Origin of the sequence: Asticcacaulis sp. DW145, from assembly GCF_037101385.1 — a bacterium.
Lineage (GTDB): Bacteria > Pseudomonadota > Alphaproteobacteria > Caulobacterales > Caulobacteraceae > Asticcacaulis > Asticcacaulis currens.
Genome location: NZ_AP029024.1, coordinates 55,610 through 113,280, shown reverse-complemented (window position 1 = coordinate 113,280; position 57,671 = coordinate 55,610). Strand labels below are relative to the sequence as shown.

Annotated in this window: 54 protein-coding genes (2 of these 54 running past the window's edge); 16 read left to right on the top strand and 38 right to left on the bottom strand. The window is 59.0% G+C overall.

Annotated elements, in window-relative coordinates; translation table 11 throughout:
• Both truB and rbfA read right to left on the bottom strand, forming a co-directional pair.
• Positions 1–383, bottom strand: partial view of a tRNA pseudouridine(55) synthase TruB gene (gene truB / locus AACH73_RS00555; protein WP_338735086.1) — the beginning only. The gene continues 571 nt to the left of window position 1, outside the view; only the first 383 of its 954 coding nucleotides appear in the window; it begins with the start codon at positions 381–383; the stop codon falls past the left edge of the window.
• A gap of 3 nt (positions 384–386) precedes the next feature.
• The gene (rbfA, locus tag AACH73_RS00550; protein WP_338735085.1) at positions 387–857 is read right to left on the bottom strand and encodes a 30S ribosome-binding factor RbfA; all 471 of its coding nucleotides are present in this window, start codon (positions 855–857) and stop codon (positions 387–389) included.
• A gap of 139 nt (positions 858–996) precedes the next feature.
• On the opposite strand from rbfA, the gene AACH73_RS00545 reads away from it, so the two are divergent.
• The gene (locus AACH73_RS00545) at positions 997–2,199 is read left to right on the top strand and encodes a DUF418 domain-containing protein (RefSeq protein WP_338735084.1); all 1,203 of its coding nucleotides are present in this window, start codon (positions 997–999) and stop codon (positions 2,197–2,199) included.
• A 73-nt stretch (positions 2,200–2,272) separates the two neighbouring features.
• Here AACH73_RS00545 and AACH73_RS00540 read toward each other — a convergent pair whose 3' ends face one another.
• The 16 genes from AACH73_RS00540 to miaB all read right to left on the bottom strand — a co-directional run bounded on the left by AACH73_RS00540 (position 2,273) and on the right by miaB (position 19,812).
• Positions 2,273–2,953 carry a hypothetical protein gene (locus AACH73_RS00540; protein ID WP_338735083.1) on the bottom strand — a complete coding sequence of 227 codons (681 nt, stop codon included), beginning with the start codon at positions 2,951–2,953 and terminating at the stop codon, positions 2,273–2,275.
• A 63-nt stretch (positions 2,954–3,016) separates the two neighbouring features.
• On the bottom strand, positions 3,017–3,895 hold the full coding sequence (purU, locus tag AACH73_RS00535; RefSeq protein WP_272739796.1) for a formyltetrahydrofolate deformylase: 879 nt from the start codon (positions 3,893–3,895) through the stop codon (positions 3,017–3,019).
• A 56-nt stretch (positions 3,896–3,951) separates the two neighbouring features.
• Positions 3,952–4,413, bottom strand: a complete 462-nt coding sequence (locus AACH73_RS00530; RefSeq protein WP_338735082.1) for a macro domain-containing protein — start codon at positions 4,411–4,413, stop codon at positions 3,952–3,954.
• Between the two features lie 125 nt (positions 4,414–4,538).
• Positions 4,539–7,742 carry a translation initiation factor IF-2 gene (gene infB, locus AACH73_RS00525; RefSeq protein WP_338735081.1) on the bottom strand — a complete coding sequence of 1,068 codons (3,204 nt, stop codon included), beginning with the start codon at positions 7,740–7,742 and terminating at the stop codon, positions 4,539–4,541.
• A 163-nt stretch (positions 7,743–7,905) separates the two neighbouring features.
• Complete coding sequence (locus AACH73_RS00520) at positions 7,906–8,634, bottom strand: RNA-binding protein (RefSeq protein ID WP_338735080.1); 729 nt, start codon at positions 8,632–8,634, stop codon at positions 7,906–7,908.
• The gene (gene nusA, locus AACH73_RS00515) at positions 8,612–10,252 is read right to left on the bottom strand and encodes a transcription termination factor NusA (RefSeq protein WP_272739792.1); all 1,641 of its coding nucleotides are present in this window, start codon (positions 10,250–10,252) and stop codon (positions 8,612–8,614) included. Before nusA ends, AACH73_RS00520 begins: the two co-directional genes overlap by 23 nt.
• Before the next feature lie 15 nt (positions 10,253–10,267).
• Complete coding sequence (gene rimP, locus AACH73_RS00510; protein ID WP_272739791.1) at positions 10,268–11,023, bottom strand: ribosome maturation factor RimP; 756 nt, start codon at positions 11,021–11,023, stop codon at positions 10,268–10,270.
• A 78-nt stretch (positions 11,024–11,101) separates the two neighbouring features.
• Positions 11,102–11,722: a hypothetical protein gene (locus AACH73_RS00505; RefSeq protein WP_338735079.1), complete on the bottom strand. Its 621-nt coding sequence runs from the start codon at positions 11,720–11,722 to the stop codon at positions 11,102–11,104.
• 104 nt (positions 11,723–11,826) lie between these two features.
• The gene (gene trmB / locus AACH73_RS00500; protein ID WP_272739789.1) at positions 11,827–12,540 is read right to left on the bottom strand and encodes a tRNA (guanosine(46)-N7)-methyltransferase TrmB; all 714 of its coding nucleotides are present in this window, start codon (positions 12,538–12,540) and stop codon (positions 11,827–11,829) included.
• A 62-nt stretch (positions 12,541–12,602) separates the two neighbouring features.
• Entirely contained in the window at positions 12,603–13,775 is a 1,173-nt protein-coding gene (metK, locus tag AACH73_RS00495) for a methionine adenosyltransferase (RefSeq protein ID WP_272739788.1), read from the bottom strand.
• A gap of 161 nt (positions 13,776–13,936) precedes the next feature.
• Positions 13,937–14,356: a helix-turn-helix transcriptional regulator gene (locus tag AACH73_RS00490; protein WP_272739787.1), complete on the bottom strand. Its 420-nt coding sequence runs from the start codon at positions 14,354–14,356 to the stop codon at positions 13,937–13,939.
• Positions 14,357–14,374: 18 nt separating this feature from the next.
• Positions 14,375–16,126: an apolipoprotein N-acyltransferase gene (gene lnt, locus AACH73_RS00485; RefSeq protein ID WP_338735077.1), complete on the bottom strand. Its 1,752-nt coding sequence runs from the start codon at positions 16,124–16,126 to the stop codon at positions 14,375–14,377.
• Positions 16,123–17,013: a hemolysin family protein gene (locus AACH73_RS00480; protein WP_272739785.1), complete on the bottom strand. Its 891-nt coding sequence runs from the start codon at positions 17,011–17,013 to the stop codon at positions 16,123–16,125. Before AACH73_RS00480 ends, lnt begins: the two co-directional genes overlap by 4 nt.
• A gap of 12 nt (positions 17,014–17,025) precedes the next feature.
• Positions 17,026–17,496, bottom strand: coding sequence for an rRNA maturation RNase YbeY (ybeY, locus tag AACH73_RS00475; protein WP_272739784.1), 471 nt, complete (start codon positions 17,494–17,496; stop codon positions 17,026–17,028).
• The gene (locus AACH73_RS00470; RefSeq protein ID WP_126422060.1) at positions 17,489–18,448 is read right to left on the bottom strand and encodes a PhoH family protein; all 960 of its coding nucleotides are present in this window, start codon (positions 18,446–18,448) and stop codon (positions 17,489–17,491) included. The genes ybeY and AACH73_RS00470 overlap by 8 nt, the downstream gene beginning before the upstream one ends.
• Positions 18,445–19,812 (bottom strand): tRNA (N6-isopentenyl adenosine(37)-C2)-methylthiotransferase MiaB, encoded by a 1,368-nt coding sequence (gene miaB, locus AACH73_RS00465; RefSeq protein ID WP_338735076.1) that lies wholly within the window; start codon positions 19,810–19,812, stop codon positions 18,445–18,447. Before miaB ends, AACH73_RS00470 begins: the two co-directional genes overlap by 4 nt.
• Before the next feature lie 215 nt (positions 19,813–20,027).
• Between miaB and AACH73_RS00460 the strand changes: the two genes are divergently transcribed.
• On the top strand, positions 20,028–21,428 hold the full coding sequence (locus tag AACH73_RS00460; RefSeq protein ID WP_338735075.1) for a glycoside hydrolase family 28 protein: 1,401 nt from the start codon (positions 20,028–20,030) through the stop codon (positions 21,426–21,428).
• On the opposite strand, the gene AACH73_RS00455 is transcribed toward AACH73_RS00460, so the two are convergent.
• The 8 genes from AACH73_RS00455 to AACH73_RS00420 all read right to left on the bottom strand — a co-directional run bounded on the left by AACH73_RS00455 (position 21,429) and on the right by AACH73_RS00420 (position 31,356).
• The gene (locus AACH73_RS00455) at positions 21,429–21,839 is read right to left on the bottom strand and encodes a Fur family transcriptional regulator (RefSeq protein ID WP_013477699.1); all 411 of its coding nucleotides are present in this window, start codon (positions 21,837–21,839) and stop codon (positions 21,429–21,431) included. It abuts the gene before it with no gap.
• 72 nt (positions 21,840–21,911) lie between these two features.
• The gene (gene rimI, locus AACH73_RS00450) at positions 21,912–22,355 is read right to left on the bottom strand and encodes a ribosomal protein S18-alanine N-acetyltransferase (protein WP_272739780.1); all 444 of its coding nucleotides are present in this window, start codon (positions 22,353–22,355) and stop codon (positions 21,912–21,914) included.
• A gap of 21 nt (positions 22,356–22,376) precedes the next feature.
• A complete protein-coding gene (tsaB, locus tag AACH73_RS00445) occupies positions 22,377–23,087 on the bottom strand; it encodes a tRNA (adenosine(37)-N6)-threonylcarbamoyltransferase complex dimerization subunit type 1 TsaB (RefSeq protein WP_338735074.1) in 711 nt (236 codons plus the stop codon).
• Entirely contained in the window at positions 23,050–23,616 is a 567-nt protein-coding gene (locus tag AACH73_RS00440; protein WP_272739778.1) for a NifU family protein, read from the bottom strand. Before AACH73_RS00440 ends, tsaB begins: the two co-directional genes overlap by 38 nt.
• Before the next feature lie 223 nt (positions 23,617–23,839).
• The gene (locus AACH73_RS00435; protein ID WP_338735073.1) at positions 23,840–24,913 is read right to left on the bottom strand and encodes a serine hydrolase; all 1,074 of its coding nucleotides are present in this window, start codon (positions 24,911–24,913) and stop codon (positions 23,840–23,842) included.
• Between the two features lie 33 nt (positions 24,914–24,946).
• A complete protein-coding gene (locus AACH73_RS00430) occupies positions 24,947–25,750 on the bottom strand; it encodes an AraC family transcriptional regulator (RefSeq protein WP_338735072.1) in 804 nt (267 codons plus the stop codon).
• Between the two features lie 345 nt (positions 25,751–26,095).
• Positions 26,096–26,560, bottom strand: coding sequence for a universal stress protein (locus AACH73_RS00425; RefSeq protein ID WP_013477695.1), 465 nt, complete (start codon positions 26,558–26,560; stop codon positions 26,096–26,098).
• Complete coding sequence (locus AACH73_RS00420; RefSeq protein ID WP_338735071.1) at positions 26,557–31,356, bottom strand: NAD-glutamate dehydrogenase; 4,800 nt, start codon at positions 31,354–31,356, stop codon at positions 26,557–26,559. Before AACH73_RS00420 ends, AACH73_RS00425 begins: the two co-directional genes overlap by 4 nt.
• A 552-nt stretch (positions 31,357–31,908) precedes the next feature.
• Between AACH73_RS00420 and AACH73_RS00415 the strand changes: the two genes are divergently transcribed.
• Entirely contained in the window at positions 31,909–33,393 is a 1,485-nt protein-coding gene (locus AACH73_RS00415; RefSeq protein WP_338735070.1) for a helicase HerA-like domain-containing protein, read from the top strand.
• An 84-nt stretch (positions 33,394–33,477) separates the two neighbouring features.
• Positions 33,478–33,888: an MAPEG family protein gene (locus AACH73_RS00410; protein ID WP_272739775.1), complete on the top strand. Its 411-nt coding sequence runs from the start codon at positions 33,478–33,480 to the stop codon at positions 33,886–33,888.
• 196 nt (positions 33,889–34,084) lie between these two features.
• On the opposite strand, the gene AACH73_RS00405 is transcribed toward AACH73_RS00410, so the two are convergent.
• Together AACH73_RS00405 and AACH73_RS00400 are read right to left on the bottom strand one after the other, a co-directional pair.
• Entirely contained in the window at positions 34,085–35,122 is a 1,038-nt protein-coding gene (locus tag AACH73_RS00405) for an MltA domain-containing protein (protein ID WP_338735069.1), read from the bottom strand.
• 167 nt (positions 35,123–35,289) lie between these two features.
• Positions 35,290–35,913: a Tim44/TimA family putative adaptor protein gene (locus tag AACH73_RS00400; RefSeq protein WP_272739773.1), complete on the bottom strand. Its 624-nt coding sequence runs from the start codon at positions 35,911–35,913 to the stop codon at positions 35,290–35,292.
• A gap of 158 nt (positions 35,914–36,071) precedes the next feature.
• On the opposite strand from AACH73_RS00400, the gene secB reads away from it, so the two are divergent.
• The gene (gene secB / locus AACH73_RS00395; protein ID WP_272739772.1) at positions 36,072–36,578 is read left to right on the top strand and encodes a protein-export chaperone SecB; all 507 of its coding nucleotides are present in this window, start codon (positions 36,072–36,074) and stop codon (positions 36,576–36,578) included.
• A 64-nt stretch (positions 36,579–36,642) separates the two neighbouring features.
• Here secB and dnaQ read toward each other — a convergent pair whose 3' ends face one another.
• From dnaQ to AACH73_RS00370, 5 genes are all read right to left on the bottom strand, one after another.
• The gene (dnaQ, locus tag AACH73_RS00390; RefSeq protein WP_338735068.1) at positions 36,643–37,341 is read right to left on the bottom strand and encodes a DNA polymerase III subunit epsilon; all 699 of its coding nucleotides are present in this window, start codon (positions 37,339–37,341) and stop codon (positions 36,643–36,645) included.
• A gap of 39 nt (positions 37,342–37,380) precedes the next feature.
• Positions 37,381–37,971, bottom strand: a complete 591-nt coding sequence (gene coaE, locus AACH73_RS00385) for a dephospho-CoA kinase (RefSeq protein WP_272739770.1) — start codon at positions 37,969–37,971, stop codon at positions 37,381–37,383.
• Positions 37,968–38,813: a shikimate dehydrogenase gene (locus AACH73_RS00380; protein WP_338735067.1), complete on the bottom strand. Its 846-nt coding sequence runs from the start codon at positions 38,811–38,813 to the stop codon at positions 37,968–37,970. Before AACH73_RS00380 ends, coaE begins: the two co-directional genes overlap by 4 nt.
• Positions 38,810–39,418 (bottom strand): Maf family protein, encoded by a 609-nt coding sequence (locus AACH73_RS00375; RefSeq protein WP_338735066.1) that lies wholly within the window; start codon positions 39,416–39,418, stop codon positions 38,810–38,812. The genes AACH73_RS00380 and AACH73_RS00375 overlap by 4 nt, the downstream gene beginning before the upstream one ends.
• Before the next feature lie 112 nt (positions 39,419–39,530).
• Entirely contained in the window at positions 39,531–40,394 is an 864-nt protein-coding gene (locus tag AACH73_RS00370) for a pyruvate, water dikinase regulatory protein (RefSeq protein WP_272739767.1), read from the bottom strand.
• Between the two features lie 464 nt (positions 40,395–40,858).
• On the opposite strand from AACH73_RS00370, the gene hemE reads away from it, so the two are divergent.
• From hemE to AACH73_RS00320, 10 genes are all read left to right on the top strand, one after another.
• Positions 40,859–41,884, top strand: a complete 1,026-nt coding sequence (hemE, locus tag AACH73_RS00365; RefSeq protein WP_338735065.1) for a uroporphyrinogen decarboxylase — start codon at positions 40,859–40,861, stop codon at positions 41,882–41,884.
• Positions 41,884–42,909, top strand: a complete 1,026-nt coding sequence (gene hemH, locus AACH73_RS00360; RefSeq protein WP_338735064.1) for a ferrochelatase — start codon at positions 41,884–41,886, stop codon at positions 42,907–42,909. Before hemE ends, hemH begins: the two co-directional genes overlap by 1 nt.
• Positions 42,910–42,911: 2 nt before the next feature.
• The gene (locus tag AACH73_RS00355; RefSeq protein ID WP_272739764.1) at positions 42,912–43,367 is read left to right on the top strand and encodes a CopD family protein; all 456 of its coding nucleotides are present in this window, start codon (positions 42,912–42,914) and stop codon (positions 43,365–43,367) included.
• A 255-nt stretch (positions 43,368–43,622) separates the two neighbouring features.
• Positions 43,623–44,990, top strand: a complete 1,368-nt coding sequence (rho, locus tag AACH73_RS00350; protein ID WP_338735063.1) for a transcription termination factor Rho — start codon at positions 43,623–43,625, stop codon at positions 44,988–44,990.
• A 112-nt stretch (positions 44,991–45,102) separates the two neighbouring features.
• Positions 45,103–45,357: a DUF6489 family protein gene (locus tag AACH73_RS00345; protein ID WP_013477677.1), complete on the top strand. Its 255-nt coding sequence runs from the start codon at positions 45,103–45,105 to the stop codon at positions 45,355–45,357.
• Between the two features lie 6 nt (positions 45,358–45,363).
• On the top strand, positions 45,364–46,704 hold the full coding sequence (gene mnmE, locus AACH73_RS00340) for a tRNA uridine-5-carboxymethylaminomethyl(34) synthesis GTPase MnmE (RefSeq protein WP_338735062.1): 1,341 nt from the start codon (positions 45,364–45,366) through the stop codon (positions 46,702–46,704).
• A gap of 114 nt (positions 46,705–46,818) precedes the next feature.
• A complete protein-coding gene (mnmG, locus tag AACH73_RS00335; RefSeq protein WP_338735061.1) occupies positions 46,819–48,681 on the top strand; it encodes a tRNA uridine-5-carboxymethylaminomethyl(34) synthesis enzyme MnmG in 1,863 nt (620 codons plus the stop codon).
• Positions 48,681–49,352 carry a 16S rRNA (guanine(527)-N(7))-methyltransferase RsmG gene (gene rsmG, locus AACH73_RS00330; RefSeq protein ID WP_338735060.1) on the top strand — a complete coding sequence of 224 codons (672 nt, stop codon included), beginning with the start codon at positions 48,681–48,683 and terminating at the stop codon, positions 49,350–49,352. The genes mnmG and rsmG overlap by 1 nt, the downstream gene beginning before the upstream one ends.
• Before the next feature lie 16 nt (positions 49,353–49,368).
• Entirely contained in the window at positions 49,369–50,163 is a 795-nt protein-coding gene (locus AACH73_RS00325) for a ParA family protein (RefSeq protein WP_272740048.1), read from the top strand.
• A gap of 19 nt (positions 50,164–50,182) precedes the next feature.
• A complete protein-coding gene (locus AACH73_RS00320; protein ID WP_338735059.1) occupies positions 50,183–51,070 on the top strand; it encodes a ParB/RepB/Spo0J family partition protein in 888 nt (295 codons plus the stop codon).
• Positions 51,071–51,389: 319 nt separating this feature from the next.
• Here the strand turns inward: AACH73_RS00320 and holA are convergent, their stop codons facing one another.
• From holA to AACH73_RS00300, 4 genes are all read right to left on the bottom strand, one after another.
• Entirely contained in the window at positions 51,390–52,442 is a 1,053-nt protein-coding gene (gene holA / locus AACH73_RS00315; protein WP_338735058.1) for a DNA polymerase III subunit delta, read from the bottom strand.
• Between the two features lie 5 nt (positions 52,443–52,447).
• Positions 52,448–52,957, bottom strand: coding sequence for a hypothetical protein (locus tag AACH73_RS00310; RefSeq protein ID WP_338735057.1), 510 nt, complete (start codon positions 52,955–52,957; stop codon positions 52,448–52,450).
• Positions 52,958–52,959: 2 nt separating this feature from the next.
• Positions 52,960–55,527, bottom strand: coding sequence for a leucine--tRNA ligase (gene leuS, locus AACH73_RS00305; RefSeq protein ID WP_338735056.1), 2,568 nt, complete (start codon positions 55,525–55,527; stop codon positions 52,960–52,962).
• 107 nt (positions 55,528–55,634) lie between these two features.
• Positions 55,635–56,129 (bottom strand): DUF3576 domain-containing protein, encoded by a 495-nt coding sequence (locus AACH73_RS00300; protein WP_272739755.1) that lies wholly within the window; start codon positions 56,127–56,129, stop codon positions 55,635–55,637.
• A 526-nt stretch (positions 56,130–56,655) separates the two neighbouring features.
• Here AACH73_RS00300 and AACH73_RS00295 point away from each other — a divergent pair.
• A complete protein-coding gene (locus tag AACH73_RS00295; protein WP_338735055.1) occupies positions 56,656–57,069 on the top strand; it encodes an NtrZ family periplasmic regulatory protein in 414 nt (137 codons plus the stop codon).
• On the opposite strand, the gene AACH73_RS00290 is transcribed toward AACH73_RS00295, so the two are convergent.
• Positions 57,070–57,671: the 3' portion of a thiamine phosphate synthase gene (locus AACH73_RS00290; RefSeq protein ID WP_338735054.1), read on the bottom strand. The gene runs 40 nt beyond the window's last position; only the last 602 of its 642 coding nucleotides appear in the window; its start codon lies beyond the right edge, outside the window; the stop codon is at positions 57,070–57,072.

Genomic DNA, 57,671 nt, shown 5'->3' with positions numbered 1-57,671 from the left:
ATCGCCGAAAAGGCGGGCGGGGCCTGTTCGATCTCGCCGATGAACTGCGGCAGGACTTCGCGGATTTCCGCCTCGGTCGGGCGCAGATCGTCCTGTTCAAGGATCTCACCTTCGAGGTCGAAGCTGGCCGTGCGCTGCCCCCAGCGAACCGTGAAACGATAGACCTTGTCCGCTTCCATCAGATAGGGGACGGTCTTGGTCGCCTCACCCAGCGCGATGGGCAAGATGCCCGACGCCATCGGGTCCAGAGTACCGGCGTGCCCGGCCTTTTGCGCATTAAACAGACGCCGCACGAAGCTCACGGCCTGAGTCGAGCCCATCCCTACGGGCTTGTCCAGACAGACCCAGCCATTGACCAGATCACCTTTTTTCTTACGTGCCAAGGCCTAGTCCTCGTCCTCATCCTCGTGACGCGGATCGTTTCTCAGGTCTCTGGCCACGTCCGGACGCATGAACAGGGCGTCGATTCGCGCCGCCTCATTGAAGCTTTCGTCATGCAGGAACCGTAAGTCCGGCGTAAACTTCATATCGATCATGCGCCCCAGAATCCCGCGCAGGAACTTGGCGTGACGGTTGAGCGCCTCAATCGCCGGAGCGATCTTGTCCTTTGAGATAGTCACGCCCCCGAGACCAGCCCCCAGCGGTTCCACAAACACCGTGGCGTGGCGCAGGTCCGGCGAACAGCGGACTTCGGTAATGGTGATCGAAACCCCCTGCAGGGCATCGTCGTGCAGTTCTTCTTCGCGTAGGATTTCAACCAGCGCGTGACGGACCAGTTCGCCGGCGCGCAACTGGCGCTGGCTTGGTCCCTGAGCCTCGGCCTTATGACCGCGGGTTTTATCGGAGTGTCTTTTCATCCGCCCCCTATAAGCCTTTTTGACAGATTTTCCATGAGATTCTGCACGTAAGAGGCACGCTTGCCAGCTTAGGATAACGTTGTCTATAGTCCCCCTATAAGGCCCGATCACAGAGCGGGCCAGCCAGGGAGATAACAGTATGGCCACCCCCGAGAGCGTCCCTTCCGCGCCGCAGCGTCTTGAAGGGCTTGATGCCCTGCGCGGTTTTGCGCTGTTTGGTCTGTTCATGGTGCATGTGCCGGAACTGTTTGAGCTCTACTGGGCACACCCGGTCACTGATCCGGCACAGCTTATGTGGCACAACGTCATCTTCACCCTGTTTGGTGGCAAGGCCTTTGCGCTGATGGCCCTGTGCTTCGGCGTCTCTTTCTTCATCATCATGGACAATTCGGCGCGTAAGGGCGTCGATTTCACCGGACGCTTTCTCTGGCGGCTGGCGGTGCTGCTGATCATCGGCCTGCTGCATGGGCTGTGGTATCGCGGCGATATACTGGAGGTTCTGGCGCTTATGGGCGTGCTGCTGGTCCCCTTCTATCGACTGAAATCCACCGCTCTGATCGCCACCATCGGCGTGATCTGTCTTCTTCAGCCTTTGATGTGGATTCAGTTGGGGGCCGCGCTAAGCGGGGCCGACTGGGCCAATCGCCCGTTCGGTTATTGGGGCGGAACGATCCCCGATGCCTATTTGACCGGCAAGAGCCTCCTTGAGACCGTGCGTCAGAATTGGGTGGACGGCCATCCGTTCAAGTGGATGTTCATGTACGAATCTGGCCGCCTGAGCCAGATACTGGGCCTGTCGCTCATCGGCCTCTGTCTGGGGCGTATCGGCTTTTTCAGTCAGCCGGAACGCTTCGGGCGGGTGCGCCTGATCGGTCTTCTCGTGTCGCTAATCGCCGCCCTTATTCTGTGGCATAGTCAGGGCCTGATCAGTGGTCTGATCCCGGTAACCGGGGCGTCGCGTATGCCCAATGCCCTGTGGTCCGGTATCTGGTCCAGTTTGACAGATCTCAGCATCATGCTGACCCTTATGTTCGGGTTCCTCAGCCTCTATTACGGCCCGCTGCATCGTTGGCTGAACGCCTTTGCCGCCCCCGGCCGCATGACGCTCAGCCTCTATGTAGGGCAGTCACTGGTCTTCGTGCCGGTCTTCTACAGCTTCGGTCTGGGGCTACACGCTACGATGAGCCAGTCGGAAGCGGTCGTGCTCGGCCTCGTTGCATTTACGGCGCAGATGGGTCTGGCGCACCTGTGGTTCCGCCATTTCCACTATGGCCCGCTGGAATGGATATGGCGGGCGGCGACCTATCTGACTCTCAAAGTACCTTTCAAACGCAAGACTTAGATCACCGCTTTTTTGTTGCGCTAACGCTTCGCTCTTTGAGCGCGGGCGACTTACCTGACGCTTAAAGTCCCGTTCAGCCCCGCGAAATAAAGGCATTGAGCGGCACATAAAGACCCAGCCGGTTCCACGATGCTGCCTGCATCAGGGTGCGCAGCCAGTTAACATAGGCCTGCGCCATGGCAAACGACAACTGGTAATAAGCCATAACCATCCGCGAAACGGCGTCATTGACCTCATAGCCGACGACGATATCGGCCTCATCGGCGGGCGTCTCCGCAACTGGCTGAAAGCGGATTGGCGGCGTTTCGACCGGAGCGACAAACCCATCCAGCGCATGGGCAATATAGGCGTTCAGGCCCGCACCGTCATAAACGTGCGCGGCCGCCTCATCCTGCACATGGCGTCCGGCATCGTTGGCGTAATAGCTGAGGATGGCCTGACAGACCGCCACATCATAGCAGTACTGACGCCGCCCCTGATAGGTCAGGACCGAATGGGCGGCGGCGCGTTCTTCGTTCATCTCGGACAGTCGCGTCTTGATCGCCCGGATGCGCGGTTTATCGCTGTCCCAGTCACGGCTGATGGTGCCGATATGGGCGTTTTGCACGCCGCACAGTCGCGCCAGCCCCCGCTGCGTCAGGTACAGCGCCCCATCGCTCAGGCGTCCCATGCCGACGCCCGTCACCTCGGCGTATTGCACGATATAAAGGTTCGAAACCGGCGCTTTCGTCCGTTTCCGCTTGGCCGCTGACATGGTGTTTTTCCCCGATCCGTTGACTAACATTGCAACGCGGTCGGGCGTTTCGCAAGCGCGAAATCAGCTAAAAACGATGGTCTTGCCGCCGTTGATGATGACACGGCGCTCAGCGTGCCAGGTCACGGCGCGTGCCAGTACGCGGGCCTCGATATCTTGACCAATCGCCACCAATTGCTCCGGTGTGAGGCCATGGTGCACACGCTGCACGTCCTGCTCGATGATCGGCCCTTCATCGAGGTCCGACGTGACATAGTGCGCCGTCGCCCCGATGATTTTCACCCCGCGCTGATGCGCCTGATGATAAGGCTTAGCCCCTTTGAATGAGGGCAGGAAGGAGTGGTGGATATTGATGCAGCGACCTTCTAAGCGGCGCGAAAACGCATCGGACAGGATTTGCATGTAACGCGCCAGAACGACCAGATCGGCCTGATGGGTTTCGATAAGGCTGAGGAACTGCGCCTCCTGCTCGGCCTTGGTGTCTTTGGTGATAGGCAGGTGCACAAAGGGCAGGCCATTCCATTCGACAAACGAACGCATGTCTTCATGGTTCGAGACGACGGCGGCGATTTCCACTGGCAACAGGCCCGACCGCCAACGGTGCAGCAGTTCGTACAGACAGTGACCAAACTTCGACACGGCAATGATAGCACGCGGGCGAACGCTCAGATTATGGATATCCCATTCCATGCTGAAGCGATGGGCAATGGGTTTGAACCCTTCGCGCAGGATCGACATGGGCGGCATCCGCGCGCCGGCCTGTTTGAAGACCACCCGCACATAGAACATGTCACCCTGACTGTCGTTGAACTGATTCGACTCGACAATGGAGATGTCGTTGTCGTTCAGATAGCCAGAGACCGCCGCGACGATACCGCGCGTGTCCGGGCATTTGATGATCAGAACGTAATGGGACGGGTCGAAAAAGGTCGTATCGGGCATGATCCGCCTATAGCAGGCAAATCTTTCAGAAAGTCAAAGGTTTCAAATGAAAGAAGCTACAGCGAGTAGACTATCGGCTGAAACGCCGACGCCTCGGACTCTATTATCTCTGCAATTACGTGCCAGTCGCCATTAGCAAGACCCGCGCCTATTTTCGGGAAGGCGACTGACGGCGGCGTGTGCCGCTTCTGCGCCCAGTCGTTAATCTCGCTTAATACCCGGCGTACGGCATCGTAACTCACATAAACCGTATTCGGATCACGTCCGAAAAACTCCTGAGTTATAGCGTTGATGACTGTACGACCGTCCCTGCAATCAACCCATATCGATTGCCCCAGCTCAAGCCGGTTTCCTTGGGCTTCGTAAGTCGCACGATATAGAGAAAAGGCTTCAGGGTAGATTTTCTTGATAGCCGTAGCGATGCCCGCACCCATTTTCCCTTGCGCGTTACAGCCGTGGCAAATAACCCGTTCTGGCGCTTTCAGAAGGTCACCTTGCCTATAGATAATGGCGGGCATAGCTGGTCTTTCATAAGGCGTGGGGTCACGGACCCCACATCACATGACGGATCAGAGACAAGCTAAACTCAACCCCTAAAAAGCATTTGGCCCGGCAGTGCGCCGGGCCAAACACTTTTAACAGATTAAAGCGTCCGCTTGATCTCTTCGACCGTGAAGCATTCGATGAAGTCGCCCTTCTTGATGTCCTGGAACGGACCGAAGGACATACCGCATTCCTGACCGACCACGACCGAGTTAACCTCGTCCTTGAAGCGCTTGAGCGTGGTGAGAACGCCCATTTCCTGAATGACGACGTCGTCGCGCAGGATACGCACGCGCGCACCCTTTTCGACGCGACCTTCGGTGACGCGGCACCCGGCAACCTTGCCGACCTTGGTGATGTCGAACACTTCGAGCACTTCCGCGTTGCCGAGGAAGGTTTCGCGCTGGATCGGAGCCAACATGCCCGACAGCACGCCCTTAATGTCGTCGATCAGGTCGTAAATGATCGCGTAGTAGCGGATTTCGACGCCTTCGCGTTCGGCCAGATCACGCGCCTGCTTGGAGGCACGGACGTTGAAACCGATGATGGGCGAATTGGACCCCTTGGCCAGTTGCACGTCCGACTCGGTGATACCGCCAGCACCCGAATGGATGATCCGCGCGCGAACCTCTTCGTTGCCAACCTTTTCCAGCGAGCCGATAATGGCTTCGGCCGAACCCTGCACGTCCGCTTTGACGATAAGCTGAAGCTCTTTGACCTTGTTGTCCTTGAGCTTCGACATCATGTCCGACAGCGACACGCCCACCGGAGCCACCATCTTTTCACGCTTCACGCGCTGACGGTACTCGGTGATTTCGCGGGCACGGGCGTCGTTTTCGACCACAGCGAAGGCTTCGCCCGGATCAGGGGCCTGATCGAGGCCGAGGATTTCCACCGGCTGCGACGGACCCGCTTCGGGCAGTTGCGCATTGCGTTCGTCGATGAGCGCGCGCACGCGGCCCCAGGCACCCCCGGCCACGATGATGTCGCCGCGCTTCAGCGTACCGCGCTTGACCAGAACCGTGGCCACAGGACCGCGACCCTTGTCGAGCTTGGCCTCAATCACCACGCCTTCGGCGGTACGGTCCGGATTGGCCCGCAGGTCCAACACTTCGGCCTGAAGCAGGATGGCTTCGACCAGATTGTCGAGACCCATGCCGGTCTTGGCCGACACTTCAACGATTTGGGTTTCACCGCCCAGCGCTTCGACGACGACTTCGTGTTGCAGAAGTTCGTTGATGACGCGCTGCGGATTGGCTTCGTGCTTGTCCATCTTGTTGACGGCCACGATGATCGGCGTCTTGGCCGCGCGGGCGTGGTTGATGGCTTCGATGGTCTGCGGCATGACGCCGTCATCCGCCGCCACGACCAGCACCACGATATCCGTCACATTGGCACCGCGCGCACGCATGGCCGAGAAGGCCGCGTGACCCGGCGTGTCGAGGAAGGTGATACGCTCGCCCGACGGCACCTTGATCTGATAGGCACCGATGTGCTGGGTGATGCCACCGGCTTCACCGGCGGCCACATCTTCCTTACGCAACGCATCGAGCAGCGAGGTCTTTCCGTGGTCAACGTGACCCATGACGGCCACGACCGGCGGGCGCACCACCGTATCGTCGTCATGGTCGGCGGCGTCAATAAAGCCTTCGAGGACGTCCGCTTCAGAGACGCGCTTCACATTGTGACCGAATTCCGTGGCCACCAGCTCGGCGGTATCGGAGTCGATCACGTCGTTGATCTTGAGCATCATCCCCTGCTTCATCAGCATCTTGATGATGTCCACGGCGCGCACGGCCATACGGTTCGACAATTCCTGAACCGTGATAACATCCGGAATGACCACGTCACGCGACACGCGTGCCTGCTCGGTGGTGACGCCCTTGCGCTTTTCACGTTCACGCTCACGGGCCCGGCGAACCGAGGCCAGCGAACGCATGCGATCGGCGGCGCCTTCGTCGTCACCCACAACGGCTTGCAGGGTCAGGCGGCCTTCGCGGCGCTTGGGCTCACCACGGGTTTGCGAGACGGCCTTGGTCGGCGCACCGGCCTTGCCGCCGCGGCGGCCACGATCGTCATCGTCCCCGGTACGGGCGCGAACGTCACCCGGCTTACCGGCGGGCGAGCCACGCGAAGAGCGTATACGATCGACTTCCGATACAGCCGGAGCGTTCGGGGCCACACCGGCCGGACCACGCGGCGGACGCGGGGAATTAGCCGAATAGCGGACGGTTTCACCGGCCGGACGCGGACCACGATCGCCCTGCGGACGGTTCGGATCTCTGGGTCCACGGTCACCCTGGGGACGATTGCCATCACGATTAAACGGCGGGCGATCGCCTTGCGGACGGTCGCCACGCGGCGTGCGCTCGCCATAGTTGGGACGATCGCCCTGGGTGCGATTGCCATCACGGTTGAACGGCGGACGATCGCCTTGCGGGCGGTCGCCGCGGGGACGATCTCCGTACTGACCCTGAGGCCGGTCACCTTGCGGACGATCACCGCGGGGACGATCGCCATACTGTCCTTGCGGGCGGTCGCCCTGCGGACGGTTACCATCACGGTTGAACGGCGGACGATCGCCTTGCGGGCGGTCGCCGCGGGGACGATCACCATACTGACCCTGCGGACGGTCGCCTTGCGGACGATCGGAGCGGGGCGCGCGATCATCACGGAAGCCATCGCGACGGTCTTCGCGCGGCGCACGCTGGGCCGGACGCGACAGAGCTTCTTCAATGGGGCTGCGACGCGGGGCTTCGGCCTGAACCGGAGCAGGCGCCTGCGGGGCTGGCTCGGACGGCGCGGCAGCGGGGGCGGGCGCTTCGGACTTCGGTGTGGCTTCGGCTGCCGCCGCACGGCGGGCTGCCTCTTCGCGGGCGCGCTGTTCGGCCTGACGGCGGGCTTCGGCTTCGCGGCGTTCCTGATCAACGCGCGCCTGCTCCAGCACGCGGGCTCGACGCTCCAGCTCATCCTGACGCAGACCGCCCGAATTGCCACCCGATGGTGCCGGACGGGGTGCAGACGGAGAACCCTGCGGGGCAGCCGGACGCGGGCGCGCCAGATTTTCACCACCGGAACGCTGCGCGCCACTGGTGCCCTGAGCCCCACCCGAAGGCGCACCTTGCGGAGGCGTGCCGATGCGGCGCTTGGTTTCAACCACCACCGTCTTGGAACGGCCATGGCTGAAGCTCTGCTTCACGGTGCCGGTGGACACATTGCCACCGACGCGCGGCTTCAGGCTCAGCGGAGCGCGGGTATTATCGCCTTTGGGGGCTTCGGGTTTATCGTCTTTCGGATCGCTCATTCAGCTCGCAACATACACATGATGAAACCGGCATTCCGGCTTCGTTTCGGACAATCGTTATTCGGTTTGAGCGATAGGGCCGTCATAAACGCCACATACAGTCTCGACACATCGCTCTGGCCACGATCAGACCGTGAAAAGATCACGCCCTGATAGTCGCTTTTCAGTTTGAGTTAAAGGGTCTTTCGCGCCATTGGGCAGGAAACAGGGCCTCAAACCCGCCAAGGCGTTCCGCTTCACGCGAAAACGCCCCGGCCCGCCGCCCTTCAATCAGGGCGGCATGGATTACATTTTCGAGCCCCAGAGCGAGGCTCAGTTCATAATTGGAAAACAGGCCGCACAGTCCGACAGACGGCGTCTGGCCATTACTCAGGTTCAGAAGTTTACTGCGACCGTCTTCGGCCCCGTCCGAGGCTTCGATCAGCCACGCGGCACGGCCAGCGGCATGAGGCGCGGTTTTACCTAATCTAAGCGCTGTGGCGACTTTTTCAAACCCCGTAACAAGATTTCCTTCACGCCGCGCCAGCCCAAGCTGATCGAGAAGGCGCTTGCGGATGAGCGCGGGAACAAGGCTATCAAGGCCTTCAGGGGTTTTGACTGCGCGTTTGGCGGCACGGGAGAACAGATTCTTTCTGATGGCCAGGGCCAGACTTTCGGCATCGGCCTTTAACCACAGGCCACGTCCGGGCAAGGTTTCCTTGAGATCGGGCACCACAAAGCCGTCCGGCCCGACCACAAAGCGGATCAGGCCGTCACGGGGAACTGACTGGTGTGAAGCGACGTCCCTACGGTTGGATGCGCGCACGGCAACGGTCTGAGACGGGGTACCCCCCGCCTCAGCCAGATCGTCATTCAGATCGATAAGGGTCTCATTGTTCAGGGATGGCGTCATTCGCGCCCTCCTCTTCGTAAGACTCTTCAGACTCTTCGTAAGCCACTTCCGGCTCCGGGGCTTCGATCCAGCCCGCAGCGATACGGGCATTGAGGATCAGGGCCTCGGCATCAGCCACCGACAGGGAGAAGCTTTCCAGAGCGCCCGGCACGCGGACCTTTTCGGCACCGCGCTGCTCAAAGCCGCCGCGCACTTCATCGGTGGCCAGATCGGCCAGATCTTCAACCGTCTTCACCCCGGCTTCACCCAGAGCGACCGCCATGGGCAGGGTGATGCCCGGCACGCTCAGCACCTCATCCTCGACGCCCAGCTCAACGCGCTTGGCGTTCTGCTCGGCCTCGAAACGCTCCAGATAGTCGCGCGCGCGGGCCTGAAGCTCGGCCGCCGTGTCTTCGTCAAAGCCTTCGATGGCGGCGATTTCCATCTGATCGACATAGGCGAGGTCTTCGACGGTCGAGAAGCCTTCGGTGACCAGAAGCTGCGCAATGACCTCATCGGCATCCAGCGCTTCCTGGAACAGAGCGGTGCGCTCGGCAAATTCCTTCTGACGACGCTCAGAATCCTGCGACTCGGTGATGATATCAACCTGCCAGCCCGTCAGTTGCGAGGCCAGACGCACATTTTGACCGCGACGGCCGATGGCGAGCGACAGTTGCTCGTCCGGCACCACGACCTCAACGCGGTCTTCTTCTTCGTCCAGAACCACTTTCGACACTTCGGCCGGGGCGAGAGCGTTGACGATGAAGGTGGCTTCGTCGGGCGACCACTGGATGATGTCGATCTTTTCACCTTGCAGTTCACCGACCACGGCCTGCACGCGCGACCCGCGCATACCAACGCAGGCCCCGACCGGATCGATCGAGTTGTCGTTGGACAGCACGGCCATTTTGGCGCGCGAACCGGGATCGCGAGCGACCGACTTGATTTCGATCACGCCGTCATAGACTTCCGGCACTTCCTGCGCGAACAGCTTGGCCATAAAGCCACCGTGGGCGCGCGACAGCATGATCTGCGGGCCCTTGGTTTCGCGGCGCACGTCATAGATATAGGCGCGGATGCGGTCGTTGACCTGGAACGCTTCGCGCGGGATCGACTGATCGCGGCGCATAATGCCTTCGCCGCGGCCCAGATCGACGATGACATTGCCGTATTCGACGCGCTTGACCGTACCGTTGACGATTTCGCCGACGCGGTCCTTGAACTCATCGTACTGGCGCTCACGCTCGGCTTCACGCACCTTGTGCGTTACGACCTGACGCGCCATCTGCGACTGCACGCGACCCAGCTCAAACGGCGGCAGGACTTCTTCGTAGGTCTTGCCGACAAAGGCGTCTTTGTCCTCGCGCAGGGCCTCGGTCAGGCCGCGCTGCGCATATTCGTTCTCAAGCTCTTCATCCGGGACCACCGTCACATATCGGGTGATGGTCATTTCGCCGGTGCGCGGATCGACGCGCACGCGGATGTCGTGGTCGGCCCCATAGCGCGAGCGGGCGGCCTTTTGCACCGCTTCTTCGATGGAGGCGAGCACGACCGACTTGTCGATCTGCTTTTCGCGCGCCACAGCGTCGGCGATTTGCAGCAGTTCCTGACGGTTGGCGCTGATTCCGGTAAAGCTCATGTCACTGTTCCCAGTTTAATTTTTTGTCAGTTTATCGTCGTCGTCATCGCCGAAATCGTCATCGGCGTCGTCGAAATCTTCGTCGTCAAATTCGGCGTCCTCGTCGTCGCCGAAATCGAGGTCTTCGTCCTCTTCCTCATCGTCCTCGCCCTGCTCGCGGCGAAGGGCGGCTTTTTCAGCGCCAATCTTGAGGAGCTCGTCATTCAGCACCAGCTTGGCGTCGATGATCCAGTCAAACGGGATCATAGCGGTGTCTTCCTCGCCTTCTAGGTCGATGGCGACATATTCACCGTCTTCGGTACCGGACAGAATGCCGCGGAAGCGCTTACGCCCCTCGGCCAGCCGGTCAAGCTCCAGACGCGCTTCAAGCCCGGCATAGGTGTCGAAATCCTTCAGGCGCGTCAGCGGCCGGTCAATACCGGGTGAAGACACTTCGAGGATATACTCGCCCGTGATCGGATCAGACTCTTCCAGCCAGGCCGACAGGGCGCGCGACAGGCGGGCGCACTGATTGACGGTGATGTCGCCATCGGTCTTGCGCTCAGCCATGATCTGCAAACGGCGCGCACCACCCGGCTTGTTCGAGCCCATCAGGCGCACGCGCACAATGTCGAGCCCCAGCGCCTCGGCAATGGGGTCGAAGGCTTCGATCAGCTTGCGGTCTTCAATGGTCTTGGCGCGCAAAAATAAATCCTCAGATGTGTCGTCAGCAGCGTTTCGGGCAACAAAAAAGCGGCTGGCCTTCTTGAAGGGCCGCCGCCGGGGCCGCAAGGCCGTTCGGACGATGTTGAGAGGCTTATAGACCGCTGTGCGGCGTTTGCCAAGCCTAATTCAAAAACATGACCGGCGTCACTTCGTATGGATCAGGGGATAGATATCGAAATACTGTGAGGGGACATGAAGAGCCACGGTATGGCCACTGTAAAACATCATCATGAGCCAGGTGGCATAGCCACCGATAGCGACGGTCACGACCAGAAGCCCCCAGGAGACGGGCCGCATCGTCTTTTTGAAGATGTCGAACAGGATACAGCCCATGTGCACAAACAACGCAAACAGGGCCAGCCCGTAATAGGGGATGAGCACATACATCCAGCCGCTTTGCATCAGACCTGCGACGATCAGATAGATATCCGTGTCAAGACCCGGCACCTGACGCGCGCAGAAGAGAAAAGCGACATGGGTGATGGCGAAAAAGGCGATATAGACACCCGACGCGGCCTGAAGCTGATGGACGAAGTCTTTTCTCCTGGCCCATATCTCACGCGCCAGAGCCCAGCCGGTCAGGATCTGCATCAGAAAAGCCAGGAGAACGATCATTTCGACCACCGGGTGGCGATAGACCATGCGCGCCACCGCCATGAAGGCTAGGTGGGTGTCGAGCCCCTGCAAGCCCACCAGATGGTTGGCGATATGCAGAGACAGAAACGCGAAGACGAACCCCGCCGAAACCTTATGCAGGCTTTCCATGGACAACCCCGATGCCCCAAATATTAACCATAGTTAATACAGGGCAAAACGGAGTTATGGCTACAGGTTTACACCGAACGGGGGTGAAATTAGGACTATGCGCCTCAGTTTCGCGCGCGGCGATAAAAATCGAGGAAGACCGGGGCGCAATCACCCAGCTTCTTTTCCTCATAACGCGTCGTCACGTGATCCACGGGGGGCGTGTTCCATTCAGACGGGGACTGGGCCGGCCAATGATAAGCCGGATGCGTCGTCGCGCGTTCCAGAGTCCAGTCGGCATAATCAGCCCAGTCGGTTGCAAAGCGCAGTCGCGCTTCATCTCTCATCACGCGCGCCAGAGCGTCCAGCGTCTCGATCTGAATGAAGCGACGCTTGTGATGGCGGGCCTTCGGCCATGGATCCGGGAAGAGGATGAACACCTTATCGACCGACGCCGCATTCAGGCGGTCGATCACCGGGCGGGCATCGCCGGGCATAAGGCGCACATTGGTCAGGCCGCGCTCATCCACGTGGCGCAGCAGAGAGCCAACGCCATTGAGGAAGGGCTCAAAGCCAAGGATTAGGGCCTGCGGATTACGCTCGGCCTGTGCCGCCAGATGCTCCCCGCCGCCGAAACCAATCTCCAGCCACAGTTCGTTGTAACCGCCAAGATCACCTGCGATCAGTTGCGCGATCAGGGCGTCATTGACTTCGATGGTCGGCAGGAGCGTGTCGAAGAGATCAGCCTGACGCGGTTTCAATGTGCGCGACTTGATACGCCCGAATGAGCGCATGGGCCCCCACGACGGCGAAATGGCGGGCGGTGTTTCGTCTGACATAGAGCGCCTTTTGCAAAAGCACCTCCCCTGAGGCCAGAGGAGGTGCTGGAAAAGCCGCTCTCTTAAAACTCGCGCTTGAGCGCGTCAACCAGATCGGTGCGCTCCCACGAGAAGCCCCCATCGGCTTCGGGCGTGCGGCCGAAGTGGCCATAGGCCGCGGTACGCTCATAGATCGGTTTGTTAAGGCCCAGATGCAGACGGATGCCGCGCGGCGTCAGACCGCCGATCAGTTCCGGCAGCAGGGCTTCGAGCTTCGCTTCATCCACCTGACCCGTGCCGTGGGTGTTGACGTAGAAGCTTAAGGGACGCGACACACCAATGGCGTAAGAGACCTGAAGGGTGCAGCGCTTGGCGAGGCCCGCAGCCACCACGTTCTTGGCCAGATAGCGCAACGCATAGGCCGCCGAACGATCGACCTTGGTCGGGTCCTTGCCCGAAAAAGCCCCGCCGCCATGCGGGGCGGCACCACCGTAGGTATCAACGATGATCTTGCGCCCGGTCAGGCCTGCGTCGCCATCCGGTCCGCCAATGACGAAGTTGCCGGTCGGATTGACCAGCCATTCGGTATCTGCCGTCACCATACCCTGCGGCAAGACTTCGATCGCGTAGGGCTTGACGATGGCTTCAACGTCCTTGGGCGTCAGGCCTTCCTTATGCTGATGCGAAATCAGTACCTTGAGGATGCGAGACGGCACACCGTTTTCGTATTGCACCGTAACCTGCGACTTGGCATCGGGTTCCAGACGGTGGTCGCCGCCGTGCCGCGCTTCGGCCAGACGGCGCAGAATGTTGTGCGACCATTGCAACGGCGCGGAGGTCAGCTCTTCAGTTTCATCCGACGCATAGCCGAACATGATACCCTGATCGCCCGCGCCCTCGTCCTTGTTCTCACCGGAATCGACGCCCATAGCGATGTCAGCCGATTGGGCGTGCAGGTGGCAGGCATAGTGGGCCGTGGCCCAATGGAAGCCTTTCTGCGCGTATCCAATATCCTTAATGGCGGCGCGCACCTTGTCTTCCAGACCCGCGATGATCTCCCGCATTTTGTCATCCTCGGCGCGCACCTCCCCGGCCAGAATGACGCGCTCGGTCGTCACGAGGGTTTCGCAGGCCACGCGCGCTTCAGGGTCTTCGCGTAGGAAGGCATCCACCACGACATCGGAAACCCGGTCGGCGACCTTGTCCGGATGGCCTTCGGACACGCTTTCGGAAGTGAAGATGTAGGACGGGCGCATGGCGGGCCTCCGCTGTTTAATCAACTGGAACGTACTCATATAAACATATCTTTATATGATCAAGTCGTTTGTGAGACAGCCAGAGTTCAGTGCGTTTCAAAAATAAACCCCGCCGGATGGGCGGGGCTTGCGGGGAAATGGTATTTAACGCGAAGCTAATGTTAATCTTCGCTGTCTTCCGCCAGGGCGCGCACCAGTTCGAGGATGCGGCGGCGATGCTTGGCATTCTTAATACGCGGAAAAGCCTCGGCCAGCTCGATGCCCTCGGTCGTCATCAGAAAGCCGTGAACGAACTGCTCGGATTCGGATTCCGAAAAGCCTTCGACGGCTTCGGACTCGCCATAACCTTCAAAGAAGTAGGACACCGGGGCCTTCAGCGCCCGCGATATCTCATGCAGTTTGGAAGCGCTGATGCGGTTTGATCCGCGCTCGTATTTCTGCACCTGTTGGAAGGTCAGGGCGATGGTTTCAGCCAAAGCTTCCTGCGACATTCCCAAAAACTTGCGACGCATACGCACACGCGCACCGACATGCAAATCAACCGGATTCGGACTGCGGTCCGTTTTAGTGTTTTCGTCCAACTTTGCCTCTTTACTTTATCAGCCGGCGTTGTCGCCGTGCTGCTTTTTTGTCGTAAAACCGGCCCCATCCGGATCTGGGACACGATCATTTTCTTGGTTGTTTTTGCTAACGTTTACAAAAGTCACAAATATCAATGGAATCAAGCAAAAAAGCGCCACAAGCATGAGGTGCAGATGTCGCCACAGCGTATAAGGTGCAAATGATACCGCCTCCGGTAACAGAACATCACGAAAACCTGATTGACCTATGCGGATTTCCGACCCTTCGACAATGCGTCCTAAAGGGTCGATTATCGCAGACACACCCGTAGGGGTTGACCGGACCATGGGCAGGCCTTCTTCGATCGCGCGGTAGCTCGACAGGTTAAGGTGCTGCACCGGTCCGGTCGTTGGACCGAACCAGGCATCGTTAGAAATATTGACGATCCATGATGGCCGTAATGGCGCCGAAGACGACGGGCGTTCACCCTTCGCCAAAGCCGGAAACAGGCCCTCATAACAGATCAACGGCAGAAAGGGTGGCAGTCCTTCAACCTCGACCGGGCGGGTGCGCGGGCCGGGGCTAAATCCGTCACCTACATGCGCCAGTTCCTTTACACCAAGGCTTTCGAGCACGCTCTCAAACGGCAGAAACTCCCCGAAGGGTACCAGTTTGAACTTGGAATAAACGACCTGATAGTTCGTGCCGGTCTCATCGCGCGACAGGGCGAGCAGGGAGTTACGCCACACAAGGGCGTTTTGGTCATCTACCGCGCGGTGATAGGCCCCCCACAGCAAAATCTGATCCGGCTGCAACAGACCGGCAAACAGGTTTGCAGTCTCAGATTGTGGATCAAGCAGGTTCTCAGCCGCATCCGGAAGTGCGCCCTCCGGCCACACGATGACATCAGGATAGGGTTTTCGATCACGTTTTGTTACGGCCTGCAATATTTCTCGCCCAGCGTGTGCCCGGCTATAGGCCACATAGTCGCGCATGACCCGAAGCAGGGCCCCTTCGCTCCATTTGGCCCGCTGACCGATATTGGGCTGGACGATGCGTATCCACGTCTGCGTCGGATCAACTTCGGTGGTCGCCAGGCGGACCGCCCCAAAGCCAAGCCCCGCCACCAGAATTAAGGCGGATACGGCCGCAGGCCACAGGCCTTTAAGCCCCTCATCACGACGGCTGACCGCCGGGCTGGCAAAGAGCGTAACGGTAAACAGGCTCAGCCCATAAACGCCGAACAGCGCAGCCAGTTGCGATACGGCGGAACCGGCCTTCCATGTTGCGCCGGCGGGATTCCACGGAAATCCGGTCAGGATCGTGCCGCGCAGCCACTCGAACAGGCAAAACAGGCCCGCAAAGACCAGCCAGCGTGACCAGTGCCCCGTCAGTGGCCCGCTCACCAGTTTGCGGTAGGCTGCGAACGCCGCGCCCCAGAACAGGGCAATGCCACCGGGCAAAAGGCAAACGGCAAACGGGGCCATCCAACCCTGATTGCTGGCATCGACCAGAAAGGCCTCGGCCACCCAGAAACACCCGACGAGGAAATAGAGGAAACCCGCCCACCATCCTATGGCAAACGCCCGACGCAAAGGCTTGGGCCCCAAGTCCTGATCGAGGCTCCACAGAAGAACGGAATAGGCCAGGAGCCCTGGAAGAAAACCGAACGGCGGCTGGGCCAACCCCAGCAGTAACCCCATCAGCGCCGCCTGCCGTTTCGGCCCCATATAGCGACGGTACAGGGCGAAGGCGGGCGCCAGACGGGCACCGAGTTCAGTCAGGGTCATACGTCTTCCGGAATCAGGTCGGGTTTGCGTTCGTGACGATGCAGGCGCAGGCGCTTGATGCGGCGCGGGTCGGCGTCAAGCACTTCTATATCTATCCCAGCGGCCGCGTAAGGGATGATTTCACCCGGATGCGGCACCCGGCCGGCCAGCACGGCCACCAGTCCGCCCAGCGTATCGACCTCGTCTTCGCTATCTTCCGGAAACAAACGGAGCCCCAGCCGTTCCTCAAGCGTCTCCAGCTCAACACGGCCACTGACCTCGATGTGCCCGTCAGGGGTTTCGATCAGTTCATCCGCCTCGTCATCATCATACTCGTCGGCAATGTCGCCGACCACGGCCTCAAGCAGGTCTTCGAGGGTCACCAGCCCATCGGTGCCGCCATGTTCGTCGATGACGAGCGCCATGTGCGAGCGCTCGGTCTGCATTTTTAACAGCAGGTCCGTCGCCGACATGGCCGCCGGTACATAGATCAGTTCGCGCTTTAAGCGGTCGGTCACGGGAGCGTCCCAATCGGGAATACGCCGGTCTTCTGAGGGAGCCAAAAGTTTGAACACATCCTTGACGTGGATGACGCCGACGGGATGATCGAGATTGTCGCTATAGACCGGAAGGCGCGAGTGCTCGCTTTCAACACACACCCGCACCAGTTCAGACAGGGTCGCGGCGTCTTCGATGCCTATTATATCGACGCGTGGCGTCATCACGTCAGATACGCGCAGATTCTGAAACGCACGGGCGTGTTCAATCAGGTCGTTGGAAACATCGGGACGCTCGCTCAGACTGAGCGGCTTTTCCGCCTCATCCGGCCCCAGCAGGCCAAAGAGGTTCAACAGGGTCTTTCTGGGTCCGGTCGGGCGCTTGGCGCTACGACTGTCAGGCTCCGGCATGGTGTGTGTGGCCTATTCGTCTAGATAAGGATCGGCAATGCCGAGCCCCTGAAGGATCTTGCGCTCGAGGTCTTCCATCTCCTCGGCTTCCGGATCGTTGATGTGATCATAACCCAAAAGATGCAAAGCGCCATGTACGCTGAGATGGGCCACATGGGCCTTGAGCGCTTTTTTTTGTTCTTTCGCCTCGCGCACGCAGGTTTCAAACCCAAAGGCGATATCCCCCAGATGCGGATGCATCATGTCCGGCGCGGGAAAGGATAATACGTTGGTAGGCGCGTTCTTCTGACGGAACTCCTTGTTGAGCGCCTTCATTTCCGCATCGTCGGTCAGTAGCACCACCAGATCAAGCTGCTCTTTCGCCCCCAGATAGGCAAAGGTCGCCTCAATCGCGCCGGTCACCACCGCCGAAACCTCCGGCAGGGCGTTGGTCCACTCGTCGTGTTCGACTTCAATGTCGATCAGGGGGGCAAATTCAGTCATGTTTTTCGCTGTCATAGGCACGCACGATGCGCGCGACCAGTTCGTGACGCACCACGTCTTCGGCGGTCAGGCGCGAGACCCCTACCCCCTTCACATCGTTCAGAAGGCCCACAGCATGTACGAGACCGGAGTCCGAAGCGCGGGGAAGATCGACCTGCGACGGATCACCCGTGACGACCATTTTCGAGCCTTCGCCCAGGCGCGTCAGCACCATCTTCATCTGCTGTTTGGTGGTGTTTTGGGCCTCATCGACAATGACATAGGCATTGGACAGGGTGCGACCGCGCATATAGGCAAGAGGGGCCACTTCAATCTCATTGCGTTCGCGGCGGCGACGCAGGCTTTCCGCCCCCAGAATATCATCCAGCGCCTGCCAGATGGGCATCAGGTAGGGATCAACCTTTTCATTCAGATCACCGGGCAGGAAGCCCAGCTTCTCCCCGGCCTCGACCGCCGGACGTGTGATGACAAGCCGATCCACGGCCCCTTTGAGCAACAGTGACGTCCCGTGCGCCACAGCCATAAAGGTCTTGCCAGACCCTGCCGGCCCCAGCCCGAAGGTCAGGTCGTTGCGCAGCAGTTGCTGATAATATTTCGCCTGTCCCTCGGTCTTGGGCGCAATGGCCCCTTTACGGCCCATCACGATCACATGCGATTGCCCGTGGTGGTCGGCCCACACCGGTGACTTGCCGGTCGGGTTCTGGATCAGGGTGCGGACATCTACCTCGCTGATCTCCACCCCTTCGTCATAAAGCTCCGACAGTGCATTAAGGATGACGTGGGCGCGCTGACGGTCACGCACCTTGCCCGTTACCTGAAATCCGCCACCGGGGGTTTCGATCAGCACATGATAGGCCCCTTCGATCAGGGCCAGATAGCGCTGCGCCGGTCCGGACAGGGCCAGAACCTTGTCTTCGCTCAATTCGATGAAATCTTCAGTGGCAAGGGTCAAGCGTGTACCTTTTCCAGTTCCCCGATCAGAGAATTGTTCCCCACGCCCACAATCTTCACCGGCACGATCTGACCGATCAGGTGCGCCGCGTCTTCGGCAAACACCGCATGCAGCCAGGGCGACCGCCCGATGGCCTGCTGACCATGGCGGCCTGGCTTTTCAAACAGCACGTCGATGGTTTGCCCGACCAGCGAGGCCTTAAAGGTCTGCGCCTGTTCATTGATCAGGGCCTGAAGCGCCTGAAGGCGCGCATCGGCCACGGCCTCATCGACCTGACCCGGCATGGCGGCCGCCGGCGTGCCCGGACGCTTGGAGTATTTAAACGAGAAGGCCGAGGCGTAGCCGACCGTGCGGATCAGGTCCATCGTGTCTTCGAAATCCTTGTCCGTCTCGCCCGGGAAACCGACGATGAAGTCGCCGGACAGGGCGATGTTCGGTACAGCGGCTTTCAGGCGCGCAATCAGGTCGATATAGGCCTGACGCCCGTGCTTGCGGTTCATGGCGCGCAGTATCTTGTCCGATCCCGACTGCACCGGCAGGTGCAGATAGGGCATGACCGCGGGGTTTTCCGCATGGGCACGGATCAGTTCATCGGTCATGTCATTGGGGTGCGAGGTGGTGTAACGGATACGATCGAGTCCCTCGATCTCAGACAGGGCCCGCATCAGGCGAGGCAGGGTTGATTCCTGACCATCGGCCTCAAGGCCGTTATAGGCGTTTACGTTTTGGCCCAAAAGCGTGATTTCACGCACACCTTTCGAAGCCAGCGAACGGGCTTCTTCAAGGATCGAGGCCACCGGACGCGACCAATCAGCGCCGCGGGTGTAGGGCACGACACAGAAGGTACAGAACTTGTCGCAGCCCTCCTGTACGGTCAGGAACGCCGTCGGACCGGTTGCCTGACGTTCGGTAGAAAGGGCATCGAACTTGTCTTCCGGAGCGAAGTCGGCTTTGAGGCGCTCACCCTTGGCGCGGGTGGTGCGCGCGATCAGCTCAGGTAGCTGATGATAGGCCTGCGGCCCGACGACCAGATCGACGGCCGGCGCGCGGTTCATGATCTCTTCGCCCTCGGCCTGCGCTACGCATCCGGCGACGGCAATCGTCATACGCCCTTCGCCGCGCGCTTCCTTTTCCTGACGCATTACCTTCAGACGACCGATCTCGGAATAAACCTTTTCGGCCGCCTTTTCCCGGATATGGCAGGTGTTTAGCAGCACCAGATCGGCGCCTTCGGCCTGATCTGACACCGCATAGCCCAGCGGGCGCAAAAGGTCAGCCATGCGCTCGCTGTCATAGACGTTCATCTGACAGCCGTAGGTTTTGATGTGCAGCTTTTTGGAGGCGGCGGATGCGGTTTCACTCATGCGGTGCTTATGAGGTTTCAGGCCTCGTTTTTCAAGGCCAAACACCGGATTTTATCCACATGCCGTCGCAGAACCCAAACAGCATTTCTGACCCTTTTTGATTGTTACTGATCATTTTATATGATAATTTGATCGAATAACAATCAAATACCGCTGCCCGCGAAGCTATGCGCTCATGCACTCCGGTTGTCGGCGAATACTTAGGGAAGAGACAGATGAGCCTTTCACGCCGCTCGGTTCTGTATGCGGGTTTATCCGCACCTCTGCTCACCGGCAACGCTCAGGCCGCATCGGGTCTCAACCAAAAACGTCTGTCGGTCAGCGCGCCTTTTGATATGCCGCCTCTTCGTGTACCCGATTTTTCACGTGTCCGACGCTTTCTCATCACTGACTTTGGCGCCTCTCCTGATGATCAGACGGCCACCTCAGCCGCCATCGCAAAAGCCATCGATGCCGCGCATCGGGCCGGTTCAGGTAATGTCATCGTCCCGGAAGGTATCTGGCCCACCGGCAAGATACACCTGAAAAGCCACGTCAACCTGCACCTGTCGAAGGGCGCAACCCTGCTCTTTTCCGAAAAGCCGGAAGATTACCTACCGCCGGTTCAGACCTCGTGGGAGGGTATTGAGTGTTTCAACTACTCACCATTAGTCTACGCGTTTGACTGCGAAAATGTGGGGATTAGTGGCGGAGGGAAGCTCAAGGCAAAGCTCGATGTCTGGCAGCTTTGGTACAAGCGCCCAAAGCCTCATATGGATGCACTGATCCGGTTATATGATTTCGCCTATCAGGGCCTCCCCGTCGAAGCGCGTCAGATGGCCGAAGGTGAAAACCACCTGCGGCCACATTTTGTGCAGTTTAACCGCTGCCGCCACGTCCTGATCGAAGACATTTCGATCGAAGACAGTCCATTCTGGACCATTCATCCCCTAATGTGCCGGGACGTGGTGATCCGCCGCGTGAAGGTGCGGGCGCATGGCCATAATAATGATGGCGTTGATCCGGAGATGAGCCAGAACGTGCTGATCGAGGATTGTGTTTTCGATCAGGGGGATGACGCCGTATCCGTCAAATCGGGCCGGGACATGGACGCCTGGCGACTCAATACGCCGACAAAGAATGTCGTCATGCGCAATTGCCGCATCAAGAACGGCCATCAACTCATGGCCGTCGGCAGCGAGCTATCCGGGGGCATTGAAAACGTCTTTGTCGATAACTGCCATTTCGTGGGCGATGGCAGGGGTGAAGACGGCTGGGCGGTACCCATAAACAACCTGCTCTATGTCAAAACAAACGAGCGTCGTGGCGGTTACGTCAAAAACATCCACATGCACAATGTCAGTGCAACCAAAATTCAGGGCAGTCTTCTCGCGGTGGAAACCGATGTCCTTTATCAGTGGCGCACCTTGCTACCGACCTATGTGCGCAAGCTGACACCCATCGAGGGGCTTTACCTGTCCGACGTGCGCGTCGAAGAGGCGAAGCACCTCTGCCTGATCAAGGCCGAAGCGGATATGCCCGTGAAAACCGTGTCTCTTTACCGACTAGGTGCCAAAGCCCTGACGGACACTGCTATTCAGACGCAGAATGTTCAAGGCCTGATCAATCGCGCCTGATCACTTGTCGTCGAGTGGCACGCCATACAGTTCAAGCTTATGACCCACCAGCTTGTAGCCCAGCTTTTCGGCCAGAGCGGTTTTCAGCTTCTCGATCTCTTCGTCGAAAAATTCGATAACTTCGCCCGACTTGATATTGATCAGGTGGTCGTGGTGGTCTTCGCCGGCCTGTTCATAGCGCGAGCGACCGTCACCGAAATCGTGGCGTTCCACCACGCCCGCCTCTTCGAACAGGCGCACGGTGCGATAGACGGTGGCTAGCGAAATATGTGGGTCTACGGCGGCGGCGCGGCGATAAAGCTCTTCAACATCCGGATGGTCGGTGGCCTGAGAAAGCACACGGGCGACGACCCGGCGCTGATCGGTCATGCGCATACCCTTTTCGACGCATTGCTGTTCGATACGGTCCATGCGGCCCTCCCGGATTATCGTTTATACACCGCGGCGTTGCGCCGCACCCCTATGGAATTAAGGGCAATCGTCTCAAACCGCAAGACTGAGAATAAGGGCGTCCACCAGCACGCCGCCGCGACGGCTGTAATAGAGGGGGCGACGGCCGACCTGGCGGAAGCCCAGACCCTCATAAAGGGCGATGGCGGCGGGGTTATCGACAGCCACTTCCAGGAACAGACTGCGGATGTTTATACGGGTGAGATGCGCGATCAGGTGCTGCAACAGTGCGCGTGCATGGCCTCGTCTCTGCGCCAGTGGATCGGTGGCGAGGGTCAGGATTTCGGCCTCATCAAGGACGGCCGAGATCAGCACAAACGCCTGAAGCGCGTCCTCGTCATAGAGGCCAAAACAGGTATACTCCGCGCCCTTCAAATATTCTATAAAATCAGAACTATTCCAGCCAAAGTCGAAAGTCTGCGCGTGGATGTCCACCAGTCGCTGATCCAATTCTTCAATTTGGCGAATTTTATTCATAATATCCGGAAATGTCTATTCTCACGCGAAATGCACCACCGACTTGTCCGAGACCTTGGCATCCGCGTCGCGCATATAGAGAGGGGTCAGGTCGTCATAAACGGTCGTTGAAGCAAAACACAGGGTCGCCATCGCCGTCAGATCAGGCAGCACTTCGGCAGCTAACTGCGCCTGCGCGAAGCGTTCGGCCAAAAGCGGTGCGCCTGAGCCTATAAGCCAGTGCCAGTCGCTGCCCAAGTCGATTTCCTGCAAATTTACAAGGTCATACGACTCAGGTGGTGAAACCGCGTTATCGGCTTCAAGCCGCTGACAGTAGACCTGACCGCGTCCGGCATCGTGCACCACCAGTCGCCGCTGCTGGTGAAAATCCGCGGCCCGCCCCATTAGCTCCAGCGTCGAAAATCCGCGCAGACCAATGCCCAGTCCCGACGCTATACCCTTGGCGAAAGACAGGCCGACGCGCAGGCCGGTGAACGAGCCTGGCCCTAAGGTCACGCCCAAAATATCGACGTCGCGTGGATTGATTCCGGCTTTTTCGAAACATTGCAGAGCGGCGGAACCAATAAATTCCTGATGCCCGCGCGTCATGTATTCCCTGAGTGCCACCACCTCAGAGACGGACCCGTCTTTATGGGAAAAAAGCCCAACCTGGCAGGCATTCAGAGCCGTATCTATGACGAAGGCCAGCGCCACCTTACAGGACCTGTTCGATGGTTTTGACTTCCGGGACATAGTGTTTCATCAGGGATTCCACGCCTTGACGCAGGGTGGCCGATGAGGACGGACAGCCCGAGCAGGCCCCGCGCATGTGCAGATAAAGCGTGCCGGACTCAATGTCGAAATGTTCAAATTCGATATCGCCACCGTCCTGCGCCACCGCCGGACGTACACGCGTATCGAGCAAATCTTTGATTTCCAGAACGATTTGGGCGACTTCGCCCTCATAGGTGCGCTCATTGGTGGCACCGTCTTCGTTAAGGATCGCACGACCTGACGCGTAGAAGTCCATAATGGCGGCCAGAATCGGTGCCTTGATCTGCGCCCAGATCAGACCGGCTTCAGGGTCGCGCTTCACGGTCAGGAAGTCGGAACCGAAATAGACGCCCGCTACGCCGTCAATCTGAAACAGCGACAAGGCCAGCGGTGATTTTTCCGCCTCAGTTTGCGTGCGGAACTCCAGCGACCCCTTGCCCAGAACCTCGCGGCCGGGGATGAATTTCAACACGTCGGGATTGGGTGTGGCTTCGGTCTGGATAAACATGAGCGGCTTTCCGGATAAATCTCCCGCTCAAATGGGGGTAAATGCAGAGGATGGCAAGAGGACATTGGATGAACCCACCCACCATTTTGCCATCCGCTTGCGTCCGGCATGATTGAAAAATTCAATAAAAATATATATATTAGCTGGATATATGTCCGGTGCTTTCCGCCAATGGTCGACCTGTTTTGGGCTTTCGCCGGGAGTGCGACCTCTTCTGGGAGCGCTACAGCGCTGCTTTTACGATGTAGTCGGCTATTAAGCGGTCACTTAGCTGGTGAGAGTTACGCACGCCGAAATTCGTCGTGGTTACGGTGACGACAAGGTCAAGATCGGGCACGGCCACGACCTTGTTGCCGCCGGAGCCGGCCATCTGCCACGCTGGATGTCCGCCCATGGGGTAGATCCACAGCAGATAACCATAGTCGCGGCCGTCATCGGGTTTGGCGTGCGGCGCGGTCGCCGCCTTGACCCAATCGGCCGCGAGCACGCGCTTGCCTTGCCAGACGCCGCCGTCGGCATAGAGCTGGCCAAGCTTTAACAGATCACGACTGCGCAAGCCCAGTCCCCCGCCACCTTGCGCCACGCCCAGAGGTGAATACTGCCACTCGCGCATTGTGATCCCGAGCGGCTTGAACAACACGGCATCGGCATAGTCTGCCAAGGGCTGTCCCACCGCGCGTTCGATGGTCGCGCCCAAGGTCGTGACCCCGGCCGTACAATAGCTGAAGGCGCGGCCATAGGGCGACGCCTCGGGTTTAGGGCTCCAAGCCGCAAACCCCTTGATCGGCAGGTCGAGATAGAACTTTACCCAGTCCTCGATCAGGTACATGCGCTCTTCGTTGCCGCGCGAAAACTGGTTTTCGTCGTCGCATTCCAGAAGCGAACTCATGGTCAGCAGGTCTTCGACCGCGATCCTGTCCTTGCGCGGATCGGGGTTGCCGAAGGGCGCCTTGTCCTTGAAGTAAGGCGCAACCGGCGTGGTCAATTTCAGATGACCTTGCGCCACCGCCGCACCCGCCAGCATGCCAGTCACTGTCTTGGTGGCCGATCGCGTATTGCGCAGGGCTTCGGCCCCTTCCTTGTCGTAATAGGCCTCGAAAACCAGCTTGCCGTGGCGGGCGATCAGCACGCTGGTCACCTGCTGGAACTCGCCGGTCTTGATGGCGGTATCCATGGCCGCAAGCTTCGCCGCGTCGATCTTTTCGTCGGCGACCGAAGCGGTCGGCCAGTCATCAGCATAGGCGGGAACAGCGAGGCAAAGGGTGAAGGCCGCCATCAGTGCGCGTAAAGAGGTCATGTCAGGGCTCCGGAACATACCTCCCGATAGCCGTTAGGCTTCATCCTGTCTTGGACGTTTGCAACCGATCAGCCGGCCAAATGCCGCCGGCGTCATCCCCCACTGCGCCATGAAGGCCCGGTTGAGGTGGCTCTGGTCGCAGAAGCCGGCCTCAAGCGCGATATCCGACAAAGGCGCATCGTTGGCGGCGAGCAGAGATGCGGCCAGTTCGACCCGCCGCCTGCGCAGGTCATGTCCCGGGGAACAGCCCAGCCAGCGCCGGTATTGCCGCGCCAGATAGACCGGATGGACACCGGCCGCGGCCGCGACATCAGCCACGCCGATCTCGTGCCGGGCCATATCGGCGATATAGCTCTGCGCAGCCGCCAGCCAGGACGGACAATGCGGTGGCGCGGGCAACGGTCGAACTTCTGCCGTCAACTCATGTGTCAGGGCTTCGAGTTCCAGAACCGGCGCATCACGATCCGCCGCCGCATGGAGCAGACGCACGGCTGCCGGAACGGCGCCCGGCGCATCCAACCGCAAGGCATCGCCCGGCAGGTCGTCGCGCGCGGTCTTCAGGCTGACGGCGAAGAACCAGCCGCCATTGCCGGCAAAGCGGTCACGGTGGACGATGCCCGGTGGATTATAGACCAGCACCGGCCCGTCACCGGCCGCGCCATGCGCCGAAGTGATGTAGCGCCCGCGGGTTGCCAGGACCAGATGCGCGGTGTCATGGCTGTGTTCCGCCACCTCGTGTTCCGGCGTCGTGCCGGCGAAATGCGCCAAGGTGACCTCGTTCAGCGTCCGCTCGAACGCCCGCGCGCCAAAGAACTGTCCCGAAAGAAAACTGGTCAAACTAACTCGCTTGCTATGATTGACAAGTTGTAACACTTCACAACACGTCTAGCTTTGGGCCTGCTTTGTCAAACAGATAAATTCTGTGCGACATCCGCTCCTGGCGATCTCTGCTCCGACTACCGGCCAAAACCTATGTAAATGCGCGAATATTGGCGTGCGTTAATACCTCATAGAATTTGGCAACCCCTACCCTGTAAGGACCTGAGCCGAAAGCTAAATTAATTTTTGGGGTGCCGTTTTTGTGGTGGCGTGCCGGTATGCAATTTTATTGCAACGACAACATCATGTTGTTGTACCAACATGAGTCTGTGCCCACCCTTGACTTCAAAAGAGGGCTAAGCCCTACATTAACTCTTCGATCGCTTCGTCGCTGATATCGCCCGGCACCACGGTCACCGGCACCGGCCGCGTGCCACCCAGCGTCCCCACCCCTTCGCGGACCAGAAGATTGACCAGCGGGCCGGGATTGCCGCCTGACGCCCCAATGACAATGATCTTGATATCACGGTCAGCGATCAGGACTTCGCGGATGGCATCCTTCATCTGACCGGTCTTGATAATAATCTCCGCCGGACGCCCGGACTTGACCGCCGCTTCGTCAGACAGAGTGGACAACAGCGTCTCGGCCTCTTCGCGCTGTTCGCGCTCGATTTCATCGCGCACGCCCGCCCACTGGCTATAATCGGTGGGGGGCAGGACGCGCAGCAGGGTGACCATACCCTGCGTCACCCGGGCCCGCACCGAGGCGTAGCTTAGCGCGGCGCGGAATTCGGCGCTGTCGTCGGCGATGACCAGAAACTTTCTCATAGTTTTTGCACCCACTGACGCAGGGCGGCATTGACTATGCTGAGTTTGGCGAAGCTCCAGCCAGTGCCTGAACCTTCGATTTCACCCAGAAGAGACTGCAACGGCGCCACCTGTGCCGCCTGCGCCTCGGCCCAGGTCTCAAGCCCCTGAGCGTCGCGGCGCACGGCGGCCACCACCGACTTCTGTTCCGCATAGATGTCTTCGATCAGGCGCCGGATGGCCATGCGGTCCCACGGATCGGCCGAATAAAGCTCCCCCGCTCCGGCACGCAGACGGTCAAAACCGAAGCGTTCACCGGTCGCAAGATAAAGGCGCGCCGCTGCGACCACGTCCCCGTCTTCGGCCAGATCGACCATATCGATGGCGCTGGTCCAGGACAGGAGGGCCGACACACGACGGGCGAGGTCTTCGGGCGCTCCTGCGGTAATCAGTTTTTGCGCCCGGCCCTCGACGCGTGCCGCTTCGTTGGGGCTGAGCACACCTTGGGCCGATAACAGGGTGGCAATGCCCGTCTGATAGGCGTTGATCACCTCGGTCAGGGTTTCCGGGCGGCCGGCAAAGCGACGGGCGATAAAATAGACCTGACGGCGCAAGAAGGTGGCGATAGCGTTATAAAGCGCTGTCTGCGCCGCTGCCGGAATCTGCGTATCGAGCGCCGAGACCTCGGCCCACAGGGCATCGGTCCCAAACAACCGCCGCGCGCCTTCGAACGACAAGGCAAGGGCCCCGGCATCGACCGCCGCCGCCTTTTGCAAACGCAGCGGAAAGCTGGGGCCCAGAATATTGATCATCTCATTGCACAGAACCGTCGCCACGATTTCGCGGTGCAGACGGTGGGCGCGGATGTCGTCAATAAAGCCGTGCAGCGGCTTGGGGAAATAGTCGATCAGGGCCCCTTCGAACACCGGATCGTCTATGGCGGTCGTCTCGATCAGGTCATCGAATAGCACGATCTTGCCATAGGCGAGCACGACCGCCAGTTCCGGACGATAGAGACCGGCAGATTGCGCCTTGCGCGTTTCTAACTGCGCATTGCTCGGCAGGCCTTCGACCTTACGGTCCAGCTTGCCGCGTTTTTCAAGCGCCGTCATAAAGGCCTGCATCGAGGCATTGTCGCTGAGTGCCGTCGATTCCAGAAGGGTCAGGGCCAGGGTCTGGGCATAGTTGTCCTTCAGCACCAGATGCCCCACCTCATCGGTCATTTCGGCCAGCAGCACGTCACGCACTTCGACGGTCATGCGGCCGGATTGCACCAGACGACCCAGCAGGATCTTGATATTGACCTCGTGGTCTGAACAATCGACACCCGCCGAATTGTCGATGGCGTCGGTATTGAGCTTTACGCCCTGCGCCGCCAAAGCGATGCGACCGGCCTGAGTGATACCCAGATTGGCCCCCTCTCCGATCACCGCAGCACGGATATCGCCAGCATCGACGCGGATGGCGTCATTGGCTTTGTCACCAACCTCAAGATGCGACTGCGACGCCGCCTTGATGTAGGTGCCGATGCCGCCGAAATAGAGCAGCTCCGCCGGGGCGCGCAGAATGGCCTGCATCAGCTCAAACGGAGTGAGGCTAGTGGTCTCAATATCAAGCGCGGCGCGGATTTCCGGCGTCAGCTCAATCGACTTCAGGCCGCGCGAAAAGACGCCGCCACCTGCCGAAATCTTCGCCTTGTCATAGTCCTGCCAGCTGGAACGCGGCAGGGCGAACAGTCGCTCACGCTCGGCAAAGGACACGGCCGGATCGGGGTTCGGGTCAATGAAGATGTCACGATGATCAAAGGCCGCGATCAGCTTCGTCTGCTTCGACAGCAACATGCCGTTGCCGAAAACATCACCCGACATGTCGCCGACGCCGACTGTGGTGAAGGTCTCGCTCTGGATATCCTTGCCGCGTTCGCGGAAGTGGCGCTTGACCGCTTCCCACGCGCCGCGTGCCGTAATGCCCATGACCTTGTGGTCGTAGCCCACGCTGCCTCCCGACGCGAAGGCGTCGTCCAGCCAGAAACCGTATTCTCGCGCGACGCCATTGGCGATGTCGGAGAAGGTCGCCGTGCCCTTATCCGCCGCCACGACCAGATAGGGGTCCGGCGCGTCCCAGCACACGACGTCCTTCGGCGCGATAATGCCGCCATCGGCATTGAGATTGTCGGTGATGTCAAGAAGACCTGAAAGATACATCTTATAGGCCCGCACCGCTTCAGCACGGATGGCATCCGGCGCGCCACCGGCCGGGAGCTGCTTGGGATAGAAGCCGCCCTTGGAGCCAACAGGCACAATGACGGCGTTCTTTACCTGCTGCGCCTTGACGAGGCCCAGCACCTCGGTGCGGAAATCCTCCTTGCGGTCAGACCAGCGCAGGCCCCCGCGCGCCACAGGCCCGAAGCGCAGATGCACGCCTTCGACCACCGGCGACCAGACGAAGATTTCGCGGTAGGGTTTGGGATCAGGCAGGTCTGCCAACTCGCGCGAGGCAATCTTGAACGAGATATAGCCCTTGTGCTGGTAATAGTTGGTGCGCTGAATGGCACCGATCAGGGCCGCGATGCGTCGCAGGACACGGTCGTGTTCCAGCGAGGTAACGCCTTGCAAGAGCGTATTGATACGCAACAGCGCCGCCTCGACCTCGACCTTGCGCGTGTCGATGGGCGTGTCATTAACGGCAAATTTCAGATCAAACAGATAGACCAGCGCCGCCGCCACATCCGGATAGGCGCGCAGGGCCTGTTGCTGAGCAATGGCGCTGGGGTCAAGACCCGACTGACCGCGATACTTGCACAGGGCGCGCAACAAGGCGGCTTCGCGCCAGCTCAGGCCCAGAAGGGTAAGCGCGTTGAAGCCGTCGATTTCGGTTTCGCCACGCCACAGGGCCATCAGCGCCCCTTCGAAATCCTCGCGGAAATCGGCAAAGGCCGTCGGGTGTGCAGTGGGGAGCTGCACGATAAATTCGTGAATGAAGTGTCGCGGCACGTCGGCCGATTCAATACGATGCCCGAACTCTTCCAGCGTTTTCAGCCCCATGCGCTCCAGAACCGGCAAGATGTCGGACAGCGGAATGGCGTTTTCGGCCTGGACATAGAGTTTGAGCGAAAAGCGATCGTTGACGCCTTCCGGCTGCCAGGCACGCACGCTTAAGGGGTGCTTCGGGTCTAGCCCGGCCAGAATGGTGGTATCGGTGATCGCTTCTTCGATACCATAGCGTTCCTGATAGGCGACCGGAATGGCGCGCGCCCATTTCAAATAATCGGATTGCGTCTGGCCCGCCTCCATAGCGGCATCCTCAACCCGATGTGCCCAATCGAGCGTCAGATCGGTCACGCGGTCTTCGATATCGGCCAGATTGGGGTCCGGATGCCCGCCCGGCGTCACACCGATAATGTAGTGGATGCTCGACAGCGCCCCGCCCGTAACAAACGGGTAAAGCGCACTGACGCGGCCGCCAAAACCTTCGGCGAGCAACCGCCCGGCGCGTTCCTGCACGGAGACGCTATAGGTATCGCGCGGGAGATAGAGAAGTACAGATATGAAGCGGTCGAACGGATCACGGCGCGCAAACAGACGCACACGCGGCCGGTCGGAAATATGCAGCACGCCGCGCGTAATACGCAGCAGGTCGCTTTCCTGAATCTGAAACAGTTCATCGCGCGGATAGGTTTCGAGAATATTCTTCAGGCGCTTTTCGGCATAGCCGCCATTGTTGAAGCCCAGCCGCCGCGACTCGCTCAAGACGTGCTCGCATTTTTTGCGGATCAGTGGCACTTCGAAGGCAGGACGGTCATAGGCGTCCGAGGTAAACAGACCGACAAAGCGCGTTTCCCCCGATGGCTTGCCGTCCGCGCCGTAATGCTTGATCGAGATATAGTCCATGTAAACGCGGCGATGGACGCGCGATTTCAGGTTGCCCTTGGCCACCGTCACGGGCTCGGAGCTGGCCAGATGGCTGAGAAGCTCCCGGCTTAGGATGGCCGGTTCCGACCCGCGACGTAAGATGGCGCGCTTGTCGCGCAGAATGCCATATTCTTCCTGTAACAGATTCAGAGGTTCTTCGGCGACGTAATTGCCATCGGCGCTGCGCGGATAAACATAGGTGCGCGCCCCCAGGAGGACGAAATGATTTTCCGACACCCAGCGCAGGAACGCCAGTTCTTCCTGAAGTACGGCCGGGTCGATCTGTACGACCGGGTGCAGGGTCAGGGCCTCAAGAGCAGTCATCTCTTCGGCCAGCAGGGCCTGCATACGCGGGAAGTCGTGCACAGCGGCGCGCAGATCGTTGAGCGTCGTCTCTACGCCCGACAGAATGGCGGCATGCTTTTCAGCGGGCTGACGCCCCACAAAGACCAGCATCAGGGATTCGGCAACCGCCTTGCCACTGCCGCGCTGTCCCGTACTGTCGCGGTTTACGGCAACGACCGGGTGGAACATCGAACGGACGATCAGGCCCTGATCAATCAGCTCGCCCATGACGCTTTCGACGATGAACGGGGCGTCTGGCTGAACGATTTCAACGACGTCATAGATGTTGTTGACCGGAGTGATGGCCTTCAGCGCCCCCGCCCCTTCGCGCACTGCGGCGCGGCCCCAGGCCCCGGCGAACAACCGACCGATGTCTTCGAGGGTCAGTTCCGGCATTTCTTCCGGATCATAGTCTTCCAGACACTGGGCAAGAAAACTGCGGGTAGCCTCATCCACCGGGCCTTCCAGCGCGGCACTGAAGGCAGCCTCTATGCCTGCCCGCGTCTGGGCGACAAGGGCGTCGAGTTCGGTCGAAAGGCTGAGGTCGTCCATAGTTTCCATCCACTGCACTTTAGAGCGGGGCTTCGCTCCGAGTGAAGCGAAATGCCGCTCTAACTTTTGTTCGTCGCGCATCTGGACCCGAAAACCGCTTCATACTTTTCGGAATGCGCTTAATAGGGCAACGCTAAGCGTCACACCTATATAATAGGTGAATTATCCGCCAAAAGCACAGGCGAAGACAACGGCTTGGGGAAAATAAAGTTTCTGAGGAAACGGAATAAGGTCATGCCTAAGGCCAAGCATAAAAGGATAAGCCGCTCACCCGGTCTGGCGGGTGAGCGGCTTCTTCGGAGCCACCCTTTATGGGGGGAAGGGCCGCCCCGGAAATGGCTGCGCGGCTTATGGGGGGAACCAGCGCAAACCACGACTCATCGCTGAGCTGTTTTGATAGTAGCACGCAGGCCGGCTTACCCTAATCAGGCCTGATCGCGCGGGCATCACATCTGTGTGAGAGAACCGTGTTCTTTGGTGTTGGTGCAGCGCAGCTCAAATACCCTTTGCCAAAGCTCTGTCGGTGGTTTTATGCAGATTGTAGTGACACAGGATAACGACATGACCCAGGGAATCGACATCGGCTTTTCGACCGACGGCCATCAGACGCTTCTGCTCAACCGCGCCAACCGTCACGGCATTGTGGCGGGAGCCACCGGAACGGGCAAGACGGTGACGCTTCAGGTGCTGGCGCAGGCCCTGTCCGACGCCGGGGTGCCTGTCTTTGCCGCCGATGTGAAGGGGGATCTGTCCGGGATCGCCCTGCCGGGCAATCCAAACGAGAAGCTTCTGGCCCGGGCGCAGGAGATGGGGATCGCGCTTACGCCCGCCGCCGCACCGGTGGTCTTCTGGGACCTGTTCGGTCAGAAAGGTCACCCGATCCGCACCACGATTTCGGATATGGGTCCTCTGCTGCTGGCGCGCCTGTTTCAGCTCAATGAAGTCCAGGAAGGCGTTCTCAACATCGTCTTCCATGTGGCCGACAAGGAAGGGTTGCTGCTGCTCGACCTCAAGGACCTGCGCGCCATGCTCAACCACGTGGCGGACAACGCCAAGGAGATCAGCGCCCAATACGGTCAGGTGTCCGCCGCCTCCATCGGTGCCATCCAGCGCCAGGTGCTGGCGCTCGAAAGTCAGGGCGGTGAGCAGTTTTTTGGTGAGCCGGCACTGCGTCTCGAAGACCTGATGCGCACCGATATTTCTGGTAAGGGCTATGTCAATGTGCTGGCCGCGGACAAGCTGATAGGCAGTCCCCGTCTCTATTCGACCTTCCTGCTATGGCTCTTGTCCGAACTGTTCGAAGTCATGCCTGAAGTGGGCGACCCTGAAAAACCGCGTATGGTCTTCTTCTTCGACGAAGCGCATCTTCTGTTTGACGAAGCGCCGAAGCCGTTGCTGGAAAAGATCGAACAGGTGGTGCGCCTGATCCGCTCCAAGGGCGTTGGCATCTATTTCGTCACGCAAAATCCGGCGGATGTACCGGACTCTGTATTAGCGCAACTCGGTAACCGTATCCAGCACGCGCTGCGCGCCTATACCCCCGCCGAGCAGAAGGGTCTGAAAGCCGCCGCGCAATCCTTCCGCCCCAATCCCGCGTTTGACACGATTGAAGCCATTCAGGGTCTCGGAGTAGGCGAGGCCCTGATCTCGGTACTTGACGAAAAAGCCTCGCCTACGGTCACGGCCAAATCAAAAATCCGCCCGCCCGTCTCTCGCCTGGGACCAGCAAGCGAGACGGAGCGCGCTGCGATCATCGCCAAATCGCCGGTATCAGGCGTTTACGACACGCTGCGGGATCGGGAATCGGCTTTTGAGCTGCTAACGGCGCGCACCAAAGCCGAAGAGAGCGAGGAGGCTGAGGTTGAAGCCCGGCGCCCCGAAAAGAACGAGAAGCCAGAGGTGCATAAGCCCTCGGCTACGGAAAAAGCTGTTACCTCGGTGGCCGTTTCCGTCATCCGCACCATCGGTGTGACGCTGGGCCGTGAACTGGTGCGCGGGATTCTGGGGTCGATGCAAAAACCTTCCCGTTCGACGCGTCGCCGATAGGCCATAAGCGTCTCGCCCGATTCATAAAGCGAGCAGAATTATGGTTAACGCTTTTTTACCGGTTCCAGCGGCAAGAGTGGAGGCATGGTTGCGCCGCTCCTTGCCCTCATTGCCTGGTCGCTGATTGTCCTCGTCTGGCTCTATGCCCGACGCATACCCGCCATGCTGCAATTAGGGCAGGATTTTCAGCTATTTGCCGATAAGCGCCACCTGTTCCGCCTGCCCGCCGATGTGCGCGCCGTGGCCGACAACTATACGCACCTGACCGAACAGCCGACGCTGTTTTACGCCCTCAGCCTGGGTATTCAGGTATCGGGGCTAGCCGATCAGTTGTTCATTGTGCTGGCGTGGATTTATGTGCTTTTGCGAATTGTCCACAGTCTGGTGCAGGGGATCGGCAACCACGTCATTCTGCGCTTTTGCGTCTTCGCCGCGGGAACCGGGATACTCGCCTATATGACGCTGCGCGCCATCCGGCTGGTGTTTGACTTCTAGAGGAGTTCAATGGAACGCGGCCGTATGTTTTACATGTATCTCGCATTCTTTGGGATAGGATTTGTAGGGGCGTTGATTCAAAACATCTATGTGGTTTTTGCTGCACCAATTGTAGCTATTGTCATATTCATAAGTTTCGAGAACTGGCGCGAAATTTACCGAAGGCGTAGACAGAAGCGTTCAAAAGAATAGCAGATCATTCCGCGGGAACGATACGCCACAGCCGGAGCTTGTGTTTGACGCGCCCGGCTTCGCGTCCGGCCCGGTCACCATGCCCCATATAGAGGTCGGCGCGTATCTGACCGCGAATGGCACCCCCTGTATCAAGGGCGGCCACCATGCGGCGATATGCCGGAAAAGCCCCGGTCAGAGAACCTGTATCAGCATCGACCCAGTAAAGGTCGCCATAGCTGTGGAAGGACGGATCAACGGCAATGGCGGCCCCGGCCGGCAACGGGATCGCTGCCGCACCCAGCGGCTCCATCTTGGTCATGTCGATGGAAAAGAAGGCATAGCGCGGGTTTTGGTTCATCACCTCCTGCGCCACCGGCCCACGATTATCGGCTAGCCACTGGCGGATAGCCTCGCCGGAGGTTTGCTCCCGTTTCAGCAAACCGCGCTCGGTTAGGGTCTTGGCAATACCGACAAAGGGCAGGCCGTTATCGGCGGCATAGGCCGCCATAAAGCGCGTGCCATCTTCGAGCGTAAGATAACCAGAGCCCTGAATCTGCATGAAGAAATAGTCTTCGGGCCGCATGTAATAGGCCGGGCCCGTTACTGGTTGGGCCTCGATTTCCGCGCGCGTGTAATAGGGCACATAAAGCTCTCCCACCCGGCGGGCCGCAAAACGCTTACCCGCCGGCTGCGGCGGCGTCATCTGGGCCCCATCGACCAAAACCAGATCGGCGGGTTTAGTGCGGACGGGTTGCGAGAACTCCGCCGAAGGGACAGTCGTGGCTGGATATTCCGGCACAAAATAGGCCGTTAGAAGCCCCTCGCCTTCGATACGTTCCACGCGAAAGCGCGCCTCAAGCCAGTGCTTGATCTCGTCCGGTTGCTCAAAAGACTGGGCTTTGAGCGCGTCACAGACCCTGGCATATTGCCGCCCTTGTCGATAGGCGCAGGCCCCGCGCACGGCTTCGAGGGCGATAAAGGGGTCTGTAGCCTCCCATCCTGGCAGGGTCGAAAGGCTCTCCACCGGTCGCGCGGGCTCAGACCGCGGTGAAGTCGGCACGGGCTGAGGTTGAGAGTGAGGCGCAGGCTCCGTCGGTATGGACACAGGAGCAACCGGCGCTTTAGGGGTTTCAACGCAGGCTGCCAGGCTTAAAGCCGCGATGGAGACGCAGCCATAGGCAAAAAGACGCCGCCCGGCGATCAGTACCCCTACCCTCCCCCTCAGGCTCATGCCTTGGCGGCCTCGACGCGCGACAGAATCCACGGATTGGTCGGCGATTTGAGGTTCTTCTGAAAGGTCCAGAATTCCGCCGTGCGGCGATGGGCTTTCTTGGGTTCGCCCCCTTCGGGGTCGGTCAGCTCATAGAGAAGTTCGGACAGGAAGCGGACGCGCACCATAGCGCGATCCTCTTTCAGCTCGATCTGATCCAGATCCGTTTTCGGTGCATCGACAAACGACACATTTATCGCCTTCTGCTCACCACGCGCTTCAACAGCCTTGGCAAAAACGCCGTAGACGCTTTCTGACAAACGGTCTTTCAGGCCTTCGATCTCGCCGCGATTAAAGGCCAGAACGATCTGCTCATAGGCTTCGCGCGCTTTTTCAACGAAATTAACTTCATTGAAGTGACTGTCACGTGCCTTCAGCGCATCGAGATTGGGCATACGCAAGCGCTCAGGCTGAGGCTTCGCCTCCTGTCCGGGGCGACTGAACGGGCCCTCAGCATCGTCGGTCTTGGGGACAGTGGGCTTGTCATCAGCCTTGAATCCGACGCGGCGGCCCAGCACATTATAGAGCTGAAACAGCACGACCACCGCGATCAAGGCCAGAAACAACAGCTCCCAGGGCATCAAAACGTCTCCGAACAGGGGTACAACAAGGGCTAGTGTTCCCTATATAGGCAAAGTTGAGGTAAACGGAACCATTCGTTTGATTGCCAATCGATTTTGTGCGTGCTAGGGCCGTTTTCAACCGAATTATTATACGCGCCACGGAGTTTTCAAGTTTAATGGCTGACGATTCGATCCCTGCCGAAAACGGCACTGCCCCGGCCACAGAGGCCCAGAACGGCCAGCTACCTGCCAATATGCAGGTTCTGGCCCAGTTCATTCGCGATTTCTCGTTCGAAAATCCCCGCGCCCCCAATTCGCTGCGCATGGATCAGCGCCCGGAAATCGACATGGGCGTGGAAATGAATGCCAAAGGCCGCCCGGACGGCCTGTTCGAAGTCGATCTGAAGCTGTCGGTCAAGGCGTCTAACCCCGAAGGCCCAATGTTCGCCATCGAACTGGTTTATGGTGGCCTGTTCCAGCTCGCCAATGTTCCGCAAGCGGCGATCGAGCCGACCCTGCTGGTCGAATGCCCGCGCTACCTCTTCCCGTTCGCCCGCCGCATCATCGCCGATGCGACTTCGGACGGCGGTTTCTTCCCGCCCTTCCTGGTCGAACCCATCGACTTTGCCGCGCTCTATATGCAGCAAAAAGGTCAGATCGGCGAAACCGCGGGCCAAGCCTAAAGAGCAAAACCTATCCAAAAAAAAGACCCGCAGTCTGTGGCTGCGGGTCTTTTTGTTTCAAATCCTATGAGGCCGTATAACCCCACATATTCTGGTCTTTCAGATATTTGAGGCAGAAGGCCCTATGCGCTTCGGCCTCTTGCGGATGAATATGTGAAGGCAGGGGACGCGGACGCTGGCCGTGGTTCATCACACGGATTTCCGTGCCATCCTCTGATACCATTCCGTGCATCTTGAGATCAAGGCCGCGTTCCTTGCCGCCCGACAGCTCCAGATAGACACTGGCCAGCAGACGCGCATCGAGCAAGGCCCCATGTTTGTCGCGTTCGGCCAGTGAGATATTATAGCGTTTACACAGGGCATCGAGCGAATTGGCCATGCCCGGAAACTTGTAACGCGCCAGCTCCAGCGTATCGACCCAACGGTCGGGATCGGTCGGGACGAGGCCCAGCCGCTCCAGCTCCATATTGATAAAGCCACGGTCAAACGAGGCATTGTGGGCGATGATCGGCGCGTCACCGACAAAGTCGATAAAGGCCTGAGCCAAATCGCCAAATTTGGGTTTATCAGCCACCATCTCATCGGTGATGCCGTGGATGCGGATGGCGTCCGGCTCGATCAGTCGTTCCGGGTTGAAATAGTGGTGAAAGGTCTTGCCTGTCGGCAGCAGATCGTCGATTTCGATGCAGCCGACTTCGATCAGGCGATGGCCTTTTTTGGGGTCAATGCCGGTGGTTTCGGTATCGAGGACGATCTGACGCATAGGCGCAATTTGACTCTCGTTTGCCGGGCTTGTCCAGAGTCAGGGGGTGTGCAGGTCGCGGATAATCTCACGCACCTGTTGACGATTGGCCTCCTGGGTTTGCGACGTGTCGATGATAAAATCCGCTCGGCGGCGCTTTTCGGCGTCGGGCATCTGATGCGCCACAATCTCCGCATACTTTTCCTCTGTCATGCCTGGACGCGCCAGAACGCGGGCAGCCTGAACCTCCGGCGGGGCGGATACGACGATCACCTTGTCGAAAGTTGTTTGCGCGTTGGTTTCAAACAAGAGCGGAATGTCGCACAAGGTGAGGGGCGTGCCTGCGGCAGCGTGATGGGCCAGAAAAGTCTCACGATCCGCGACCGTCGCCGGATGGACAATCGCATTCAGCCGCGCAAAACCGTCCGGCTTCTGCCTGAGGGCGAGTGATAGGCTGGCGCGATCGACCACGCCATCTTTCACAACCTCGCCAAAGGCTTTTACCAGCGCCGCTTTCAGCGGTTCAGAGGTGGCGTAAAGCCGGTGCACCGTCTCATCGGCATCCCAGACCGGCACGCCTTCGTCGGCGAACATGCGGGCTATGGTCGATTTGCCCATGCCGATGGAGCCGGTGAGACCCAGACGGATCACTTCGTCTCACCCAGAAATTTCAGCGCCAGGGCGCGCACATCGAAATCCGTATCCGGAGCCTGACCATAGAAGGCGGTAAAGGACGGGCGAGCCTGTTCAATCAGCATCATCAGCCCATCGACCGTCTTCAGCCCACGCGCTTCGGCCGCCTGTAACCAGTTGGTTTTTAAAGGCCGGTAGGTCATGTCCATGGCGGTTGCTGACGAATCGAGCGCGTCAAACAGGGGCAGGGGGCCGCCTGACGCGGCATTGATCACCGCCACCGAACCGGCAAAGGCACGATCGATGTCACTGAGCGCATAGGCGTTAACGCCTTCTTTGAAGGCAAAAACAATCTCTTCAGCGCGCGCTACGGTGCGATTGACGATTCGCACATCCCGACACCCCTCATCCAACAGGGCTGCGACCACGGCGCGCGATGCGCCACCAGCGCCGAGGAGAGTGACCGCACCCGACGTCAGGTCACACTCAGGCGCCTGTAGATGAAAGGCCTGAATAAGCCCGTGGCCGTCGGTGGAATGGGCGTGCACACTTCCGTCTTCATCAAAGGTCAAAAGATTGGCCGAGCCACAGCGCCGCGCCAGATCGGTCGAGGTGTCGGCCAGCTTCAGCGCCAGTTCCTTGAACGGGGCCGTGATATTCAACCCCTTAATGCCATTAGTGCGACACGACAGGACCAGCCGCTCAAACGCGTGTTCATCTGCGGGCGAAAAGGGTGCATAGACACCGTTTAGTCCCATATGCCTCAGCCAGGCAGTATGCAGAAAGGGGGAAAGAGACTGGCGGATCGGCTGACCGACGACGCCGGCGACCATGGCGGCGCCTGTGGGGAGGTGTTTCATGCCGCTATAATCTCGTAATGTCTGAGTTGCGCCAGCAAGGGTAACAAGGGCAGGCCCAGAACGGTGAAATAATCGCCCTTGATCGAGTCAAACAGGTGGACGCCATGCGCTTCGAGCATGTAGCAGCCGACGCTGGAGAGGATTTCCTCACCCGCCGTCTCAATATACTGGGCGATAAACTCCTCGCTCAGCCGGCGCACGCTTAGGTCGGCTGTATCGGCGTGCGACCACAGAAGCTGACCGTCTTGCGCCACAGCGACGGCGGAGTGCAGATAATGGGTTTTGCCGGAAAAGCGCCGCAGCAGGTTTGCTGCATCAGCCAGTGTCTTCTGTTTGGAAATCAGGTCATTGTCGAGTTGCAGCACGGAGTCTGCACCTATGACCAGGCCGGTCTTTCCACGCGACACGTGCAAGGCCTTTTCCTGTGCCAGACGCAAGGCCACCGCCTTGGGCGTAAACCCCCGCAACAGGCAGTCATCCTTGATGACGTCTTCGTCTAAATCAGCGGGGCTCTTCGAGAAGCTAAGACCACAATTGGTGAGCAGTGTGGCGCGAATCTTGGAGCCGGAGGCCAAGATCAGGGGAGGGGGAGCCGATGGGGTCATGTGTCTTCGCGAAGCCGCCTTAAGGCTTTATTTAAAACGCGGGGAGCTTTTTCCGATTTGGAACGGACAGTCAACGCTTACTTGATCGAGTGCAGGGTTGGCGACTCACAGGTTAAATCCCACCCAGGCGCCCTGTGCGTTTTTCATTAAGCAGGCTGATGATCGAGGCCGAGGTTTCTTCGACCGAGCGGCGGGTGACGTCGATCACGGGCCAGCCTTTGCGCTCAAACAGGCGGCGGGCAGCGATGATCTCCTCACGCACCGCTTCAGCGTCGGTATAGGTGGAGGGGCGCTCATCCCCGGCGGTGGTATAGGCCAGAACGCGGGCCTTGCGGATCTGGATCAGTCGATCGGGTGAGGCGATCAGGCCCACGATCAGCGGTTCATTCAATTCGTCCAGTTCCGGCGGCAGCTCACGGCCGGGGACGAGGGGGATATTAGCGGCCTTATAGCCCCGGTGGGCCAAATAGATGCACGTGGGCGTCTTTGAGGTTCGCGACACACCGATGAGGATGATTTCCGCCTGACGAAGCTTATCGGCCAGGGCGCCGTCATCGTGGGCAATGGCGTAGTTAAGCGCTTCGATGCGGTCGAAATAGTCGCTGTCGAGATTGTGCTGCGCGCCGGACCGCTTGGAAAACTCAGCAGCCCCCAGATAGCGCGAATAGGCCAGAACCACCGAATCGAGTACCCCAATGGTCGGGATGTCACGTTCGCGGCAGAAGGTTTCGAGCTTTTGCCGCAATTCTGCATCGACCAGGGTGTGCAAAACAATCCCCGGATAGGACTCAATCTCCGTCAGGGCGCGGTCCATCTGTTTGTCCGAACGGATCAGTACATAGATGTGTTCGATAGGGAAGATGCCTTCGAAGCGCGCTGCGGCCGCTTTGGCCAGAGCATTGAGGGTTTCACCGGTGGAATCGGACACCAGATGAACGTGAAAATGGATACCGATTTTCGCGCCGGATGTGGTCATAAAATTTATCTGTGCACGCTTTCTGGGGAAAAACGGGGGATGTTTTGCGTCTCTATCGGGATAAACCTTCGCCTTCGCCGTGCCAAGCCGCCAAAGCGGGGAAAAGGTGAAAAACCGGGCGGATTCGGTCACCGGTTTTCCCCAATCGGGGGCATCGGTGACTCTTTTGTGACGGCTTTGTGTGTAAATCTTAACAAAAAATTAACCGTGTATGGTCCCCCCCTCATGCCGTTAGGATTTTCTTAATCAGTGTTAGGATTTGGTTAATTATCCCGGATTCCCACAGGCTGTGAAAGATTAAAAATTCATTAACGTTGCTCTGTGCAAAGGCCGGGAAAACGGCCCTCATTTTCCACCGATGCGACCTTTTTGCGCAGCATCCACGGCCTAACTACCCCTTCTATCTTTCTAAAAATCTTTTAGAGGGATTGAGGGAATACCGTCCGAAGCCTATGGATTGACTCATGACCTCACACACGCCATCCATAGTCTCGGTCCTTCAGGGGCAGACACTGAAAACGCCGCCCGTCTGGTTCATGCGTCAGGCAGGTCGCCATCTCCCGGAGTATCGAGAGCTTCGCGCGACGACCCCAGATTTTCTGAGTTTTTGCCTGACCCCGGAAAAGGCCGCTGAAGCGACGCTGCAACCGGTGCGTCGCTATGGCATGGACGGGGCCATCTTGTTTTCGGATATTCTGGTCATTCCCATGGCCTTGGGCCAGGACGTTCGCTTTGAAGCGGGTGAGGGGCCAATTCTTGGAGAATTACCACCTGTGGCGCAGATGGCTGATTTGGCTGGCTCGGCAGGAGAAGCCTTGAAGGCCGTTGGTCAGACCCTGAAAATCCTGCGTTCGGAACTGCCCAAGGAGGTGACGCTTCTGGGCTTCTGTGGTGGGCCGTGGACGGTGATGACTTATATGCTCAATGGGCGCAAAGCTCATGACCGCTCATTGATACGTGCCTTTGTCTATGAGCAGACCCAACTGGTAGCGCAGGTGATGGACGTGGTCATCGAGGCGTCGGCGCAGTACCTGAAGATGCAGGCGGATTGTGGTGCGCAGGTTCTTAAAATCTTTGAAAGCTGGGCCGAAGGTTTCCCCGATCCTTTGTTTGACCAACTGGTGATCGAACCGCATCAAAGACTGGTGCGGCGTGTGCGTGAACTGGGTGTCACCCTGCCTATTATAGGCTTTCCACGGGGTGCTGAGGCACGTTGTCTCGACTATGTCGAACAGGTAGAGGTGCAGGGCATGGCGCTGGGGACGGCGACGCCGCTGGCGCTCGGGCAGACGATCCAGAAAAAGCGGCCGATACAAGGCGCGCTCGATCCCGTCGTTCTGCGTTCAGGTGGCACCGCACTGGACGATATGGTGCTGAAAATGAAATCCGCCTGGGGGCAGGGGCCGTATATTTTTAATCTCGGGCATGGCATCTTCCCCGACACTCCGATCGCTCATGTTGAGCGCACGCTACATCTCATAAGAAGCTGATGAAAAAAGTCGCTGTCGTTCTGTTCAATCTCGGCGGTCCCCTGACCCAGGCCGATGTCAAACCGTTTCTCTACAATCTGTTCAGCGACAAATACATCATCGGCCTGCCGTCGCCCTTACGGCAGATGGTGGCGCGCCTGATTTCCTCTCGCCGCGAGACCTCAGCTCAGGCCAATTACCGCCTGATGGGTGGCGGGTCTCCCATTGTCAAGGAAACGGAGGCGCAGGCTGACGCCTTGAGCCACCATCTGTCGAAAACTGTGAAGGATCTGGAATTTAAAGTCTTTATCGGGATGCGCTACTGGCACCCGTTTATCGAAGATACGGTAAAGGCCGTTGAGGCGTGGATGCCGGATCAGGTGGTGGCCATGCCGCTTTATCCGCAGTTTTCGACCACCACCACCCTGTCGTCGTTTGTGACCTTCAAAAAGGCCTATAAGGGCGCGGCCCCGGTCAAATATCTTTGCTGCTACCCACAAAATCCAGCCTTTGCCAAATCTTATGCCGATTTGATCCGCCAGAAGCTCTCAGGTCTGACTAACCTTAAGGATTACCGACTGCTCTTTTCGGCGCACGGTCTGCCGGAAAAGATCATCAAAAATGGGGACCCGTATCAAGCCCAGGTGGAAGCCAGCGTCGCTGCCATCATGGAACAGGTGGGGATGCAGATTGACCATGTCGTCTGTTATCAGAGCCGGGTGGGGCCGTTGAAATGGATCGGCCCTTCGACCGATCAGACGATTATTGAGACGGTCAAAAGCGGTAAATCGCCCGTGGTTGTGCCGGTGGCCTTTGTCTCCGAACACATCGAAACGCTTGTCGAACTCGATATGGAGTATAAACATCTCGCAGATGAGCAGGGGGCAAAGGACTATGTCCGGGTGCCGGTGGTCGGTATCGAGCCGCTGTTTATCCGCGCGCTGGGGGATGAGGTGGTGCGGGCTATCGGATCAGAGGCCCCCATCATGGCCGATTACGCCTGTGAGGCTTGCCACGGACAATGCCCCAAACGAAAGGGCTTTTGAGCATGAACCATTACGATCTCCTGCGTGGCCTGCACATACTGGCCGTCATTGCGTGGATGGCCGGGCTGCTCTATCTGCCGCGTCTTTTCATCAACCATATCGCCAATCGTGACAAACCGCAGGTGGTCGAGGTCTTAAGCGGTATGGAGCGGCGTCTGCTGCGCTTTATCATGAACCCGGCCATGATCGCTGCGTGGCTGTTCGGAGCCGGGCTGATCTATAGCAATGTACACGATCGGTTCGGCTGGAAGTTCTTTTACGAGCCGTGGTTTGTGGTCAAGATGATCGGCATTGTGTTAATCACCGGCTATCATCATTTTCTGGCGGTTCGTTTCAAGAAACTGCAGCGCGGTGAAGACATTGGTTCGGAAAAGTTCTGGCGCATTGCCAACGAGATTCCGGCCGTCATTGCGATTGTCATGGTCATTGCCGTGACAACTGAGATGTTCACGATCTGATTTGAGCGTCTCCTTAAAGGAGGCCGGGGCTTATCCCTTGACGTTTCGGCGTTTGGGTGTATTGCTCAAAACCAATGCGCGCGCCGAACGGGTTTTAAGTCGCGCATTTCTCGGCCCCACGGTTCTCGTGGTCTCAAGGCCTCCCCCAGTTTCCATACAGCGTTTACGCGCTGGCTTATCAGACAGGCACAGCCTAAGACCTTGACTTTGTTTATAAAGTCATTGTGACCGCTTGCCGTATCAGAGACCCCTCCCATGTCCGAAGACAACGAAATCGAATACGACACCACGCTGGAAGACACCGCCGAAGACGAAAACGGCAGCGACAATGGCGATGACGATTCGGAGAACCCCAATCAGGAAAAGCTGTCGCTTCAGGAGCTGAAGGACAAGTCGCCGGCCGATCTCTTGGCCTTTGCCGAGCAGATCGGTGTTGAAAACGCCGCCTCCATGCGGATGCAGGACCTAATGTTTGCGGTCTTGAAAACGCTGGCTGAAGAAGGTGTCGAGATCACCGGCTCCGGCGTCATTGAAGTACTGCAAGACGGTTTTGGGTTCCTGCGTTCGCCCGAAGCCAACTATTTGCCCGGTCCTGATGATATCTATGTATCACCGCAGCAGATCCGCCGCCACGCATTGCGCACCGGGGACACTGTCGAAGGGCCGATCCGCAGCCCGCGCGAAGGCGAGCGTTATTTCGCCCTGTCGAAGATCAAAACGATCAATTTCGAAGACCCTGAAGCCATCCGTCATAAGGTGCATTTCGATAACCTGACGCCGCTCTATCCTGAAGAGCGCCTGAAGATGGAAATCGAGGACCCGACAATCAGGGACCGTTCGGGCCGCATCATCGACATAGTGGCCCCTCTGGGTAAGGGTCAGCGTTGCCTGATCGTGGCCCCGCCGCGCGTCGGTAAGACGGTGATGTTGCAAAACATCGCCAAGTCAATCGCCGCCAACCATCCCGAATGCTACCTGATGGTGCTGCTGATCGACGAACGCCCGGAAGAAGTGACGGACATGCAGCGCACCGTCCGCGGCGAAGTCATCTCCTCGACTTTTGATGAGCCGGCGACGCGCCACGTTCAGGTGGCCGAAATGGTTATCGAAAAGGCCAAGCGCCTGGTGGAACATAAGCGCGACGTGGTTATCCTGCTCGACTCGATCACCCGTCTTGGCCGCGCCTACAACACGGTTGTGCCGTCGTCAGGCAAGGTGCTGACGGGCGGTGTCGATGCCAACGCTCTGCAACGCCCCAAGCGCTTCTTCGGTGCAGCGCGTAACATCGAAGAAGGCGGCTCGCTGACCATCATCGCCACCGCGCTGATCGACACCGGTTCGCGCATGGACGAAGTGATCTTTGAAGAGTTCAAGGGCACGGGTAACTCGGAAATCGTGCTGGATCGTAAGGTCGCCGACAAGCGCGTCTTCCCGGCTATGGACATCCTTAAGTCTGGCACGCGTAAGGAAGACCTGCTGGTCGATAAGTCGGACCTGCAAAAAACCTATGTGCTACGTCGGATTCTCAACCCGATGGGTGCACAGGATGCTATCGAGTTCCTGATCGACAAGCTGCGTCAGACCAAGAACAATGGCGAATTCTTCCAGAGCATGAACACCTGATCCTTGCCAAATCAGGCAACACAGGATCATTGTCAATCTATCCGGGCCGGAGCAATCCGGCCCTTTCTTTATCTGCTCTCATTTGTTGATGCGAGCCTTGCGGAGACCCGCTATGAAAGTCACCTTCGATATCGAATGCACGCCGCAGGAGGCCCGCGCGTTTTTGGGCCTGCCCAATGTCGAGACGCTGAACGACTATATGGTTGAGCAGATGAAGGCCCGCGTCGAACAGAATATCCAATCGATGCAGCCCGAGGAGATCATCAAGACCTGGTCGAGCTTCGGCGTGCAGGCGCAGGATCACTTCCTCAAGATGATGCAATCCGCGGCTACCGCCAGCATGGGCGGTTTCAAGGGCGGTAAGTAGGCTCTCGTGTTTCACGTGAAACAGACGATTTTTGCTTTGGCGTCGGCACAGGGCCGGGCCGGCGTATCGGTCATCCGCGTTTCTGGGCCTCAAGCCGCGCAGGTGGTTGAGGCCTTGGCGGGGCGCTTGCCGCGTCCGCGTTACACGACGCTCGGACATCTGCGTTATGAGGGTGAACTGATCGATCAGGCTCTGGTCCTGTGGTTCAAGGGTCCGAACAGTTTTACCGGCGAAGACTGTGCCGAGTTCCATATTCATGGCTCTCGCGCTGTGCTGGAACGCCTTTATGCGGTGTTTCGAGCCGAGGGCCTGCGCCACGCTGAACCAGGTGAGTTCTCACGGCGGGCATTTGAAAATGGCAAGCTAGACCTGACTCAGGCCGAGGCGATTTCCGATCTGGTGGAGGCTGAGTCCGAGGCGCAGCGGCGTCAGGCCCTGATGCAGCTCGAGGGCGGCTTTCGCGATCGCTACGCCCAATGGCGCGATTCCCTTATCCGCATTCTGGCTCATATCGAAGCCATCGTCGATTTCCCGGATGAGGATATACCGGAGCACCTGAGCGAACGCATTATTGCGGATATTATCACGCTGAAAACCGACGTAGGGGCGGCGATTTCCGATGCCCGGCGCGGACAGCAGATCCGCGAAGGCTATCGCATCGCCATTATGGGCAAGCCCAATGCAGGGAAGTCGAGCCTGTTTAATGCCTTGCTGCAAACCGACGCGGCCATCGTCACACCGATTGCTGGCACGACGCGCGATGTAATTGAATCGCCCATTCGTATAGGACCCTATGCGGCCTTGATCTATGACACGGCGGGCTTGCGCGAAACTGCGGATGTGGTGGAGTCTGAAGGTATCCGCCGCGCGAAGGTGAGGGGACAATCGGCAGATTTGCGCTTATGGGTCGTGGATGTGTCGGAAGCTTCGGGAGACTTGTCTGGGCTTCAGCCGGGTGACTATCTAATCCTCAACAAGACAGATCAGATATCAACGGAATCCCTTGCAGACCTTCGATCTCAGTACGAGGACAAAAAGGTCCGTCTTCTAGAAACCAGCCTGACCAGACATGAGGGAATTGAGGCGGTTCAACGCGCCTTGGAGACCGATCTCGAAGCGGCCCTCTCTGTCAGTACCTTCCCGGCAGCGACGCGGGAAAGGCATGGGGAGCGTCTGCGGGAGGTCGATGCGGCTTTGGATCGTGCTCTGGGTATCGGTTTCGCCACACCTGAATTGATGGCCGAAGATATTCGCCAGGCGCTTTCCGCTTTTGATGCTCTGTTTGGTCGAACGGATGTCGAGCAGGTGTTGGATCATATCTTTTCCAGCTTCTGCATAGGCAAATAAGAGTGTTTCACGTGAAACAGGGATAACGCCAAAATTAACACTTCTCGATTCGACCCGTCCGGCCTGATCTGCTATAGCCAGCCCTCACTCGTTTTCCTGACAGGTTGAAGCTCTATGACCCAGTTTTGGGATGTCATTGTCGTCGGTGGAGGTCACGCGGGCGCCGAAGCCGCGACGGCTGCGGCGCGCATGGGTGCCAAGACCCTTCTTCTGACGCACAAGATCGAAACCCTGGGTGAAATGTCATGCAACCCAGCCATTGGAGGCTTGGGCAAGGGCCATCTGGTGCGCGAGATCGATGCTTTGGACGGCGTGATGGGCCGCATGGCCGATATCGGCGGCATCCAGTTCAAGATGCTCAATCGCTCCAAGGGGCCAGCCGTTCGTGGCCCGCGCGCTCAGATCGACCGAAAGCTTTATCGTGAAGCCATGCAGGCCGAACTGCAAAGCACCGAAAACCTGACGATTATCGCCGCAGCGGTCGAAGACCTGATCCTTGAGGGTGATACGGTCGTTGGCACAGTCGATGCGCAGGGTTTAGAATACCGCTCGAAGGCCGTGGTACTGACGACCGGAACTTTTTTGCGGGGCATCATCCATATCGGCGAGAAGCGCATGGCGGCCGGGCGGTTTGGCGATGAGCCCGCCAATGGCCTGGGACAGCGTCTCTACGACCTTAAGCTCGATATGGGTCGTCTGAAAACCGGTACGCCAGCGCGGCTGGATGGCAAGACGATTAACTGGGATATTCTGGAAAAGCAGGAAGGCGACGAGGTTCCGACGCCGTTTTCGACCCTGAACGCAGCCATCGACCGGCCGCAGATCACCTGTGGCATCACCTATACGAATGCCGATACGCACCGTATCATTCAGGAGCGGATCACGGAATCGGCGGTCTATGGTGGCCACCTGTCCGGACGCGGCCCGCGTTATTGTCCCTCCATTGAGGACAAGGTGGTGCGCTTTTCGGACAAGGACAGCCATCAGGTGTTTCTGGAGCCCGAAGGCTATGACGATGACACCGTCTATCCGAACGGTATCTCGACCAGCGTGTCTGAGGCAACGCAGGAAGCCTTTTTACGCACCATTCGCGGCCTCGAAAATGTGGTTATAAAGCGTTACGCCTACGCCATTGAATACGACTATGTTGATCCGCGTGAGCTTTACCCGACGCTTGAGATGAAGCGTCTGCCGGGCCTGTTTCTGGCCGGGCAGATCAACGGCACAACGGGCTATGAAGAGGCGGGGGCGCAGGGCCTGATGGCTGGCCTGAACGCGGCCGCGCGTGCCGGTGGCCTGAGCCCGTTGGTGCTGGGGCGTGACGAAGCCTATATCGGGGTGATGATCGACGATCTGGTGACCAAGGGCGTCACGGAACCCTATCGTATGTTCACAAGCCGTGCGGAGTTCCGCCTGAAGCTGCGCGCCGACAATGCGGATCAGCGTCTGTCGGATATCGCGCTGAAAATCGGCCTTATGGGAGACCGGCGCAAGGCGCACTGGCTTGAGAAGAAGCAGGCGTTGGCCACAGCGCGTCAACGCGCGGATGAGCTTAAGCTGACGCCCAATGAGGCCAATGCTTTGGGTATCCGCGTCAATGCCGATGGTCAGAAGCGCAACCTGCTGCAGCTCCTGTCCTACGACACCTGTTCGCGGGATAAGCTGGAAGCGGTGTGGCCGGAGCTTACAGACTGGTCTGACAGCGTGTTCGAGCAGATCGAAATCGACGCCCTTTATTTCGGCTATCTTGGTCGTCAGGCGGCGGAGATCGACGCTTTTCGCAAGGACGAAAACCTGGCCCTGCCGGAAGACCTCGACTATGCGATGGTGGGCGGGCTGTCCAATGAAGCCAAAGAGAAGCTGAGCCGGGTCAGACCGATGACACTGGGTCAAGCCCGCCGCATAGAGGGTATGACCCCGGGTGCCTTGACGGCGCTTCTGTTTTACGTCCGCAACCTGAAAAAGGGTGCGGCCTGATGTCTTCGGTTGAGCTTGCCCAACCCATGACGCCTGAGGAGATGGCCGCGCATCTGGTGTTTCACGTGAAACAGGCGGCCATTGATGACCTTACCCGCTTTGGTCAGGTGCTGGCCGAGCGCAATGAGGTGATGAACCTTGTTGGCCCCGCGACGATCCCGCATTACTGGTCGCGGCACGTCCTTGATTCCGCGCAACTATTGAACCATGCACCGTGGGCCAGAAGCTGGGCGGACCTTGGGGCAGGGGCGGGTTTTCCCGGCGTCGTACTGGCCATACTTTTGAAACACCTGTCCACAGATTCAGGCGAAACACCCACAGACCGGCGCGTGTTTCTCATCGACTCTTTGGCCAAGCGCTGTCGCTTTTTAGGCGAAGTTGTGCGAGACTTGGACCTGCCGGCGACGGTGATCAACGACCGGGCGGAGAATGTTTCTTTGAAGGTCGATGTCGTTACCGCCCGCGCCATGGCGCCTTTGCCGAAGCTGATCGGATTTGCCGAAAGCTTTTTCCGCAAAGGGGCCGAGGGCTGGTTGCTGAAAGGCGAAAACGTCGAGGCGGAAATCGCTGACGCGCAAAAAAACTGGGCTTTTCAGTTTGATCTGTTCACGTCCTTGAGCGACCCGCGTGGTCGCGTCCTGCATATTCGGAGCGTTCGCCGTGCCAGATAGTTTCCCCCCGCACCCCATGCCCCGCGTTCTGGCGGTGTCTAACCAGAAGGGTGGGGTGGGCAAGACGACGACGGCGATCAATCTCGGCACCGCTCTGGCGGCTGTCGGCGAGACGGTGCTCATCATCGACATGGACCCGCAGGGTAACGCCTCGACCGGTCTAGGCGTGCCGCGTTCGGCGCGTACCACAACCATCTATGATGTGATCGTCGATCAGCAGCCCATTGGCGAATGCGCCGTCAAGACCTCAGTGCCCGGCCTGTACATCATCCCGTCGGATCCTGACTTGTCGGGGGTGGAGATCGAGCTGGGTCAGGCCGACCGCCGTTCCTATCGTTTGCGAGATGCGCTTGAGCATCAGGCGCAGGTCGGTGAACTGGCCTATTCCTATGTGCTGATCGACTGTCCGCCGTCTCTGAACCTACTGACTATCAACGCCATGAGCGCCGCCGATGCGGTGCTGGTGCCGCTGCAATGCGAGTTCTTTGCGTTGGAAGGCCTGTCGCAACTGATGCGCACCATTGATCTGGTCAAGGGTTCACTGAACCCCAGACTGGAGCTTCAGGGGATTGTGCTGACCATGTTTGACCGCCGCAATGCCTTGTCGGGTCATGTCGCGAGGGACGTGCGCTCGCATTTCGGTGAGAAGGTTTATGACACCGTCATCCCTCGTAATGTGCGTGTGTCTGAGGCCCCATCGTTCGGTAAGCCCGCTTTGATCTACGATCTGAAATGCACGGGTTCGCAGGCCTATCTGAAACTGGCCCGAGAGGTCGTTCAACGTGAAAAAGTGCGCCGCGCGGCTGCCTGACCAAGACTGAAGGATACATATGTCTGAGAAACAAAGAGGGTTGGGTCGCGGTCTGTCAGCACTGCTGAGCGACAATCAGGGATCTGTGCCCATAGCCACCGCCGATGGCAAGCCCGCCGCCACGATGGAAAAGCCGATTGAGCTTCTACAGCGCAATCCCGATCAGCCGCGACGGTTCTTCTCGGAAGCCGAGATCGACGACCTCAGCGCCTCGATCAAGGAGAAGGGTGTCCTCTCGCCCATTCTGGTGCGACCGTTACCCAGTCAAGTCGGCCAGTTTCAGATCATCGCCGGTGAGCGCCGCTGGCGTGCCGCGCAAAAGGCGGGCCTCAAAACCGTGCCCGTGATCGTGCGTGAACTGGACGATCTTGAGGTGCTCGAAATCGGCATCATCGAAAACGTGCAGCGCGAAGACCTGAACCCCATCGAAGAGGCGCGCGCCTATAAGGTATTGATGGACCGATTTGGCCGCACGCAGGACGCGGTGGCGCAGGTGGTTTCAAAATCACGCAGCCATATTGCCAATATGATGCGCCTGCTGGGTCTGCCGGAGGTCATTCAGGACCACGTCATTCACGGCCGCCTGAGTGCTGGCCACGCCCGCGCCATTGCCACGGCGGCTAATCCCGAAGCCCTGGCTGAGGTGATCATTCAAAAAGGTCTGTCAGTCCGTCAGGCGGAATCGCTGGCGCGCACCGCGCTTGGTGACGAGGCCAAACCGGCGCGTCCTAAGGCGCAAGCCAATGCCGATGTACTGTCGTTGGAGCAGGACCTCCAGGAACTTCTGGGCCTCAACGTCAAGCTGGACGACAAGGGCGGCAAGGGTGAGGTTCGCATCGCCTATGCCAGCCTTGAGCAACTGGATGACGTCTGTCGCCGCCTGATGGCGGGTTCCTCGCTGAGGTAAGTCATGTTTGCGCGCCTTAATCAGTTTTGGTTTGCGCGTATTGGTGTGTTCGTCGCGGTGATATGGCTTCTGGCCGTATCGCTCAACGCGGTCTTCGGACGCTTGACGTGGGACTCGTTTAAACAGGCTGCGATTGTATGCTGTTTTCTCTACTTCTTGTTGTGTATAGGCGGATATGTCTTCGTCGGCCTTTGGAGACTGACGAAATTTGCTTCTTACAGGGAATCGCTAAAGCCAGATTCTATTCGCGCTGCCGCATTTCAAAAATGGAAGATGCCGAAGGAATAAGGCCTCGAGTTATGGGGATAAGGAGAGGGGTTTATAACCCCAGCCGTCTGGCCCGCCCGGCAATGCTCATATAGAGGCGTTCGGCCAACAATAGGTCCGGCATCCCCGTCGATTTGCACTGCTTGTCGGTCTCGATCAGTTCTTTGGACAACGGGTCGAGGTAAAAATCCGACCAGGCACGGGCCTGACGCAGAAACTCCGCCTCCTGCTTCCAGAAGACACCTGCCGCACGGGTGGCCTGTTTGGCGTCGATACCCTTGGCCATCTGGGCTTGAATGAGCCGCAGTTTGACCAAATGGCCGTTGAGGGCACGCAGGGCCGCAGAGCCGTCTTCGCCTTCGGCAAAGGCGCGGCGCAAACTCGCCTGAGCCGGGGCCATTTTGGCGCCAAAGGCCTGTAGAGCGGCATCGAATAACGAGGCATCGGGCTCGACGCCCAAAAATTCCTGTAGTTCCTTGTCGTCGATGGTGCGGCGTGAACCGGGCCCGATGAACAAACACAGGCGCTCGATCTCCTGGCGCGCCACGCCCCGTTCCTTGGGCAGGCGGGCAGCGAAGATATCCATGGCGTCGGGGGTCAGGGCGACCTCGTTCTGCGCCAGAGTCTCACGCGCCATACGCACCACGTCGCCGGTCTCGTCCTCGTAGCAGGCAATAGAGGCGATGACCTTGTCGGCGTCGGCCAGCTTGCGCACGGCGGAGTCGCCGCCCAGACCTCCGGCCTCGATCAGAAAGAAGGCATCGCGGTTCAGCTCACCGGCGGCATGGGCTTTGAGGGCAGCGGCCACCTGTTTGTCGAGAGCGGCCTTTTCCGAAAAGAATTTGAGCCGCACCAGTCGCCGACCGCCCATCAGCGATTGCGCCTGAAGCTCGTCCTCAAGGCGCGCGGGATCGGCGTCGATATCCGTATCAGTCAACAGCGATACGTTGAACGGGTCCTTGATGTCGGGGACGATTTTCTGCGCCAACACCTGTCCCCGCTCCAGCACCTGCCCACGGTCCTTGCCGTAAATCAGACAGGCGATCACCTCGCGCGGCGGTGATTTGAGGAATCCCTCAATCTCAGGACGCTTGACCAGTTTCATATGGCTTAGCGGGCCGGGGCGGCAGTCTTATCGTGAAAGAATAGCACCAGTTCACTACGGATGCGCTCACTGATCGCCGTGGCGGCGCGTTGCTGACCGTCTTTCTGAGCGGCAACACCGGCGTAGGGCGACTGACCATTGGCGTCGTAAGTGGTTGTATCGACGAAGGTTCCTTTGGTCAAAACCTTACGTGTCGCCGTTTCGATCAGGCTGTATTCCACTGTGGTTGAGATTTCCGACCGTACAGCGATATCATTGACCCCGATACCGATATCGTAGCGCTTTTCATCGAGTTTGACGCTCAGTCGATAACGCTTCTGGCCCTCAAGGGTGTTGAAGCCCGACACCAGATTTTGCCGCAGGAAGTAGCCAGTGCGCGAATCCGTGGTGATGACGTCGATATTGGCCAGCTCTCCGGGCAGGCCCTTCTGTGCATAGACCGGCGTAAAGCCGCACCCGCTCAAGGCAAGCGGCGCGCTCAGCAGGGCGAAGGCCAGAAGGGCTTTGCGGATCATGGTCAGCCTACGACAAAGTTGAGGATGCGGTTGGGAACGACGATGACCTTACGCACCGTGACGCCGTCAAGATGACGCTTCACGCCTTCGTCGGCAAGCGCCATTTCGCGGATCTCCGCCTCGGTGGCATTGAGCGGCACCTGAAGCTCACCACGCTTCTTACCATTGACCTGAACGGGCAGGGTATAGACGTCGTCGGTGGCCAGAGCCGGATCAAATTGCGGCCAGGCGGCGTCGGCGATCAGGCCATCATGCCCCAGACGTGCCCAGCCTTCTTCGGCCAGGTGCGGTGTCACGGGGGCGATCAGCCCAGCCAGAATGGTCAGGGCTTCCCGGCGCGCTGCGGTACCGGTCTTTTGTACGTCCGAAGCGCGCAGGGCGTTGACGAACTCATAAAGCTTTGCGATCGCGCCGTTGAAGCGGAAGCCTTCGAAGCCTTCGGTCACGGCCTTGGCAGACTTATGCGCCACCTTGCGCAGCTCGAGCGCGGCGGCTTCGTCCGTAGCCGGAACATCACCCTCAGGCAGGCTGTCGAATTCCGCCCACACGCGTGATGTAAAGCGCCACGAGCCTTCGACGCCCGATGCGGTCCACTGCACATCGCGCTCAGGCGGGGAGTCGGACAACACGAACAAACGCGCCGCATCGACGCCATAGGTGTCGAAAATGTCTTCCGGAGCGACGACGTTCTTTTTCGACTTAGACATCTTTTCGACGTCGCCGATTTTCAGCGCTTCGCCGGTGGACAGCTTGATGGCGCTACGCTTGCTGCCTTCGCTGGTGACTTCGACGTCTGACGGATCAACCCACTCGCCTGAAGCTGTCTTATAGGTCTCGTGCGTCAGCATACCTTGGGTAAACAGGCCGGCGAACGGCTCCTTCACATCCAAATAGCCGCAGGTGTTGAGCGCGCGGGTGATAAAGCGCGAATAGAGCAGGTGCAGGATGGCGTGCTCAATACCCCCGATATACTGATCAACGGGCAGCCAGTAGTCAGCATCGGCCTTGCGAATGGCCTCTGAGGCGTCGGGAGCCGTAAAGCGCGCGAAATACCACGACGAATCCACAAAGGTGTCGAGCGTGTCGGTTTCGCGGCGCGCCGACTTGCCACAGTGGGGGCAATTGACATGCTTCCAGGTCGGGTGACGATCCAGCGGGTTGCCCGGCACGTCGAAGGTCACGTCTTCGGGCAGGGTAACGGGCAACTGGTCGTCCGGCACCGGCACGACGCCGCAGTCGTCACAATGGATGACCGGGATGGGGCAACCCCAGTAGCGCTGGCGCGACACGCCCCAATCACGAAGGCGATAGATGATGGCGCCTTCGCCGTGACCCATGGACTCGATCTTTTCAATCGCCGTCGCCTTTGCGGTTTCGATGTCCAGACCGTCGAGGAATTCGGAATTGAAGATCGTGCCGGGACCGGTATAGGCCTCGGTTTCCACCTTGAAGCTGGCCGCATCGGCATCGGCTGGCAGCACCACTTCGCGCACCGGCAAATCGTATTTACGGGCAAAGTCAAGGTCGCGCTGATCGTGGGCGGGGCAGCCGAAAATGGCTCCGGTGCCGTAGCCCATCAGGACGAAGTTGGCGATCCACACGTCCAGAGTCTCACCCGCCTTGAACGGATGCACGACCTTCAGACCGGTGTTGAAACCAAGCTTTTCGCCGGTGTCGATCTCTTCCTGTGTCGTACCGCCCTTTTTGACCTGATCGAGGAAGGCGTCCAGTTCCGGGGTCACAGGCAGGGCCTTAACCAGTGGATGATCGGCGGCCACGGCGACGAAGCCCGCGCCGAACAGGGTGTCCGGACGGGTGGTATAGACTTCCAGAGGTTCGTGCGCGACGTCGCCCGCGAAGTTGAATTTGAACTTCAGACCCTTGGAGCGGCCGATCCAGTTGGCCTGCATAAGGCGCACCTTGTCCGGCCAGCGGTCAAGCGTCGAAAGCCCTTCGACCAAATCATCGGCATACTGCGTGATCTTTAGAAACCATTGGGTCAGGTTGCGCTTTTCGACCACAGCACCGGAACGCCAGCCCTTGCCGTCGATGACCTGTTCATTGGCCAGAACTGTGTTGTCCACCGGGTCCCAGTTGACCTGAGACTCCTTGCGGTAAACGAGGCCGTGCTTTAGCAGGTCTAGGAACCACTTCTGCTGCTTGCCATAATAGCTGGGGTCGCAGGTGGCAAATTCGCGCGTCCAGTCGATCGACAGGCCCAGGCGCTGAAGTTGCGCTTTCATGCTGGCGATATTGTCGTAGGTCCACCCCTTCGGGTGGATACCGCGTTCCATGGCCGCGTTTTCCGCCGGCATACCAAAGGCGTCCCAGCCCATCGGGTGCAGCACGTTGAAACCGCGCGCGCGTTTAAAGCGCGCCACCAGGTCACCCATGGCGTAGTTGCGCACATGGCCCATATGGATGCGGCCGGACGGGTAGGGGAACATCTCAAGGACGTAGTATTTCGGCTTGTCGCCAGCCTGCTCCTTCGACCGGGTCAGGAAAGTCTGGGCGGCATCCCAGCGGGCGCGTTGTTTCGGTTCGGACTCTTTGGGATTGTAGCGGGACATCAACGGACCTTTAGCGCGATTGGCGCGAAAAACAGGCGTCCGGCATAAACAAAAAGAGCGTCCGGGTCAAAGCCCGAACGCCCTTAATTTTGCAGCCGGAGAAGGGCTTATTTCACATTGGACAGACGCAGCTGACGCGCGCGCGTCAGAATAGCGTTTTCGATGTCGATCTGGGTCTGGGCCGAGACACTGGCGTCCACCCACTGACCGCCCGTATTGACCTGCTTGTACAGCGAGACGTTCAGAGCGTCTGCGCGCAGACGGGTATCAAGGATATAGACCGTGGCCTTGAAACGCTCATCCGGCTTTTCCGGGTTGGCGTACCAGTCAGTGACGATGATGCCGCCCCACGGATCGGCGGAGGCCAGCGGCATGAACGAAATGGTGTCGAGCGAGGCGCGCCACAGATAAGAGTTGACGCCGATCGTCGCGTTGGCCTGTTCGCTGATCGGCTTGGCACCCCCGAGACCCAGGAAACCGCGCTTTTCGGCCTTAGCGTCGATGGTCGTCTCGTTCTTCTTGCCTAAGCTCAGGCAGCCCGTCAGGCTCAGAGACAGGGCTGCGGCCAGCGTAATCAGAGCCGCCTTCTTGATCGTCTTCATAGTGTGTCGTCCACTCCGAATTCTGTCCCGACGCGCCACCTTCCGGAAAGGCAGATGGGCACCCGGCCTGTTAACCGCTCTATAGCATGAGCAAACGGGGGTATGACAAGCCTTTCCTTGTCCCCCGGCCCCTGCCTTGCCCGCCTCGCCAGACTCCCGACAGGAGGCGCGCGAGCGAAATCCGGGGCAGGCTGGCACCCAATCGCGGCAGTTGTGCGGCAAAGTCGCATTCGGTTCGAAATGTGAATCTCTTCGGATGCCAGACGGCGTGTCTATTTGATCACATCTTTTGAGCGAATTTGACAGCTTTGCCAAATAACGTCGATCACTATTGATTTCGTCGGTACAGGCTTTTAAGCGATATGTAACATATCTGTGCCCAAATCAGGGTGCAGGCTATGGTTGGACAGGCTAAAAAACGGTGCTGACGGCGGTTTCATAAATCCGTCATATCACCCATATATGGCGTGTCCTTGATTAGTGAGCGTGGCTGGCCTCCGGGCCGATCGTCTAATGTGGCAGTGTTATGAAACGGGTTATTGCAGCAGGGGTATCGGTTATGGCCGTGGCGCTCGTCGCCTCCATGCCTGCCTATGCGCTTAATAGCCAGAACAGTAAGCCCAAAGCCAGCGAAAGCTCCGCGCCGCTCAGCCTCAGCACAATTTCCACCGATACCACGGTCGCTAGCCGCCAGCAGTCGAAAATCTATCAGTGGTCCGTCAAAGGCCGCTGGGGTTTGAAACTCGATCTCAACCAGGACGACGCACGCCCGTCCGGCTGGAACGATGTGGACGCGGGTGCCTTCTATAAGATCTCGCCCTCCGTTCGCGTGGGCGGTACGGTCGGCTTCGGTGAAAAGACCAAGTCGCTGCAACCGCGCGATCCGGCGGCCGATAAGGACCAGCCCCGCGTGCGTCTGGAAACCACATTCAAGTTCTGATCATTTAAGCTGAAACGCGTCGATCGCGCCAAAACCGGCCAGTCCGGAGTGCGTCAACTGATCGGCATTGTCTGCACGGATCCCCCCTAGACCCAAAACCGGTACCGGGCTGAGGTCGCAGAACATCTGGATGCCCTTCACGCCCAGAGGCGCGACATCCTTTGCCGACGGGCTCTGACTGGTGAAAATCGGTGAAATGAAGAGGCCATCCAGCGCTGTGACCTCTCCCAAATCTAAAGTCTCGCAGCCGTGACAGGCGCCGGTAATCAGCCAGTGCGGGTGCCGTTCGCGTATATCCGGCCCTTTTGACAGTGCCCGTTCCGGCAGATGCACTCCGTCGGCCCCCACCTCTTCGGCGAGAGCGTCGTCTTGCCCAATCAGAAGTCTCACGCCGTTGTCGTCGCACAGGGTGCGTAAGACACGGGCATGGGCCTCGGCATGGGGGTCACCGAAATGGCGGTAGATCACACCCGCTCCGGTAGGCAGCTGCGCGACAATCTCTTCCGGATGCGGTGTGCGTTTGGGATCAGTCAGGTAAAACAGAGGAGGCAGGTCGCGCCCGTTCGCACTGGACATATGTGCGTGGCGGGCTATGTCTTTGG

Excerpts from the sequence above, each read along its gene's own strand:
- rbfA (WP_338735085.1), bottom strand. The coding sequence starts at position 857 with ATGAAAAGACACTCCGATAAAACCCGCGGTCATAAGGCCGAGGCTCAG.
- AACH73_RS00545 (WP_338735084.1), top strand. The coding sequence starts at position 997 with ATGGCCACCCCCGAGAGCGTCCCTTCCGCGCCGCAGCGTCTTGAAGGG.
- AACH73_RS00540 (WP_338735083.1), bottom strand. The coding sequence starts at position 2,953 with ATGTCAGCGGCCAAGCGGAAACGGACGAAAGCGCCGGTTTCGAACCTT.
- purU (WP_272739796.1), bottom strand. The coding sequence starts at position 3,895 with ATGCCCGATACGACCTTTTTCGACCCGTCCCATTACGTTCTGATCATC.
- AACH73_RS00530 (WP_338735082.1), bottom strand. The coding sequence starts at position 4,413 with ATGCCCGCCATTATCTATAGGCAAGGTGACCTTCTGAAAGCGCCAGAA.
- infB (WP_338735081.1), bottom strand. The coding sequence starts at position 7,742 with ATGAGCGATCCGAAAGACGATAAACCCGAAGCCCCCAAAGGCGATAAT.
- AACH73_RS00520 (WP_338735080.1), bottom strand. The coding sequence starts at position 8,634 with ATGACGCCATCCCTGAACAATGAGACCCTTATCGATCTGAATGACGAT.
- nusA (WP_272739792.1), bottom strand. The coding sequence starts at position 10,252 with ATGAGCTTTACCGGAATCAGCGCCAACCGTCAGGAACTGCTGCAAATC.
- AACH73_RS00505 (WP_338735079.1), bottom strand. The coding sequence starts at position 11,722 with ATGGAAAGCCTGCATAAGGTTTCGGCGGGGTTCGTCTTCGCGTTTCTG.
- trmB (WP_272739789.1), bottom strand. The coding sequence starts at position 12,540 with ATGTCAGACGAAACACCGCCCGCCATTTCGCCGTCGTGGGGGCCCATG.
- metK (WP_272739788.1), bottom strand. The coding sequence starts at position 13,775 with ATGCGCCCGTCCTACATCTTCACTTCCGAAAGCGTGTCCGAAGGCCAT.
- lnt (WP_338735077.1), bottom strand. The coding sequence starts at position 16,126 with ATGACCCTGACTGAACTCGGTGCCCGTCTGGCGCCCGCCTTCGCCCTG.
- AACH73_RS00480 (WP_272739785.1), bottom strand. The coding sequence starts at position 17,013 with ATGCCGGAGCCTGACAGTCGTAGCGCCAAGCGCCCGACCGGACCCAGA.
- ybeY (WP_272739784.1), bottom strand. The coding sequence starts at position 17,496 with ATGACTGAATTTGCCCCCCTGATCGACATTGAAGTCGAACACGACGAG.
- miaB (WP_338735076.1), bottom strand. The coding sequence starts at position 19,812 with ATGAGTGAAACCGCATCCGCCGCCTCCAAAAAGCTGCACATCAAAACC.
- AACH73_RS00460 (WP_338735075.1), top strand. The coding sequence starts at position 20,028 with ATGAGCCTTTCACGCCGCTCGGTTCTGTATGCGGGTTTATCCGCACCT.
- AACH73_RS00455 (WP_013477699.1), bottom strand. The coding sequence starts at position 21,839 with ATGGACCGTATCGAACAGCAATGCGTCGAAAAGGGTATGCGCATGACC.
- rimI (WP_272739780.1), bottom strand. The coding sequence starts at position 22,355 with ATGAATAAAATTCGCCAAATTGAAGAATTGGATCAGCGACTGGTGGAC.
- tsaB (WP_338735074.1), bottom strand. The coding sequence starts at position 23,087 with ATGTCCCGGAAGTCAAAACCATCGAACAGGTCCTGTAAGGTGGCGCTG.
- AACH73_RS00440 (WP_272739778.1), bottom strand. The coding sequence starts at position 23,616 with ATGTTTATCCAGACCGAAGCCACACCCAATCCCGACGTGTTGAAATTC.
- AACH73_RS00435 (WP_338735073.1), bottom strand. The coding sequence starts at position 24,913 with ATGACCTCTTTACGCGCACTGATGGCGGCCTTCACCCTTTGCCTCGCT.
- AACH73_RS00425 (WP_013477695.1), bottom strand. The coding sequence starts at position 26,560 with ATGAGAAAGTTTCTGGTCATCGCCGACGACAGCGCCGAATTCCGCGCC.
- AACH73_RS00420 (WP_338735071.1), bottom strand. The coding sequence starts at position 31,356 with ATGGAAACTATGGACGACCTCAGCCTTTCGACCGAACTCGACGCCCTT.
- AACH73_RS00415 (WP_338735070.1), top strand. The coding sequence starts at position 31,909 with ATGACCCAGGGAATCGACATCGGCTTTTCGACCGACGGCCATCAGACG.
- AACH73_RS00410 (WP_272739775.1), top strand. The coding sequence starts at position 33,478 with ATGGTTGCGCCGCTCCTTGCCCTCATTGCCTGGTCGCTGATTGTCCTC.
- AACH73_RS00400 (WP_272739773.1), bottom strand. The coding sequence starts at position 35,913 with ATGCCCTGGGAGCTGTTGTTTCTGGCCTTGATCGCGGTGGTCGTGCTG.
- secB (WP_272739772.1), top strand. The coding sequence starts at position 36,072 with ATGGCTGACGATTCGATCCCTGCCGAAAACGGCACTGCCCCGGCCACA.
- dnaQ (WP_338735068.1), bottom strand. The coding sequence starts at position 37,341 with ATGCGTCAGATCGTCCTCGATACCGAAACCACCGGCATTGACCCCAAA.
- AACH73_RS00380 (WP_338735067.1), bottom strand. The coding sequence starts at position 38,813 with ATGAAACACCTCCCCACAGGCGCCGCCATGGTCGCCGGCGTCGTCGGT.
- AACH73_RS00375 (WP_338735066.1), bottom strand. The coding sequence starts at position 39,418 with ATGACCCCATCGGCTCCCCCTCCCCTGATCTTGGCCTCCGGCTCCAAG.
- AACH73_RS00370 (WP_272739767.1), bottom strand. The coding sequence starts at position 40,394 with ATGACCACATCCGGCGCGAAAATCGGTATCCATTTTCACGTTCATCTG.
- hemE (WP_338735065.1), top strand. The coding sequence starts at position 40,859 with ATGACCTCACACACGCCATCCATAGTCTCGGTCCTTCAGGGGCAGACA.
- hemH (WP_338735064.1), top strand. The coding sequence starts at position 41,884 with ATGAAAAAAGTCGCTGTCGTTCTGTTCAATCTCGGCGGTCCCCTGACC.
- AACH73_RS00355 (WP_272739764.1), top strand. The coding sequence starts at position 42,912 with ATGAACCATTACGATCTCCTGCGTGGCCTGCACATACTGGCCGTCATT.
- rho (WP_338735063.1), top strand. The coding sequence starts at position 43,623 with ATGTCCGAAGACAACGAAATCGAATACGACACCACGCTGGAAGACACC.
- AACH73_RS00345 (WP_013477677.1), top strand. The coding sequence starts at position 45,103 with ATGAAAGTCACCTTCGATATCGAATGCACGCCGCAGGAGGCCCGCGCG.
- mnmG (WP_338735061.1), top strand. The coding sequence starts at position 46,819 with ATGACCCAGTTTTGGGATGTCATTGTCGTCGGTGGAGGTCACGCGGGC.
- rsmG (WP_338735060.1), top strand. The coding sequence starts at position 48,681 with ATGTCTTCGGTTGAGCTTGCCCAACCCATGACGCCTGAGGAGATGGCC.
- AACH73_RS00325 (WP_272740048.1), top strand. The coding sequence starts at position 49,369 with ATGCCCCGCGTTCTGGCGGTGTCTAACCAGAAGGGTGGGGTGGGCAAG.
- AACH73_RS00320 (WP_338735059.1), top strand. The coding sequence starts at position 50,183 with ATGTCTGAGAAACAAAGAGGGTTGGGTCGCGGTCTGTCAGCACTGCTG.
- holA (WP_338735058.1), bottom strand. The coding sequence starts at position 52,442 with ATGAAACTGGTCAAGCGTCCTGAGATTGAGGGATTCCTCAAATCACCG.
- AACH73_RS00310 (WP_338735057.1), bottom strand. The coding sequence starts at position 52,957 with ATGATCCGCAAAGCCCTTCTGGCCTTCGCCCTGCTGAGCGCGCCGCTT.
- leuS (WP_338735056.1), bottom strand. The coding sequence starts at position 55,527 with ATGTCCCGCTACAATCCCAAAGAGTCCGAACCGAAACAACGCGCCCGC.
- AACH73_RS00300 (WP_272739755.1), bottom strand. The coding sequence starts at position 56,129 with ATGAAGACGATCAAGAAGGCGGCTCTGATTACGCTGGCCGCAGCCCTG.
- AACH73_RS00295 (WP_338735055.1), top strand. The coding sequence starts at position 56,656 with ATGAAACGGGTTATTGCAGCAGGGGTATCGGTTATGGCCGTGGCGCTC.